Annotated in this window: 56 protein-coding genes (2 of these 56 cut by a window edge); 29 read left to right on the top strand and 27 right to left on the bottom strand. The window is 74.9% G+C overall.

The window, feature by feature from the left end:
* Nucleotides 1-309 carry the beginning of an ROK family protein gene (locus FH609_RS28330; RefSeq protein ID WP_139673921.1) on the bottom strand. 900 nt of this gene lie to the left of the window's left edge, so 309 of the gene's 1,209 nt are visible here — the first part of the coding sequence; the start codon lies at nt 307-309; the stop codon falls past the left edge of the window.
* Between the two features lie 44 nt (nt 310-353).
* Here FH609_RS28330 and FH609_RS28325 point away from each other — a divergent pair, with 44 nt between their 5' ends.
* Entirely contained in the window at nt 354-1,598 is a 1,245-nt protein-coding gene (locus tag FH609_RS28325) for an MFS transporter (RefSeq protein WP_139673924.1), read from the top strand.
* Between the two features lie 93 nt (nt 1,599-1,691).
* Nucleotides 1,692-2,198: a DUF4442 domain-containing protein gene (locus FH609_RS28320; RefSeq protein ID WP_226962016.1), complete on the top strand. Its 507-nt coding sequence runs from the start codon at nt 1,692-1,694 to the stop codon at nt 2,196-2,198.
* Here FH609_RS28320 and FH609_RS28315 read toward each other — a convergent pair.
* Genes FH609_RS28315 through FH609_RS28305 form a run of 3 tightly spaced genes read right to left on the bottom strand, consistent with a single transcriptional unit; the run spans nt 2,159 to nt 6,345 of the window.
* Entirely contained in the window at nt 2,159-2,824 is a 666-nt protein-coding gene (locus FH609_RS28315) for a response regulator (protein WP_139673927.1), read from the bottom strand. The genes FH609_RS28320 and FH609_RS28315 overlap by 40 nt on opposite strands.
* On the bottom strand, nt 2,821-4,044 hold the full coding sequence (locus FH609_RS28310; protein WP_139673930.1) for a sensor histidine kinase: 1,224 nt from the start codon (nt 4,042-4,044) through the stop codon (nt 2,821-2,823). The genes FH609_RS28315 and FH609_RS28310 overlap by 4 nt, the downstream gene beginning before the upstream one ends.
* A gap of 36 nt (nt 4,045-4,080) precedes the next feature.
* The gene (locus tag FH609_RS28305) at nt 4,081-6,345 is read right to left on the bottom strand and encodes an MMPL family transporter (RefSeq protein WP_193318090.1); all 2,265 of its coding nucleotides are present in this window, start codon (nt 6,343-6,345) and stop codon (nt 4,081-4,083) included.
* Between the two features lie 295 nt (nt 6,346-6,640).
* Between FH609_RS28305 and FH609_RS28300 the strand changes: the two genes are divergently transcribed.
* Nucleotides 6,641-7,459, top strand: a complete 819-nt coding sequence (locus FH609_RS28300; protein WP_139673934.1) for an AfsR/SARP family transcriptional regulator — start codon at nt 6,641-6,643, stop codon at nt 7,457-7,459.
* Here FH609_RS28300 and FH609_RS28295 read toward each other — a convergent pair.
* Nucleotides 7,417-8,667, bottom strand: coding sequence for a geranylgeranyl reductase family protein (locus tag FH609_RS28295; protein ID WP_139673938.1), 1,251 nt, complete (start codon nt 8,665-8,667; stop codon nt 7,417-7,419). The genes FH609_RS28300 and FH609_RS28295 overlap by 43 nt on opposite strands.
* Nucleotides 8,668-8,891: 224 nt before the next feature.
* Here FH609_RS28295 and FH609_RS28290 point away from each other — a divergent pair, with 224 nt between their 5' ends.
* Nucleotides 8,892-10,268: a dipeptidase gene (locus tag FH609_RS28290; RefSeq protein WP_139673941.1), complete on the top strand. Its 1,377-nt coding sequence runs from the start codon at nt 8,892-8,894 to the stop codon at nt 10,266-10,268.
* 87 nt (nt 10,269-10,355) lie between these two features.
* Here the strand turns inward: FH609_RS28290 and FH609_RS28285 are convergent, their stop codons facing one another.
* The 5 genes from FH609_RS28285 to FH609_RS28265 all read right to left on the bottom strand — a co-directional run bounded on the left by FH609_RS28285 (nt 10,356) and on the right by FH609_RS28265 (nt 15,203).
* A complete protein-coding gene (locus FH609_RS28285; protein WP_139673943.1) occupies nt 10,356-10,910 on the bottom strand; it encodes a hypothetical protein in 555 nt (184 codons plus the stop codon).
* Nucleotides 10,911-11,035: 125 nt separating this feature from the next.
* Nucleotides 11,036-11,728, bottom strand: a complete 693-nt coding sequence (locus FH609_RS28280) for a class F sortase (RefSeq protein WP_319789628.1) — start codon at nt 11,726-11,728, stop codon at nt 11,036-11,038.
* Nucleotides 11,729-11,855: 127 nt separating this feature from the next.
* Nucleotides 11,856-12,878: an NUDIX hydrolase gene (locus FH609_RS28275; RefSeq protein ID WP_139673946.1), complete on the bottom strand. Its 1,023-nt coding sequence runs from the start codon at nt 12,876-12,878 to the stop codon at nt 11,856-11,858.
* Between the two features lie 26 nt (nt 12,879-12,904).
* Nucleotides 12,905-13,870, bottom strand: coding sequence for an ROK family protein (locus FH609_RS28270; RefSeq protein WP_139673949.1), 966 nt, complete (start codon nt 13,868-13,870; stop codon nt 12,905-12,907).
* 43 nt (nt 13,871-13,913) lie between these two features.
* Nucleotides 13,914-15,203 carry a DUF6986 family protein gene (locus FH609_RS28265; RefSeq protein WP_139673952.1) on the bottom strand — a complete coding sequence of 430 codons (1,290 nt, stop codon included), beginning with the start codon at nt 15,201-15,203 and terminating at the stop codon, nt 13,914-13,916.
* Between the two features lie 199 nt (nt 15,204-15,402).
* Between FH609_RS28265 and FH609_RS28260 the strand changes: the two genes are divergently transcribed.
* The gene (locus FH609_RS28260) at nt 15,403-15,615 is read left to right on the top strand and encodes a hypothetical protein (RefSeq protein ID WP_122185686.1); all 213 of its coding nucleotides are present in this window, start codon (nt 15,403-15,405) and stop codon (nt 15,613-15,615) included.
* A gap of 107 nt (nt 15,616-15,722) precedes the next feature.
* Here FH609_RS28260 and FH609_RS28255 read toward each other — a convergent pair whose 3' ends face one another.
* The 3 genes from FH609_RS28255 to FH609_RS28245 all read right to left on the bottom strand — a co-directional run bounded on the left by FH609_RS28255 (nt 15,723) and on the right by FH609_RS28245 (nt 18,093).
* Nucleotides 15,723-16,685: an electron transfer flavoprotein subunit alpha/FixB family protein gene (locus tag FH609_RS28255; protein ID WP_139673955.1), complete on the bottom strand. Its 963-nt coding sequence runs from the start codon at nt 16,683-16,685 to the stop codon at nt 15,723-15,725.
* 96 nt (nt 16,686-16,781) lie between these two features.
* Nucleotides 16,782-17,576, bottom strand: coding sequence for an electron transfer flavoprotein subunit beta/FixA family protein (locus tag FH609_RS28250; RefSeq protein WP_139673959.1), 795 nt, complete (start codon nt 17,574-17,576; stop codon nt 16,782-16,784).
* 175 nt (nt 17,577-17,751) lie between these two features.
* Nucleotides 17,752-18,093: a TlpA family protein disulfide reductase gene (locus FH609_RS28245; protein ID WP_139673962.1), complete on the bottom strand. Its 342-nt coding sequence runs from the start codon at nt 18,091-18,093 to the stop codon at nt 17,752-17,754.
* A 247-nt stretch (nt 18,094-18,340) separates the two neighbouring features.
* On the opposite strand from FH609_RS28245, the gene FH609_RS28240 reads away from it, so the two are divergent.
* Entirely contained in the window at nt 18,341-19,057 is a 717-nt protein-coding gene (locus tag FH609_RS28240; protein ID WP_139673965.1) for a lysophospholipid acyltransferase family protein, read from the top strand.
* A gap of 90 nt (nt 19,058-19,147) precedes the next feature.
* Here the strand turns inward: FH609_RS28240 and FH609_RS28235 are convergent, their stop codons facing one another.
* From FH609_RS28235 to FH609_RS28225, 3 genes are all read right to left on the bottom strand, one after another.
* Nucleotides 19,148-20,266 carry a threonine aldolase family protein gene (locus FH609_RS28235; protein ID WP_405379139.1) on the bottom strand — a complete coding sequence of 373 codons (1,119 nt, stop codon included), beginning with the start codon at nt 20,264-20,266 and terminating at the stop codon, nt 19,148-19,150.
* Nucleotides 20,245-21,024 (bottom strand): SDR family oxidoreductase, encoded by a 780-nt coding sequence (locus tag FH609_RS28230; protein ID WP_193318091.1) that lies wholly within the window; start codon nt 21,022-21,024, stop codon nt 20,245-20,247. Before FH609_RS28230 ends, FH609_RS28235 begins: the two co-directional genes overlap by 22 nt.
* Nucleotides 21,025-21,094: 70 nt before the next feature.
* Nucleotides 21,095-22,492: a DUF6421 family protein gene (locus FH609_RS28225; protein ID WP_139673971.1), complete on the bottom strand. Its 1,398-nt coding sequence runs from the start codon at nt 22,490-22,492 to the stop codon at nt 21,095-21,097.
* Nucleotides 22,493-22,604: 112 nt separating this feature from the next.
* Between FH609_RS28225 and FH609_RS28220 the strand changes: the two genes are divergently transcribed.
* Nucleotides 22,605-23,297, top strand: a complete 693-nt coding sequence (locus FH609_RS28220) for a glycerophosphodiester phosphodiesterase (protein ID WP_139673974.1) — start codon at nt 22,605-22,607, stop codon at nt 23,295-23,297.
* 2 nt (nt 23,298-23,299) lie between these two features.
* Here FH609_RS28220 and FH609_RS28215 read toward each other — a convergent pair whose 3' ends face one another.
* Nucleotides 23,300-24,025, bottom strand: coding sequence for a GNAT family N-acetyltransferase (locus FH609_RS28215; RefSeq protein ID WP_139673977.1), 726 nt, complete (start codon nt 24,023-24,025; stop codon nt 23,300-23,302).
* A gap of 68 nt (nt 24,026-24,093) precedes the next feature.
* Nucleotides 24,094-24,654 carry a GNAT family N-acetyltransferase gene (locus FH609_RS28210; RefSeq protein WP_139673979.1) on the bottom strand — a complete coding sequence of 187 codons (561 nt, stop codon included), beginning with the start codon at nt 24,652-24,654 and terminating at the stop codon, nt 24,094-24,096.
* Nucleotides 24,655-24,847: 193 nt separating this feature from the next.
* Here FH609_RS28210 and FH609_RS28205 point away from each other — a divergent pair, with 193 nt between their 5' ends.
* The 4 genes from FH609_RS28205 to FH609_RS28190 all read left to right on the top strand — a co-directional run bounded on the left by FH609_RS28205 (nt 24,848) and on the right by FH609_RS28190 (nt 28,035).
* Nucleotides 24,848-25,414 carry a DUF5134 domain-containing protein gene (locus tag FH609_RS28205; RefSeq protein ID WP_139673981.1) on the top strand — a complete coding sequence of 189 codons (567 nt, stop codon included), beginning with the start codon at nt 24,848-24,850 and terminating at the stop codon, nt 25,412-25,414.
* Between the two features lie 92 nt (nt 25,415-25,506).
* A complete protein-coding gene (locus FH609_RS28200) occupies nt 25,507-26,448 on the top strand; it encodes a M56 family metallopeptidase (RefSeq protein WP_139673984.1) in 942 nt (313 codons plus the stop codon).
* Between the two features lie 76 nt (nt 26,449-26,524).
* On the top strand, nt 26,525-27,223 hold the full coding sequence (locus FH609_RS28195) for an HAD family hydrolase (RefSeq protein ID WP_139673988.1): 699 nt from the start codon (nt 26,525-26,527) through the stop codon (nt 27,221-27,223).
* Between the two features lie 152 nt (nt 27,224-27,375).
* On the top strand, nt 27,376-28,035 hold the full coding sequence (locus FH609_RS28190) for a TetR/AcrR family transcriptional regulator (RefSeq protein WP_139673992.1): 660 nt from the start codon (nt 27,376-27,378) through the stop codon (nt 28,033-28,035).
* On the opposite strand, the gene FH609_RS28185 is transcribed toward FH609_RS28190, so the two are convergent.
* The gene (locus FH609_RS28185; protein WP_139673995.1) at nt 28,026-29,501 is read right to left on the bottom strand and encodes an LVIVD repeat-containing protein; all 1,476 of its coding nucleotides are present in this window, start codon (nt 29,499-29,501) and stop codon (nt 28,026-28,028) included. The two genes, FH609_RS28190 and FH609_RS28185, sit on opposite strands and share 10 nt — an antisense overlap.
* A 132-nt stretch (nt 29,502-29,633) precedes the next feature.
* On the opposite strand from FH609_RS28185, the gene FH609_RS28180 reads away from it, so the two are divergent.
* Complete coding sequence (locus FH609_RS28180; protein WP_139673998.1) at nt 29,634-30,341, top strand: DUF305 domain-containing protein; 708 nt, start codon at nt 29,634-29,636, stop codon at nt 30,339-30,341.
* Nucleotides 30,342-30,393: 52 nt separating this feature from the next.
* Here FH609_RS28180 and FH609_RS28175 read toward each other — a convergent pair whose 3' ends face one another.
* Nucleotides 30,394-30,753, bottom strand: coding sequence for an ArsR/SmtB family transcription factor (locus FH609_RS28175; protein ID WP_139674001.1), 360 nt, complete (start codon nt 30,751-30,753; stop codon nt 30,394-30,396).
* A gap of 173 nt (nt 30,754-30,926) precedes the next feature.
* On the opposite strand from FH609_RS28175, the gene FH609_RS28170 reads away from it, so the two are divergent.
* The 4 genes from FH609_RS28170 (at nt 30,927) to FH609_RS28155 (ending at nt 34,877) form a co-directional block, all read left to right on the top strand.
* The gene (locus FH609_RS28170) at nt 30,927-32,009 is read left to right on the top strand and encodes an NADH:flavin oxidoreductase/NADH oxidase (RefSeq protein ID WP_139674004.1); all 1,083 of its coding nucleotides are present in this window, start codon (nt 30,927-30,929) and stop codon (nt 32,007-32,009) included.
* Between the two features lie 117 nt (nt 32,010-32,126).
* On the top strand, nt 32,127-32,804 hold the full coding sequence (locus FH609_RS28165) for a uracil-DNA glycosylase (RefSeq protein WP_139674007.1): 678 nt from the start codon (nt 32,127-32,129) through the stop codon (nt 32,802-32,804).
* Nucleotides 32,801-33,814 (top strand): N-acetylglucosamine kinase, encoded by a 1,014-nt coding sequence (locus tag FH609_RS28160; RefSeq protein WP_226962013.1) that lies wholly within the window; start codon nt 32,801-32,803, stop codon nt 33,812-33,814. The genes FH609_RS28165 and FH609_RS28160 overlap by 4 nt, the downstream gene beginning before the upstream one ends.
* Nucleotides 33,815-33,989: 175 nt before the next feature.
* A complete protein-coding gene (locus FH609_RS28155; RefSeq protein ID WP_139674013.1) occupies nt 33,990-34,877 on the top strand; it encodes a hypothetical protein in 888 nt (295 codons plus the stop codon).
* A gap of 40 nt (nt 34,878-34,917) precedes the next feature.
* Here FH609_RS28155 and FH609_RS28150 read toward each other — a convergent pair whose 3' ends face one another.
* Complete coding sequence (locus tag FH609_RS28150) at nt 34,918-36,429, bottom strand: cryptochrome/photolyase family protein (protein WP_139674016.1); 1,512 nt, start codon at nt 36,427-36,429, stop codon at nt 34,918-34,920.
* Between the two features lie 220 nt (nt 36,430-36,649).
* On the opposite strand from FH609_RS28150, the gene FH609_RS28145 reads away from it, so the two are divergent.
* The 5 genes from FH609_RS28145 (at nt 36,650) to FH609_RS28125 (ending at nt 43,043) form a co-directional block, all read left to right on the top strand.
* The gene (locus tag FH609_RS28145; protein ID WP_139674019.1) at nt 36,650-37,114 is read left to right on the top strand and encodes a MarR family winged helix-turn-helix transcriptional regulator; all 465 of its coding nucleotides are present in this window, start codon (nt 36,650-36,652) and stop codon (nt 37,112-37,114) included.
* A 105-nt stretch (nt 37,115-37,219) separates the two neighbouring features.
* The gene (locus tag FH609_RS28140) at nt 37,220-39,340 is read left to right on the top strand and encodes an MMPL family transporter (protein ID WP_139674023.1); all 2,121 of its coding nucleotides are present in this window, start codon (nt 37,220-37,222) and stop codon (nt 39,338-39,340) included.
* A 150-nt stretch (nt 39,341-39,490) separates the two neighbouring features.
* The gene (gene crtI, locus FH609_RS28135; protein ID WP_139674026.1) at nt 39,491-41,017 is read left to right on the top strand and encodes a phytoene desaturase family protein; all 1,527 of its coding nucleotides are present in this window, start codon (nt 39,491-39,493) and stop codon (nt 41,015-41,017) included.
* Nucleotides 41,014-42,006, top strand: coding sequence for a phytoene/squalene synthase family protein (locus FH609_RS28130; RefSeq protein WP_139674029.1), 993 nt, complete (start codon nt 41,014-41,016; stop codon nt 42,004-42,006). The genes crtI and FH609_RS28130 overlap by 4 nt, the downstream gene beginning before the upstream one ends.
* Nucleotides 42,003-43,043 carry a DUF5914 domain-containing protein gene (locus FH609_RS28125; protein ID WP_139674031.1) on the top strand — a complete coding sequence of 347 codons (1,041 nt, stop codon included), beginning with the start codon at nt 42,003-42,005 and terminating at the stop codon, nt 43,041-43,043. Before FH609_RS28130 ends, FH609_RS28125 begins: the two co-directional genes overlap by 4 nt.
* A 19-nt stretch (nt 43,044-43,062) precedes the next feature.
* On the opposite strand, the gene FH609_RS28120 is transcribed toward FH609_RS28125, so the two are convergent.
* Entirely contained in the window at nt 43,063-43,917 is an 855-nt protein-coding gene (locus FH609_RS28120) for a class I SAM-dependent methyltransferase (RefSeq protein WP_139674033.1), read from the bottom strand.
* Nucleotides 43,914-44,078, bottom strand: a complete 165-nt coding sequence (gene rpmG, locus FH609_RS28115; protein ID WP_139674036.1) for a 50S ribosomal protein L33 — start codon at nt 44,076-44,078, stop codon at nt 43,914-43,916. The genes FH609_RS28120 and rpmG overlap by 4 nt, the downstream gene beginning before the upstream one ends.
* A gap of 88 nt (nt 44,079-44,166) precedes the next feature.
* On the opposite strand from rpmG, the gene rpmF reads away from it, so the two are divergent.
* From rpmF to rpsR, 4 genes are all read left to right on the top strand, one after another.
* Nucleotides 44,167-44,337, top strand: a complete 171-nt coding sequence (gene rpmF, locus FH609_RS28110) for a 50S ribosomal protein L32 (RefSeq protein WP_122399477.1) — start codon at nt 44,167-44,169, stop codon at nt 44,335-44,337.
* An 89-nt stretch (nt 44,338-44,426) separates the two neighbouring features.
* Nucleotides 44,427-44,663: a 50S ribosomal protein L28 gene (gene rpmB / locus FH609_RS28105; RefSeq protein WP_139674039.1), complete on the top strand. Its 237-nt coding sequence runs from the start codon at nt 44,427-44,429 to the stop codon at nt 44,661-44,663.
* 26 nt (nt 44,664-44,689) lie between these two features.
* Complete coding sequence (gene rpsN / locus FH609_RS28100) at nt 44,690-44,995, top strand: 30S ribosomal protein S14 (RefSeq protein WP_139674042.1); 306 nt, start codon at nt 44,690-44,692, stop codon at nt 44,993-44,995.
* Nucleotides 44,996-45,000: 5 nt separating this feature from the next.
* The gene (gene rpsR, locus FH609_RS28095; protein ID WP_139674045.1) at nt 45,001-45,252 is read left to right on the top strand and encodes a 30S ribosomal protein S18; all 252 of its coding nucleotides are present in this window, start codon (nt 45,001-45,003) and stop codon (nt 45,250-45,252) included.
* A gap of 99 nt (nt 45,253-45,351) precedes the next feature.
* Here rpsR and FH609_RS28090 read toward each other — a convergent pair whose 3' ends face one another.
* From FH609_RS28090 to FH609_RS28075, 4 genes are all read right to left on the bottom strand, one after another.
* A complete protein-coding gene (locus FH609_RS28090) occupies nt 45,352-46,347 on the bottom strand; it encodes an ABC transporter substrate-binding protein (RefSeq protein WP_139674048.1) in 996 nt (331 codons plus the stop codon).
* The gene (locus FH609_RS28085) at nt 46,344-47,165 is read right to left on the bottom strand and encodes an ABC transporter ATP-binding protein (protein ID WP_139674051.1); all 822 of its coding nucleotides are present in this window, start codon (nt 47,163-47,165) and stop codon (nt 46,344-46,346) included. Before FH609_RS28085 ends, FH609_RS28090 begins: the two co-directional genes overlap by 4 nt.
* 70 nt (nt 47,166-47,235) lie before the next feature.
* On the bottom strand, nt 47,236-48,348 hold the full coding sequence (locus FH609_RS28080; RefSeq protein ID WP_139674054.1) for a FecCD family ABC transporter permease: 1,113 nt from the start codon (nt 48,346-48,348) through the stop codon (nt 47,236-47,238).
* A 62-nt stretch (nt 48,349-48,410) separates the two neighbouring features.
* Nucleotides 48,411-49,211, bottom strand: a complete 801-nt coding sequence (locus FH609_RS28075; RefSeq protein ID WP_139674057.1) for a TauD/TfdA family dioxygenase — start codon at nt 49,209-49,211, stop codon at nt 48,411-48,413.
* A gap of 188 nt (nt 49,212-49,399) precedes the next feature.
* On the opposite strand from FH609_RS28075, the gene FH609_RS28070 reads away from it, so the two are divergent.
* From FH609_RS28070 to FH609_RS28055, 4 genes are all read left to right on the top strand, one after another.
* Nucleotides 49,400-51,403, top strand: a complete 2,004-nt coding sequence (locus FH609_RS28070; RefSeq protein WP_139674060.1) for a choice-of-anchor M domain-containing protein — start codon at nt 49,400-49,402, stop codon at nt 51,401-51,403.
* Nucleotides 51,404-51,498: 95 nt separating this feature from the next.
* Nucleotides 51,499-53,079: an anchored repeat ABC transporter, substrate-binding protein gene (locus tag FH609_RS28065; RefSeq protein ID WP_139674063.1), complete on the top strand. Its 1,581-nt coding sequence runs from the start codon at nt 51,499-51,501 to the stop codon at nt 53,077-53,079.
* Nucleotides 53,080-53,131: 52 nt separating this feature from the next.
* Entirely contained in the window at nt 53,132-54,136 is a 1,005-nt protein-coding gene (locus FH609_RS28060; RefSeq protein ID WP_139674066.1) for a choice-of-anchor M domain-containing protein, read from the top strand.
* Nucleotides 54,133-54,341, top strand: the beginning of a protein-coding gene (locus FH609_RS28055) for an anchored repeat-type ABC transporter ATP-binding subunit (protein WP_139674069.1). 535 nt of this gene lie beyond the right edge of the window; the window shows 209 of its 744 coding nt (coding positions 1-209); it begins with the start codon at nt 54,133-54,135; its stop codon lies off the right edge, out of view. Before FH609_RS28060 ends, FH609_RS28055 begins: the two co-directional genes overlap by 4 nt.

Genomic DNA, 54,341 nt, shown 5'->3' with positions numbered 1-54,341 from the left:
GAGTCCGACGAGGGCGGCGCGGAAGCCGTCGGCGTGGACCTGGGCGGCGAGGGCGACGGGGCCGCCGGGGTCGATGGCCAGTCGGTGGGAGGGGCGACCGTGGCTGCCGGTGGCGCCGCCGGGTCGGGAGTCGACGGTGATGAGGCCGAGGGTCTGGAGTTCGCTGGCGACGGCGCCGGCGGTGGCGCGGGTGACGCCGAGGGCGGTGGTGAGGACGGCTCGGGTCGGGGCGCGGCCGGTGTGGACGAGTTCCAGCGCGGGGCCCAGCGCGTTTCGGCCACGTTCCAGTCTGGTACGGGTGTGGGTCACGCCCCTATTCTGGCTTTGTGACTTCAATAAACAAACTGCGGGCGATGATCTCGCCCGGAGCGGGCGGGAGGGGTGCTGACCAGGGGGCGGCGGCGCGTCAACTGCTGAGGGTGCGCGTGGCGTTGACGGCGTTCTTCGCGGTGGACGGCTTTGTGTTCGCGGGGTGGGTGGTGCGGATTCCGGACGTCAAGGAGCGGACCGGGGCGTCGCCGAGCGCGTTGGGGCTGGCGCTGCTGGGGGTGTCGGTGGGCGCGGTGGTGACGATGACGTTGACGGGGCGGCTGTGTCAGCGGTACGGGAACCATCGGGTGACGGTGTGGGCGGGGGCGTTGCTGGTGGCGAGCGTGGCGCTGCCGGCGCACGCGGGGTCGGCGGTGGCGTTGGGGGCGGTGCTGCTCTTGTTCGGGGCGGGGTTCGGCGCGGTGAACGTGGCGGCGAACAGTGCCGCGGTCGATCTGGTGGCGGCGGTGCGGCGACCGATCATGCCGAGCTTTCACGCGGCGTTCAGCCTGGGCGGGATGCTGGGGGCCGGGCTGGGTGGGCTGGTCGCCGACCGGTTGGGGGTGGCGCGGCATCTGGCGCTGTTGGCGGCGTTGGGCATGGTCGTGGTGGTGTGGGCGGGGCGGACGCTGTGGCGGGAGTCGGTGGGTGGCGACCCGGCGGCCGGACCCGGTGCGGGCTCGGCGGCGGAGGGGCGTGGGTCCGGGGCGGCCTCGGGTGGCGTTCCGCGGGGCTCGGTGGGGTGGCTGGTGGGGGTGTTGGGGCTGATCGCGCTGTGCACGACGTATGGGGAGGGCGCGATGGCGGACTGGAGCGCGCTGCATCTGAAGGAGACGTTGGGGGCGAGCGCGGGGGTGGCGGCGGCCGGGTACTCGGTGTTCGCGATGGCGATGACGGTGGGGCGGTTGACGGGGTCGGCGGTGCTGGCGCGGCTGGGGGCGACGCGGGCGCTGGTGGCGGGGGGCGCGTTGGGGGCGGCGGGGATGTTGTTGGGCGCGTTGGCGCCGACGCTGTGGCTGGCGCTGGTGGGGTTCGCGCTGACGGGGCTGGGGCTGGCGAACGTCTTCCCCATCACCATAGGGACGGCGGGGCAGTTGGCAGGGCCGCGCGGGGTGGCGATGGCGTCGACGATCGGGTACGGGGGGATGTTGGCGGGGCCGGTGGCGATCGGGTTCCTGGCGGACTGGTTCAGCCTGTCGGCGGCGCTGGTGACGGTGGCGGTGCTGTCGGGGGTGGCCGCGGTGACGAGTTGGGGGACGCGGGAGGCGCTGCGTCGGGGGACGGCGTGACGGGGCGGGTGTCGGGGCGCGGGTGGGAGTGGTGACAGAAGGGGTGACAGATGTCATTACCGGCGGGTAACTGAGTCTGATAGTTTCGCGGTTATGGCCCTTCGTTCCGTGAGTCCCCGGTGGCTCTGCCGCCTGATGTGCTGGTGGCCGCCGTTCCGCGCGGCGGGGATCAGGGTGCTGCACATCGCCGACGACTGGAGCGCGGCGCGGGTGCGGATGCGGCTGGGCCGGCTCAACCGCAACTACTTCGGGACCCAGTTCGGCGGCTCGCTGTACTCGATGTGCGATCCGTTCTGGGCGATGTTGGTGCTGCACCGGCTGGGGCCCGGCTATGTGGTGTGGGACAAGGCGGCGGAGATCGAGTATGTCGCGCCGGGGCGGGGCGACGTGTTCGTGGAGTTCGCGCTGGACGAGGAGCGGGTGGCGGAGATACGCCGGGCCACCGCCGACGGTGCCAAGGCGCTCCCCTGGTTCGACTGTGTGGTGCGCGCCGAGGACGGTTCGACGGTGGCCCTGGTGCGGAAGCAGCTGTATGTGCGGCGCAAGCGGCCGGTGGCCGTTCAGCCGAGCCAGCCGGGGCGGACCAGCCCGGACTCGTAGGCGGCGACGACGAGTTGGGCCCGGTCGCGGGCGCCGAGCTTGACCATGGTGCGGCTGACGTGGGTCTTGGCGGTGAGCGGCGAGAGGACCAGCCGGCGGGCGATCTCGTTGTTGGACAGGCCGAGGCCGACGAGGGCGAGGACCTCGCGTTCCCGGTCGGTGAGGCCGGTCAGCGGCAGGGCCTGCTCGGGGGTCTTGGAGCGGGCGGCGAACTCGGCGATCAGGCGGCGGGTCACGCCAGGGGAGAGCAGGGCGTCGCCGGCGACGACGGCGCGGGTGGCGCGCAGCAGTTCCTCGGGTTCGGTGTCCTTGACGAGGAAGCCGGAGGCGCCGGCGCGGATGGCCTCGAAGACGTAGTCGTCCAACTCGAAGGTGGTGAGCATCACGACGCGTACGGAGGCGAGTTCGGGGTTCTCGGTGATGCGGCGGGTGGCGGCCAGGCCGTCGAGGACGGGCATCCGGATGTCCATCATGACGAGGTCGGGGCGCAGTTCGGCGACCTGGGCCAGGGCCTGCTGACCGTCGGCCGCCTCGGCGACGACCTCGATGTCGGGCTGGGCGTCCAGCAGGGCCCGGAAGCCGGCCCGGACCAGGGCCTGGTCGTCGGCGAGCAGGACGCGGATCATCCAGTCTCCCGTGAGGTGTCGGGGTGGTCGAGGGTGTCGGGGGTGGCTCGGCCGGGGTGGGTGTGCGGCAGGTGGGCGGTGACGGTGAAGCCGCCGTCGGCCCGGGTGGTGGCGGTGACCTCGCCGCCGAGGGCGGCGGCCCGCTCCCGCATCCCGACCAGGCCGTTGCCGCCGTCGGCGCTCGGGTCGCCGGTGGCGGGGCCGGCGTCGTCCACGGTCAGGCGCAGCCCGTCGGGAGCGTAGCGCAGCCGCACCGTGGCGGTGCGGGAGGCGGAGTGCCGCACGGTGTTGGTGAGGGCCTCCTGCACGATGCGGAAGGCGGCCAGGTCGGTGCCGGGCGGCAGGTCGGCGGGCTCGCCCTCGGTGGTGAGGGTGACGTCCAGGCCGGCGTCGCGGGCCTGGGCGAGGAGTTCGGGCAGCCGGGCGACCCCGGGCGAGGGGGCGCGCGGCGCGGCCCCGGGGGTGCGCAGCGCCTCCAGGACCTGACGGACCTCGCCGAGGGCCTCCTTGCTGGCGGCCTTGATGGTGGTCAGCGAGGTGCGGGCCTGTTCGGGGTCGCTGTCGAGCAGGGCGAGGCCGACGCCGGCCTGCACATGGATCACCGAGATGCTGTGGGCCAGGATGTCGTGCAACTCGCGGGCGATGCGCAGGCGTTCCTCGTCGGCGCGGCGGCGGGTGGCCTCGGCGCGCTCCCGTTCCTCGCGCAGTTGGCGTTCCCTGCGGGCCCTGGCGAGTTCGGCGAGGGCCAGCAGGGCGACGATCCAGGCGGCGGTGGCGGTGTCGGCGGCCCAGTCGGTTGGCGGGTCGCCGTCGGGCGGCAGCCAGCGGTAGAGCCAGTGGCCGGCGGCCAGCCGGCCCAGCCACAGCACGCCGAGCGCGCCCCAGGCGGCCCGGCGGTGCCCGGTGCGGGCGGCGTCGAAGGTGCCGATGAGGACGCTGAGGAAGACCGGCCCGAAGGGGTAGCCGGCGCTCAGGTAGACGAGGGTGACGAGCGCCGTGCCCCAGGCGACCGCCGCCGGGTGGTGGTGGCGGGCCAGGAGCAGCAGCGGCCCGGCGGCCAGCAGCGCGTAGCCGGCTGGGTCGAGCGCAACGCGTTCGGCCTGGTCCTGGGCGGCGAAGTGGCCGCCGACCAGCTGCACCGCGAGGACGGCCGCCGTGGTGGCCCACGGCAGCCGCCACCACGCGGTCGGGGCGGACGGCGCGGTCCCGGGCGAGGTCATGCCGGTCACCGTAGCGGCCGCCGTCCGCCCCGGGCGTCAGCCGACCGGCGGCCCCGCCGCTACTCCCGCCGTGGTAGGCGCCTCCTGTCGCGGGGCGGGGGCGGGCGGCGGCTCCTCGCTGAGGCCGAACCGGTCGTGGAAGGTGCGCAGCGGGCGAGGGGCCCACCAGTTGGCGTTGCCGGCCAGCCGCATGAACGCCGGCAGCAGCACGGTGCGGATGAGGGTGGCGTCGGCGAGGATCACCAGGGCGGTGCCGATGCCGAGTTCCTTGAGGAAGACGACGCCGCTGGTGGCGTAGGTGGCGAAGGTGACGACGAGGATGCCGGCGGCGGCCGTGATGAGGGGCGCGGTGCGGCGGACGCCGGCGACGACGGCGGCGTGGGTGTCGCCGGTGCGGCGGTGTTCCTCGGCGATGCGGGAGAGGAGGAAGACCTCGTAGTCCATGGACAGGCCGTAGGTGACGCAGAACATCAGCATGGGGATGCTGGGTTCGATGGAGCCGGTGGGGGTGAAGCCGAGGAGGCCGGAGAGGTTGCCGTCCTGGAAGATCCACACCAGGGCGCCGAACATCACGCCGAGGCTGAGCAGGTTGAGGAGGGTCGCCTTCACGGGCAGCAGGACGCTGCCGGTGAGGAGGAAGAGCACCACGGCGGTGGCGACCAGGACGAGGGCGGCCAGCAGCGGCACGCGGGAGAGCAGCACGGAGCGGAAGTCGCTGGTCTCGGCCGGGTAGCCGCCGACCTCGGTCGGCACGGGCGCGGGGACGTTCCGCAGGTCGGCGACGAGCCCCGGCACGTCGCCGGCCATGGCCGTCTGGGTGGGCACCACGGTCAGCAGGACGGAGCCGTCGGGTCCGGTCAGGTCGGCGGCGGCCTCCCCCGGCGGCTCGGTCAGCTGCCCGTCGCGGTGGGTGCCGGCGGGCGAGACGACGTGGAACACCCCGGCGTGGCGGGAGAGTTCGGCGGCGTAGCGGGCGGTCTGGTCGGCGTCGGGGCGCGCGCCGGGTTCGGTGACGACGAAGAGGGTGTCGGTGGGTTCTGCGGTGAAGTGTTCGGCGGTCTCCTCGGCGACGACGCGGCTGGAGGTGCCCTCGGGCAGGGTGCGTTGGTCGGGCAGCCCGAAGCGGAGCCCGAGGACGGGGGACGCGGCCAGCAGCAGCACGCCGAGCGCGGCCAGCCCGGTGACCAGCGGCCGGCGCAGCACGAACCGGGCGGCGCCCTCCCACCAGCGGGCGGCCCGTTGGCCGCCGGCCGGCGCCTCGAAGCGGTGGCCGAAGCGGGCGAGGGCGGCCGGCAGGACCAGCGTGGCGCCGGCGACGGAGGCGAGCACCACCAGCACGCCGGCGTAGGCGAAGGAGCTGAGGAAGAAGAACGGGAAGACCAGCAGGGCGGCCAGGGAGATGGCGACGGTGACGCCGCTGAAGATCACGGTGCGGCCGGCGACGGCGACCGCGCGGGTGACGGCGGCCTCGGTGGGCAGCCCGGCGGCGCGTTCCTCGCGGTAGCGGTTGATGACGAACAGGCAGTAGTCGATGCCGAGTCCGAGGCCGAGCACGAGGGCGAGGTTGGCGGCGAAGGTGGAGACGGGCGTGAACTGGGCGATGAGCCGCAGCCCGGCGAGGGTGGCGAGGACGCTGAACAGGCCGATGCCGACGGTGACCAGGGCGGCGACGGTGCGCCGGTAGACCAGGGCCAGCAGCAGCGTGACGGTGGGCAGCACGATGAGTTCGGCGGTCAGGAAGTCGGCCGTCGCCTGCTCGCCGACCTGCCGTGAGACCTCCTCCTGGCCGCCGACGGCGACGCTGACCAGGTCGTTCTCCTGGGTCAACCGGGGCGAGAGGTCGGCGAGTTCGGCGCGGGTCTCGGTGGCGTCGCCCTCCAGGCGGGCGAGGATCAGGGCGCGTGCGCCGTCGTCGGCGCGCAGGGCGGCGTCGCGGTCGGTCCAGTAGGCGGTGACGTCGGTGACCATCGGGTGCTCGGCGAGTTCGTCGGCGACGCGTTGGCCGGCGGCGGCGGTCTCTGGGTCGTCGACGTCGCCGGTGTGGGCGGTGACCAGCAGCGCGAGGTTGGGGTTGCCGGTGCCGTACTGCTCGCGCAGCACCTCCTGGACGCGGACGGACTCGGTGCCGGGGGCGTCCCAGCGGGCGAGTTGGAGGGCGCCGGGGGCGCCCGCCCCGAACAGCCCGAGCAGCGGCAGCAGCGCGGCGGCGACGAGCAGGATCGTGCCGGGCCAGCGCACGGCGAGGCGGCCGAGGCGGTGCAGGGGGCCAGCTCCGGCGGGAGCGGGTCGCGGTGCCTTCACGGGGTCGTACCTTCCTGGAGGGTGAGCTGCCGCCACGGTGCCGCGCGGCGCTGACCAGGCACTGACCGCGCGCTGACCGGTCGCTGGAAGGTCCGCTGGAACGTTCGCTGGAAGGGGCACTGAAAGACCCCCGCGAGGGCTCGCCGGCGGGTGGGGCCGGGCCGGCGGAGGAACGGCTGGAGCGTTCCCGCCGGGGGCGCGGGGAAACGGGCGCGGGGCGGGCGCGGTGCGCGGGGCGGGCGCGGGATGGTGCGCGCGCCCCCGGCGTGGAGCGGGGGCGCGTTACGCTCGTCGCATGGCGGAGGCTGTGCGAGGGGAACTGCTAGGGCCGATCCGGGTGTTGCGCGGCGGCCGTGAGCTGCCGCTGGGGCCGCCCAGGCAACGGGCGGTGCTGGCCGTGCTGTTGCTGCGGGAGGGCCGGCCGATCACGTTCGAGGCGCTGGTGGACGCCGTGTGGGGCGAGGACGTGCCCGGCGGGGTGCGCAACCTGGTGCAGAAGTATGTGTCCGGCATCCGGCGCGCGTTGGGCGAGGAGGCCGGCCCCCGCTGGACCGGCAGCGGCTATGTGCTGACCGGGCTGGCGATCGACGATCTGGGTGAGCGGCGGGCGCTGTTGGCGCGGGCGGTGGCCGCCAGGAACGCCGGGGACCCGGAGCACGCCGAGGAGTTGGCGGCGCGGGCCGAGGCGCTGTGGCGTGGAGAGTTCGCCGAGGGGCTCGACGGGCCGCTGCTGGCGGCCGAGCGCCGGCGGTGGGCGGAGAAGCGGCTGCTGGTGCTGGAGACGCGGCTGGAGAGCCTGGTGGAGCGCGGCCGTTACCACGAGTGCGTGCACGAGCTGATGCGGCAGGTCGCGGTGCATCCGTTGCGGGAGCGGCTGGTGTGGCTGCTGATGCTGGCGCTGTACCGGAGCGGCCGGTCGGCGGACGCGCTGGTGACGTACGAGGAGACGCGGCGGCGGATGGCGCGCGAGCTGGGTTGCGATCCGGGGCCGGAGCTACGGGCCCTGCACCAGCGGATGCTGCGCCAGGACCCGTCGCTGGCGGCCGAGTTGGCCCCCGGCCGGGATGCCGGTCACTCCCCCGGCCTGCTCCCCGGCTCCGCGCTGGCCTCCTGAGCGGCGGCGCGTCGGTCCAGGGCGCTGAGCGCGCGGCGGGCCATGGGGTGGGTGCGGACGAGGCCGGCGAGCGTGGTGGAGCCGCGGGTGATCTGGGTGAACGCGGCCCAGGCGGGGCGGAAGCCGACGAGGGTGGTGTGCAGCAGCCTGGGCCGCTGGGAGAACGCGGTCAGCATCCGGCGGCCGACGCCCATCTCCACGCCGAGCCCCGACTTGATGGCGAAGGTGTAGTTGAGCGCCTGGCGGCGGGCGTCCACCGCGTCGGGGGCCTCGGCGATGCGCACGGCCCACTGGCCGGCGAGCCGCCCGGAGCGCAGCGCGAAGGAGATGCCCTCCCTGGTCCAGGGCTCCAGCAGTCCGGCGGCGTCCCCGCAGACCAGGACGCGGCCCCGGGAGAGCGGGGAGTCGTCGGTGCGGCAGCGGGTCAGATGGCCGGAGGAGACGGCGGGTTCGAAGCCGGACAGGCCGAGCCTGCCGATGAACTCCTCCAGGTAGCGCTTGGTGGCGGCGCCCTCGCCCCGGGCCGAGATGACGCCGACGGTCAGCACGTCGCCCTTGGGGAAGACCCAGCCGTAGGAGCCGGGCAGCGGGCCCCAGTCGATCAGGACGCGGCCGCGCCAGTCGCCGGCGACCTCGGGCGGGACGGGGATCTCCGCCTCCAGGCCCAGGTCGACCTGGTCGAGGCGGACGCCGACGTGTGCTCCTATCCGGCTGGCGCTGCCGTCGGCGCCGACGACGGCGCGGGCCAGCACGATCTCGCCGCCGGCCAGCACGACGGCGACGGTGCGCCGGTCGGGGACGGCCGGGCCGTGCTGTTCGACGCGGGAGACGGTGACGCCGGTGCGCAGCTCGGCGCCGGCCTTGACGGCGGCCTGCGCCAGGCGCTGGTCGAACTCGGGGCGGTTGACCAGCCCGAACAGCATCCGCTTGGAGCGGCGGGTGCGGGCGAGCCGGCCGTTGAGCGAGAAGGTGACGGCGTGCACCCGGTCGCGCAGCGGCAGTTCGAAGCCGGGCGGCAGCGCGTCGCGGCTGGGGCCGATGATGCCGCCGCCGCAGGTCTTGTAGCGGGGCAGTTCGGCCTTCTCCAGCAGCAGCACCCGGCGGCCGGCCTCGGCGGCGGCGCGGGCGGCGGATGATCCGCCGGGCCCGGCACCGACCACGACGACGTCCCAGACGGTTCGGTCCTCGGCTTCGTTGTCGCTGCTCACGATGTGCCCGTGCTCCCCGATACGGTTCTGTTGCCTGGCCGCTGAGCATCCTAGTGCGGTGGCACCGGGGATGGTCTGCGGGTTTACGGCCGCGTCGGGGCGTTGTCAGTGCGCTGTGCCATCATCGGCCGCACCGATGTTCGGACATCGGGTACCGGGTGTCGTGCGTCGGTGCCGCACGAGGGGTCGTTCCGGGCGCCGGGCGCCCGTCAAAGGAGAGTTCCATGCCGCACAGTCCGCAGCACGCCGCCGTCGCCGCCTCGGTCGCCGCCGCCCTGCCGGGGGCCAGGGACGAGTTGGCCGAGCTGGTGGCGTTCCGTTCGGTGGCCGATGCCCGGCAGTTCCCGGTCGAGGAGTGCCGGGCGGCGGCGCGGTGGATCGTGGACGCGCTGCGCGCGGAGGGCTTCCCGGACGTGCGGGTGCTGGAGACGCCGGACGGCACGGAGTCGGTCTACGGGGAGTTGCCGGGGCCGCAGGGCGCGCCAACGGTGTTGCTGTACGCGCACTATGACGTGCAGCCGCCGTTGGACGAGGCGGCGTGGTCCTCGCCGCCGTTCGAGCTGACCGAGCGGGACGGGCGCTGGTACGGGCGGGGCGCGGCGGACTGCAAGGGCGGCGTGCTGATGCACCTGCTGGCGCTGCGCGCGCTGCGGGCGGGCGGCGGGGTCCCGGTCGGGGTCAAGGTGATCGTCGAGGGCTCGGAGGAGCAGGGCACCGGCGGCCTGGAGCGGTACGCGCGGGAGCATCCGGAGCTGCTGGCGGCCGATGTGATCGTGATCGGCGACACGGGGAACGTCCGGGCGGGGCAGCCGACGGTGACGGCCAGTCTGCGCGGGATGGCCACGCTGGAGGTGACGGTGGAGACCCTCGCGGGCAATCTCCACTCGGGCGCGTTCGGCGGGGTGGCGCCCGACGCGCTGGCGGCGCTGGTGCGGATGCTGGACTCGCTGTTCGACGCGGACGGCGCGCTGGCCGTGGACGGCCTGGACGTGGGCGGGAGTTGGGGCGGCACGGCGTATCCGGAGGAGGCGTTCCGGGCGGACGCCGGGGTGTTGGACGGGGTGGGGCTGATCGGCTCGGGCTCGGTCGCCGACCGGCTGTGGGCGCGGCCGTCGTTGACGGTGATGGGCATCGACTGCCCGCCGGTGGTGGGCGCGACGCCCTCGGTGCAGGCGCGGGCGCGGGCGGCGCTCGGGCTGCGGGTGCCGCCGGGGATGGCGCCGGGCGCGGCGAGCGCGCTGGTGGAGGCGCATCTGCGGGCCAGGGCGCCGTGGGGGGCGCGGGTCTCGGTCGAACGGACGGGCGAGGGGCAGCCGTTCCGGGCGGATGTCACCAGCCCCGCGTACGCGGCGATGGCCTCGGCGATGCGGGACGCCTACGACGGCGCGGAGATGGCGGTGGTGGGGCAGGGCGGTTCGATCCCGCTGACGGCGACGCTGGGCGCGCTGTATCCGGAGGCGGAGGTGGTGATGATCGGGCTGAGCGACGCGGCGGCGCGCATCCACGCGGTGGACGAGAGCGTCTCGCCGGAGGAGTTGGAGCGGATGTCGGTGGCGGAGGCGCTGTTCCTGGCGCGGTACGCGGCGTCGCTCGCCGGCTGAACGGGCCGGGCAGACGCGGCGGGCGGACCGGGCCGGTCGAACGGGCCCGGGCGGACCGGGCTGGTGGGGCGGGCGCGGCGGCCGGGGTCAGTGGCGGGAGGCGCGGCGTCGCACGAGCATCGCGCCGCCGGCGACGGAGGCGATGGTGAGGCCGGCACCGGCCAGCACCATGGGCGCGATGCCGGACTGGGTGCCGCCAACGCCGGCCTGCGCGCCGAGACTTGGCTTGGCGGTCGCGGTGGCGGTGGTGGTCGGCGTCGCGGTGGACGTGGGGGTGGTGGCCGGGGAGATGGCCAGCCGGGCGGCCGCGGTCTGGGGGCCGCAGGAGAAGATCACGTCGTACTGGGCGCCCCGGCGGGCGTCGGTGTCCACGGTGGTGCGGGCGCTCTGGAGTTCGCCGGGGACGCCGAGCACGACGCGGTCGAAGACGGGCGACTCGGCGGTCGCCTCGTACTCGGTGCAGCCGGTGACGGTGAGGTCCACGGCGCCGCCGGGGCGGACCGTGCCCGGGGAGACGCTGTAGCCGAAGTCGACGATCTGCGCGGGCGCCGGGTCGTCGACGGCGAGGGCGGCCGGGGCGGCGGCCAGGGTGACGGTGGCGCCGAGCCCGGCGGCGGCCAGCGCGGTCCGTAGTCTGCTCATCAGGGGACTCCTTTGTCGCGAATGCGCTGGATGGTGCGGTATCTCACCCCTTGCCTGACCTAATCACGAGGGCGGGGCGTCAACACCCCAGCGGGAGCGAACGGGTGAGCGGCGGGCCGCCCGCGTCACCGGGCGCCGGTGAGCGTCGCGTAGACGACGACGTTGCCGCGGTAGCCGCCGGTCTCGGGCTCGAAGGCGCCGCCGCAGGTGATGACGCGCAGCTCGGGGCGGTCGGTGTCGCGGTAGACCCGCTCGGGGAGTTGGTCCTTGTCGTAGACCGCCGTCTCGTAGACGGTGAACGTGACCTCCAGGCCGTCCTCGCGGACCACGTCGACGGTGTCGCCGAGGTTCAGCTCGCCGAGGCCGTAGAAGACGGCGGGGCCTTCGGCGTTGTCGACGTGGCCGACGAGGACGGCGGTGCCGGCCGCGCCGGGCGAGGCGGCGTCGCGGAACCAACCGGCGAGGTTGTCGACCTCCTGCGGCGGGGCGTCGACCCAGCCCTCGGGGTCGAGGCCGACGGAGGTGAGCGGCGCGTCGACGCCGATGGCGGGGATGGTGACCCAGGTCGGTTCGGCGTGGTCGAGCGGGTCGAGGGCAGCGCCGGTGGGCGGGGCGCTGGCGGCGCCGGTGGCGGCGGGTTGGGGCGGCCCTTCGGTGCCGTGGACGGCGCCGACCATCATGGTCACCCCGAGCGCGACCGTGCCGGCCATCAGGCCGAAGGCGGCGCGGGTCCCCCAGCCCATGGGTTCGTCGGGCGGGAGTTCGGGCCAGGGGTCGTGCGGGTGGCGCGGGTCGGGCTGATGCTCCGCGAGACGCATGGGGGTCACCGCCCGTGGGAGTCCTCCCCCGTGTCGGGGCCGTCGGCACCACGCTAGGGCGGCGGCGCCTGGCGCGCGATTCCTGGCGGGGTCGGGGCCCCTCGGTTCGGCGGTGGCCCGGGGTGGATCAGGCGCCGATCGGGTGACCGCGCTCCAGATAGAGGGGGCGGCCGAGGGCGCGGGCGCGCAGCGCGGCGCGCAGCCGGCGGAACCGGCGGGCGTCCAACAGCTGTTCGGCCTCGGCCTCGGTGACCAGGCGCCAGTCGCGCAGTTCGTCGTCGGGCAGCAGGAGCCGCTCCAGCCGTTCGGCGGGCAGCACCCCGCCGTCGAAGAGCAGCCGGACGCCGCCGAAGCCACGGTCGCGGGGCGGTTCCCAGTCCACGACGAGGGGGCGGGGCTCGACGTCCAGGGTGAGGCCGAGTTCCTCGACGACCTCGCGGGCGGCGGCGAGAGTGGGCGCCTCCCCGGTCTCGACGACGCCGCCGGGGAACTCCCAGCCGGGCTTGTAGGTGGGGTCGACGAGCAGCACCCGGCCGTGCTCGTCGAAGAAGAGGACGCCGGCGGCCAGGGTCTCGGCGCGGGGCGGGGCGGTCTGCACGATGGCGCAGGCGCCGTCGCCGCGTCGGACGCCCTCGGCGAGCGCCTCGGCGGTCTGCCGGGGCGTCAGCCGGGAGGCGGCGACCGGGTGGGCGTCGTCGGCGAGCCAGGAGAGGGCCGCGTCGTACTGGGCGAGGCGGTCCAGGCAGCGGGTGCGGACCGCGTCGCCGTCGACGGCGGCCCGCTGGTCGATCCGCGCGCGGAGGAACGTTTCTTCGGTCTGGAGCAGGAAGTGCCGCACCGGGATGCGGCGGGCGGCGAGGCCGCCGAAGATCTCGTCCCGGTACGCCTGGCTCAGCAGGCTCATGGGCGTGATCAACGGCCCGGGCAACTCGGACAGCAGCGCCGAGGCCGTGTCGACCACCAGGCTCCGCCACGACGGCAGGTCCTGGTAGTCGTCGACCTCGGCGAGGCGTTCCTTGGGCAGCATCCCGCGCAGCTGGTCGCCGATGCGCTCCGGCTCGAACAGGGTGCTGCCTGGCAGCAGATGGAGCAGTTCGTGCGCGGCCGTGGTCTTGCCGGCGCCGAACGCGCCGTTGAGCCAGATGATCACGAACCCCCTCCTTCGTCGCCCAGGTGTCAGTTGCCCGCTGCACCCCGGGGCAAAAACGTCCCGCTCTCCTGCCAGCTGACCGCCGCCGCGCCCACCAGGCCGGCGTCGGTGCCGAGTTGGGCCGGCACCACGTCGATGCCCTGGACGTAGGGCAGCGTGGCGTACTCGGCCAACGCCCGCCGCACCGGCGCGAAGAGCACCTCGCCCGCCTGGCTGACGCCGCCGCCGATCACCACCGTCTCCAGCTCGACCAGGGTGGCGGTGGCCGCGATGCCGGCGGCCAGGGCGCGGGCGGCGCGGTCGAACGCCTCCAGGGCGATCGGGTCGCCGGCGGCGGCGGCCGCCGACACCCCGGCCGTCGTGGCGTCGCCCTCGGGGGTGGCCGGGCGCCAGCCGGCCGCCAGGGCGTACCGGGCGATGTTGGTCCCGCTGGCGATCCGCTCCACACAGCCGCGACCGCCGCAGGGGCAGCGGTCGCCGTTGAAGTCGACGCTGATGTGCCCGATGTGGCCGGCGTTCCCGGTGGGGCCGGCGTAGAGCCGGTTGTCGACGATCAGTCCGCCGCCGACGCCGGTGGAGACCACCATGCACAGCGCGTTGCGGCGGCCGGTGGCGGCGCCGCGCCAGTGCTCGCCGGCGGCGATGGCGGCGCCGTCGCCGACGAGGGTCACCGGCAGCTCGCCGACGACCTTGCGCACGCCCTCGACGAGCGGAAACTCCCGCCAGTTGGGGATGTTGACGGGGCTGACGGTGCCGAGCCTGGCGTCCAGCGGGCCGGCGCTGCCGATGCCCAGGGCCCGCACCCGGGACCAGTCGGCGGTCTCGGTGAGGTGGGTGACCACATCGGTCACGGCTCGCAGCACGTCGGCGGCCGACTCCCTGGCCGGGGTCGGGCGTTGGGTGCGGTGGAGCAGTTCCCCTTCGCCGGTGACCAGGGCACCGGCGATTTTGGTGCCGCCGATGTCAACGGCGGCGACAAGATCAGTGGTCATGAGCGGAAAGCCTGGTCGGTGGGAGCACGGTTGTCCAGTCCGATCATCGGCCGCCGGGGGTGGGCCGGGGCGCGGCGTAGTGCGTCAGGCGCTCCACGGTGAGCCCGGTGCGCCCGGTCACCTCCGGCTCGGTGAACGCGCCGCAGCGCAGGCCGCGCAGCAGGAACCCGGCCAGCGCACGGGCCGTCGCCGGCTCGTCGAGGATCGCGCCCCGGGTGCCGGCGGCGTAGTCGGCGAGCCGGCCGGCGGCGTCCGGCAGCCCGGCGCGGTAGAAGGCGTAGACGGCGGCGTACCGGGTGGGCAGGTGGCCGGGGTGGGTGTCCCAGCCCTGGTAGTAGCCCCGGGCCAGGGCGCGGGTGACGAGCCGGTGGTGGGTGCGCCAGGCGGCGTGGACCTGTTCGGTCGGGCCGACGGGAAGCACCTGGGTGGAGCCGTCGGAGAGCCGCACCCCGGTGCCGGCGGCGGCCAGTTGCATCACGGCCTTGGCGTGGTCGGCGGCCGGGTGGTCGGGCGCCTGGTGGGCGGCGCTGATGCCGAGGGCGGCGCTGTAGTCGAACGTGCCGTAGTGCAGCCCGTCAACGCGCCCCTCGCCGTGGTCGATGAGGCGGGCGACGGTGGCCAGCCCGTCGGGGCCGAGCACGGCCTGGGGCGTCTCGATCTGGATCTCGAACCGCAGCCGGCGCTCGGGCAGGCCGAGGGCGTCCTCCAGCGCGGTCAACAGGCGGGCCATGGCGGCGACTTGTCGGGGGTGGCTGACCTTGGGGAGGGTCAGCCGGAGCCCCTCGGGCAGCGGGCCGTGGGTCAGCAGCGCGGTGAGGAAGACGTCGAGGGTGCGCAGCGCGCGGTCCCGGACGGGCGCCTCCAGGGACTGGCAGCGGATGCCGACGAACGGGGTGCCCCGGCCCTCGGCGTGGGCGGCGGCGATATGCGCGGCGGCCTCGGTGGCGACGGCGTCCTCCTCGGCGTCGGGGCGCGGGGCGAAGCCGTCCTCGAAGTCGAGGCGCAGGTCCTCGACGGGCTCGTGGGCGAGCTTGGCGCGCACCCGGGCGAGGAGGTCGTCGGCCGCGCCGGGCGGCAGGTCGAGGGCGGCGGCGAACGCGGCGGCGTCGGGGGCGTGTTGGTCGAGGAGGTCCAGGGCGGCGCGGCCCCAGTCGGCGGGGGTGGTGGCGGTGTGGCGGTCGGCGGGGACATAGACGGTGTGCACGGGCTGGCGGGTGCCGGCGTCGCCCGGGTAGCGCCGGGCCAGCTCGGCGTCGACGTCGGCGAGGGCCGCGTCCAGCTCGGCGTGGACGGCGGGCGGCAGGCTGCGGTCGGCCTCGGCGCCGTGGGTCATGTGGGGCCCCTCTCGGGACGGTCGGGGGTCGGGTGCGATCCGACGCAACACGGGGCGTTCGGCGTCACATGACGTTCATCGGCCGACGACGGATCGCCATGGAGGGTTGATCACCGGGCAAAGGTGCCGTAAACGCCGTCGCGGAGGCTGGTGGTCGGCGGAGGAGATCCGCCACGACCTCGGAGCTGAGGAGACCACCATGGAGTACCACCACCTGCTGGCCGCGTTGGTGATAGGTCAGTGGAACGAGGACAACGGCAGCGGTCCGCCGCCGGCCGTCCCGGAGTGGGAGGCCGACATGCGTCGCGCGGCTCGCCGCGCCACGCCGGCGCCCGAGCCGGTGCGGACCGGGGCCGCCGGCTGGCGGCTGCGACGAAGGCGGGTGTCGGCGACGCCGGCGACCGTCACCTGACGGTGCGGTGCGGCGCCGAGCCGGCGCCGCACCGGACCACAACCGATCAGGACCACAACCGATCAGGACCACAACCGGAGGACCCGACCCGTGAAGGCCCGCGAGGCTCAGCCCTTGCGGGCCTTCACCTCGTCGGTGAGGGCGGGCACCACGTCGAAGAGGTCCCCGACGACGCCGTAGTCGACCAGCTCGAAGATCGGCGCCTCGGCGTCCTTGTTGATCGCCACGATGGTCTTCGACGTCTGCATCCCCGCCCGGTGCTGGATGGCGCCGGAGATGCCGGCGGCGACATACAGCTGCGGCGAGACCGTCTTGCCGGTCTGGCCGACCTGGTGGGAGTGCGGGTACCAGCCGGCGTCGACCGCCGCGCGGGAGGCGCCGACGGCCCCGCCCAGGGAGTCGGCGAGGGCCTCGATGACCGCGAAGTTCTCCGCGCCGTTGACGCCGCGTCCGCCGGAGACCACGATCGCGGCCTCGGTCAGCTCGGGCCGGCCGGTGGACTCGCGCGGGGTGCGGGAGACGACCCGGGTGCCGGTGGCCAGCGGGCCGAAGGAGACCGACAGCTCCTCGACGGCGCCGGCGGCCTGGGCCGGCTCGGGCGCGACCGCGTTGGGCTTGACTGTGATCACCGGGGTGCCCTCGGTGACCCGGGAGGTGGTGGTGTAGGCGGCGGCGAAGACCGACTGGCTCACCACCGGGCCCTCGTCGCCGGCGGTGACGTCCACGGCGTCGGTCAGCAGGCCGGCGTCGATGCGCAGCGCGAGGCGGGCGGCGATCTCCTTGCCCTCGGGCGAGGAGGGCGCCAGCACGGCGGCCGGGGAGACGGCGGCGACGGCGGCCTGGAGGGCGTCGACCTTCGGCGCCACCAGGTAGTCGGCGAACTCGGGCGCGTCCAGGGCCAGGACGCGGGTGGCGCCGTGCTCGCCGAGCACGGCGGCGGCGGCCTCGGCGCCGGGGCCCAGGTGGACGGCGACGGGGTCGCCGAGCCGGCGGGCGAGGGTCAGCAGTTCCAGGGTGGGCTTGCGGACGGAGCCGTCGACGTGGTCGACGAGGACGAGGACTTCAGCCATGGGAACGTTTCTCCAGCGGGATGCGAACAGCGGCGGTCGGAAGGGGCGGTCGCCCGGGGCGTCGCCCGGCGGCGCGTCGGAGGACGTCGGAGGACGTCAGACGAACTTGCGCTCGGCGAGGAAGGCGGCCAGCTTCTTGGCGCCGTCGCCCTCGTCGGTGACGATCTCGCCGGCGGTGCGCGCCGGGCGCGGGGTGGCCGACTCGACCTTCGTCCGGGAGCCGGCCGGGCCGACCTCCTCGGCCTCGATCTCCAGGTCCTCCAGGTCGAGGCTCTCCACCGGCTTCTTCTTGGCCGCCATGATCCCCTTGAACGAGGGGTAACGGGCCTCCCCCGACTGGTCGGTGACCGAGACGACGGCCGGCAGCGCGGCCTCGAGCCGCTCGGTGGCGGCGTCCCCGTCGCGCCGGCCGGTGACCTTGCCCTCGGCGACGGACAACTCGGACAGCAGCGTCACCTGCGGCACCCGGAGCCGCTCGGCGAGCAGCGCCGGCAGCACGCCCATGGCGCCGTCGGTCGAGGCCATACCGCAGACGACCAGGTCGTAGCCCACGTGCTCGACGGCCTTGGCCAGCACCAGCGAGGTGGCGAAGACGTCGCTGCCGACGATGTCCTCGTCCTCGACGTGGACGGCCTTGTCGGCGCCCATCGACAGCGCCTTGCGCAGCGCGTCGTTGGCGTCCTCGGGGCCGACGGTCACGACGGTGACCTCGGCGTCGTCCCCGTCCCCGGCGTTCTCGGCGATCCGCAGGGCCTGCTCGACGGCGTACTCGTCCAGCTCCGACAGCAGGCCGTCCACGGCGTCCCGGTCGGTGGTCAGGTCCTCGGTGAAGCCGCGGTCGCCCGTCGCGTCGGGTACGTACTTCACACAGACAACGATCTTCAAGCTCACGCCGGCTCTCCTACAGCTAGTCGGTCCGCAACGGGCACTGGCAAGATCAACCCGGTAGTTACTCGCCAGTACACTAGAGGGTATCCCCCTCGGGCAAGCATGTCGCACTGTGACATGGCCAACGCGCCGGCCCCTCGACCCCGTTGTGGTTCCGTGGCCTTCGCGCGGTCGCCCGTCAGTCCCCGATCGCCGCGCCCAGCGCCGCGATCACGTCCACGCGTCGAGGCTGCCCCACCGCCCGCCGCACCACGCCTCCGGCCGCGTCGAGCACCAGCGTGGTGGGGGTCGCGGTGACGCCCAGGGCGCGCACCAGGTCGAGGCGGGACTCGGCGTCGATCTCCAGGTGGGTCACGCCGGGCACCACGGCGGCCACGTCCGCCAGCACGGCGCGGGTGGCGCGGCACGGCTGGCAGAACGCCGTGGAGAACTGGACCAGGGTGGCCCGCTCCCCCAGCGCCTCGGCGCCCAGCGTCGCAGCGTCCAACCGGTCGGGCGCCGGCCGGTGTTCGTCGATCATGGAACTCCCCGCTCTCCGGGGGCCGTGCCGGCCCCGTTCGGGAACAGCCCGCCGGGGCGGGATTTTCTTCCCGGGCGCCGCGGTTTCCGGCCCGCCCCAACTCCCCCGCCGCCGTTGCCGGATCGGCGGCCGATACGCGTCGGCCGGGGTGGCGGGGGGTGGCGCATCCCCCGGCTTTCGGGCACGATCGGGCGTCCCCGGAAGTTACGGTGGCGTAGGTTGCCACTTCGAAAAAGAGGTTCCGCAGATGCCAGAGTTCGTGTACCCGCCGGTGATCGCCACCGCACGGACCATGTTCAAGGTGCTCGACCTGCGCTTTGACATCGTGGGTGAGGAGCATGTGCCCCGGCAGGGGGGCGCGGTGCTGGCCAGCAACCACATCGGGTATCTCGACTTCGTCTTCGCCGGGTTCGCCGCCAGGCCGGCGAAGCGGCTGGTGCGCTTCATGGCCAAGGAGTCGGTGTTCCGGCACCGGGTGTCGGGGCCTCTGATGCGCGCGATGAAACACATCCCGGTCGACCGAGTGCGGGGGGACCAGGCGTTCGCGCCGGCCCTGGACGCGCTGCGCTCGGGCGAGATCGTGGGCGTCTTCCCCGAGGCGACGATCTCGCCGTCGTTCACGCTGCGGAAGTTCAAGTCGGGCGCGGCCCGGATGGCGCAGGAGGCGGCGGTGCCGCTGCTGCCGGTGGCACTGTGGGGGACGCAGCGGCTGTGGACCAAGGGCCGCAAGCGGGAGCTGCGGCGCAACCACATCCCGATCAGCATCAGGATCGGCGCGCCGCTGACCGCCGAGCCCGGGGAGTCGGCGGCCGGCCTCACGGAGCGGCTGCGGGAGCGGGTCCAGGAGCTGCTGGAGGCGGCGCAGAGCTCGTATCCGGACAAGCCGGAGAAGCCCGAGGACGCCTGGTGGCTGCCGGCGCACCTGGGCGGCACGGCCCCGCCGCCGGCCGGCGGGCTGGCCTGAGGACGCCGGGCCGGCCCCGCGGACTGGCCGGTCCGGGGGACGGGCGCGCCGCCCCCGGGTGACGCGGGTCGGCGGGGGCGGCGGCACGGTTCAGGCGGCCAACTCGGCGCGGAGCGCGGCGAGGAAGCCCTCCACGTCCTCCTCGGTGGTGTCGTAGGAGCACATCCAGCGGACCTCGCCTGCGGCCTCGTTCCAGAAGTAGAACGGGTAGTGCTTCATCAGCCGCAGGCTGGCCTCCCTGGGCAGCCGGGCGAAGACCGCGTTGGCCTGCACGGGATGGCAGATCTCCACGCCCTCGACGGTCGCGACGCCGTCGGCCAGCCGCCGGGCCATCGCGTTGGCGTGCCGGGCGCCGCGCAGCCACAGGTCGCCGGCGAGCAGCGCCTCGAACTGGACCGACAGGAACCGGGTCTTGGAGGCCAGCTGCATGGACAGCTTGCGGATGTGGAGCAGGGAGCGGACGCGTTCGGGGGCGAGCACGACGACGGTCTCGCCGAAGAGCAGCCCGTTCTTGGTGCCGCCGAAGGAGAGCACGTCGACGCCGACGTCGGTGGTGAACGCGGCCAGCGGCAGGTCGAGGGCGGCCGCCGCGTTGGCCAGCCGGGCGCCGTCGAGGTGGACGGCCATCCCCCTGGCGTGGGCGAACTCGGCGACGGCGGCGATCTCCTCGGGGGTGTAGACGGTGCCCAGCTCGGTGCTCTGGGTGAGCGAGACGACCTGCGGGGTGGCCCGGTGCTCGTCGTCGAAGCCGAAGGACTCGGTCGCGACCAGCTCGGGGGTGAGCTTGCCGCCCGGCGCCGACACGGGCAACAGCTTGAGGCCGCCGACCCGTTCGGGGGCGCCGCACTCGTCGGTGTGGATGTGGGCGTTGGCGGTGCAGATCACCGCGCCCCAGCGGTCCGTCAACGCCTGGAGGCCGACGACGTTGGCGCCGGTGCCGTTGAAGACCGGGTAGACCTCGGCGCGCGGGCCGAAGTGGCGGCGGAAGACCTCGCCGAGATGGCTGGTGTAGGCGTCGGCGCCGTAGGGCGGCTGGTGGCCGCCGTTGGCCAGGGCGAGGGCGGCGAGGATTTCGGGGTGGGCGCCCGAGTAGTTGTCGGAGGCGAAGCCGCGCAGCCCGGGGTCGTGGTGGCGGCGCGCCTGCGTGGGCTGGTCGTTCCCGGCGGGCGGCTGGTCGGGCTGGTCGGTCAGGGCTTCGGGGTGAGCCACAGGCGGTTTCCGTTCACTTCCTGGGTCGGGGTGGTCCACAGCCGGCTGACGGCGTCGGCGAGTTCGGTGACGTCGGTGAAGCCGGCGAACCTCGCGTTCGGCTTCTCGGCCCGCATGGCGTCGGTCACCAGCGCCTTGACCACCAGGACGGTGGCGGCGGCGGGCGGCGGGGCGTCCTCTTCGGCGGCCTTGCGGAAGGCGTCGGCCAGGGCCAGGGTCCACGCCTCGGCGGCGGCCTTGGCGGCGGCGTAGGCGGCGTTGCCCGCCGTGGGGCGGCTGGCGCCGGCGGCGGAGACCAGCACGAAGCGGCCGTTGCCGGAGCGGGCCAGCGGGGCGTGGAAGGCCAGCGAGGTGTGTTGGACGGTGCGCACCAGCAGGTCGTGGAGCGCGTCCCAGTCGGCGAGGTCGGTCTCGGCGAAGCCGGCCGAGCCGCGCCAGCCGCCGACGAGGTGGACCAGGCCGTCGATCCGGCCGAACTCGCGCTCGGTCTTCTCGGCCCAGGCGCGGGCCGATTCGAGGCTCAGCAGGTCCACGGTGTCGCCGACGACGGTCGCGCCGCCGTGCGCGAAGCGGGCGGCGTCGACGCCCTCGGCGAGCCGCGCCGGGTCGGCGTCGGCGGCGACCACGGTGGCGCCGGCCTGGGCCAGCCGCAGCAGGGTGGCCTGCCCGGCGGGTCCGCCGGCGCCGGCGACCGCGATCACCGCGCCCTCCAGTGCGCCGCCGGCTCTCGGGGTCTCTCCGGTGATGGGGCTGTTCATCCTCGACTCCTCGCCTCCTCGTCGAAAGCCATGGCCGAAAGCCATGGTGCCCGGCGGCGTTCCGCTCCGGTCAGGCGGCCTGGCTGCCGGCCCGCTCGGCGGTGATGCCCCGGGTGGACTCGATCACCTTACGGAGCTTGCGGGCCAGCGCCTCGTAGAAGAGGCTCAGCGGGAACTCGTCCGGCAGCACCTCGTCCACCAGCTTCCGGGGCGGCAGGGTGAGGTCGAGCGCCTCGGGCCCCTTGGCCCAGACCGAGCCGGGGTGCGGGGAGAGGTGGGCGGCGACCAGGTCGTACGCCTTGAGCCAGTGCACGATCTTGGGGCGGTCGATGCCGCGCCGGTAGAGGGTCTCGATCTCCTCGCGGAGCGCGGTGGTGACCTCGCGGGCGCGGGCCCAGTCGACGGTGAGGCGGTTGTCGCGCCAACGCAGCGCGTCGTGCTGGTGGAGGTAGGCGAAGAGGAGCTGGCCGCCGAGCCCGTCGTAGTTGCGCACCCGGGCGCCGGTGACGGGGAAGCGGAAGAGGCGGTCGAGCAGCACGGCGTACTGCACGTCGCGGCCCTGCGGGTAGCCGTCCTCGGCGAGCCGGCCGGCCTCGTGGAAGGCGGTGAGGTCGCAGCGCAGCTCCTCCAGCCCGTACATCCAGAACGGCTGCCGCTGTTTGATCATGAACGGGTCGAACGGCAGGTCGCCGTGGCTGTGGGTGCGGTCGTGGATCAGGTCCCAGAGCACGAAGGTCTGTTGGCAGCGGTGCTGGTCGGTGACCAGGCCCTGGGCCTCCTCGGGGAGGGTGAGGCTGGTGACCTCGCAGGCGGCGCCGACCACGCGGCGGAAGCGGGCGGCCTCCCGGTCGCAGAAGATGCCGCCCCAGGAGAAGCGGGCGGGCGCCTCGCGGACGGCGATGGTCTCGGGGAAGAGGACGGCGGAGTTGGTGTCGTAGCCGTCGGTGAAGTCCTCGAAGGTGATGCCGAGGAAGAGCGGGTTGTCGTAGCGGGTGCGCTCCAGCTCGGCGAGCCAGTCGGGCCAGACGACGCGCAGGACGACGGCCTCCAGGTTGCGGTCGGGGTTGCCGTTCTGCGTGTACATGGGGAAGACGACCAGGTGCTGGCGGCCGTCGACGCGGGGGGCGGTCGGCTGGAAGGCGAGCAGCGAGTCGAGGAAGTCGGGCACCCCGAAGCCCTGCTCCGCCCAGCGGCGGAGGTCGGCGACGAGCGCCCGGTGGTAGTCCGCGTCGTGCGGGAGCAGCGGCGCAAGCCGCTCGACGGAGTCGACGATCCGCTCGATGTGGCGGCCCAACTCGGCGCGGTCCGGGGCGCCTTCGGCGGTCAGGTCGATCGAGCCGTCCTTGGCCTGCGCCGGCCGGATCGCGGCGACGGCGCTCTTGAGGACCGGCCAGGCGGGATGAGCGATCACACGGCGTTCCGGCGATTCATCGCTCATCGTTGCGATTGACGCAAGACTTTCCGTCATGTCCCACCCTTCACGGAAGAATATTCGGTAAGAGTCACGGTATCCGGTGGGTGGGGGCCGATCAACCGGGCCCCCGACGAGCCCGGTGGGGCCGCTGGCTAGGGTGGCGGCCATGGCGCTGCTGACCGTGGGACACCGTGGGCTGATGGGGGTCGAGCCGGAGAACACGCTGCGGTCGTTCCGGGCCGCGCGGCGGGCCGGGCTCGACGCCGTCGAGCTGGACCTGCACCTGAGTCGGGACGGCGCGCTGGTGGTGATGCACGACGCGCGGGTTGACCGGACCACGGACGGGACCGGCGCGATCGCCGAGCTGTCGCTGGCGGAGCTGCGCCGGCTGGACGCGGGGCTGGGCGAGCGGGTGCCGACGCTGGCCGAGGTGGTGGCGGAGGTCGAAGGGCACCTCCAGCTGGAGATCAAGGACACGGCCGCCGCCAGGGAGTTGGCGGGCTTCGTGGCCGGCCACGGGCTGGCGGGGCGGGTCACCGTGATCTCGTTCCACGACGCCGCCCTCGCCGCGTTCGCCGACGAGCTGCCGGGCGTGCCGCTCGGCCTGGTGACCGGGGAGTCGACGGCGACGGCGCCGGAACGGGCGGCGGCGCTGGGCTGCGGGCTGGTCTCGTGCGAACTGCCGTGGCTGACGGCCGAGGTGGTGGCGCGCTGCCGGGCGGCCGGGCTGAGCGTGATCACCTGGACGGTCAACACCGCCGAGGAGCTGGCCAGGGCGCGCGGGCTGGGGCTCGACGGGGTGGTGACCGACCGGCCCGAGATCGTCCGGGCGGCCCGGGAGGAGAGGCGGGCGGACTGACGCTACTCGGCGAGCCGAACGCTGAGTTGGGCGCCCAGCTCCTCGAAGCCGAGGGCGGCCGCCACCCGCCGGGACGCGGGCGGCCGGGCCCGCCACTGCGGCAGCAGGCCGGCGGCGAGCGCGTGCGCGACCGCCGCCGCGCCCGTCGCCCTGGCCAGCCCGCGCCCGCGCCACCCGGGGTCGGTCAGCACGCTGACATGGGCGACCCGGCCCGGCCAGAGCTGGTAGCCGGCGGCCGCGACCACCCGGCCGGCCTCGCTGACCACGAACGCCGGCGAGGTGACCCCGCCGACATCGGCCTCGCCCGCCTCCTGTGGCCCCGCCGACTCCGCCAGCTCCCGCAGGGCGTCATGGCGCGCGGGCAGCCGCTCGACGGCCGGCGCCCCGGCCCCCACGGGCCGGAAGCGCGCGGCCGCCAGATACGCCAGCGCGGCCGGGCCCAGCAGCTCGGCGACGGGCAGCGCCCGGCGGACGGCCGCCGGGTCGGTGACGGCCGCCGGGGGCAGCCGGGCCAGGGCGTCGCGCACGAGGGCGGCGGCCCGTTCGTCCGGCGCGGTGGCGATCGCCGATCCGCCCAGCGCGACCACCCCGACCCAGCCGGGCGGGCACAGCCCGGACTCCGGCGAGACGGCGACGCTCGGGGGCCCGGCCGGCGGGAACGAGACGGGCACCCGGGCCCAACTCGTCCACCGGGCGCGGACTTCGGAGAGCAGCGGGTCGATCGGCATGGGCCGATCCTGGCAGGCGGGGTGCGCGGCTGGCGAAGGGATTGCGCGCGGAGTCGCCGCCGCGCGGCTCAGCCCAGGGGCTTGACCAGGACGGCGAAGTCCAGGTCGTCGCGGAGCGGGAGGCCGAAGCGCTCGTCGCCGTAGGGGAACGGCAGGCGTTCGCCGGTGAGGCGGTAGCCGCGCCGTTCGTACCAGGCGATCAGCTCGGCGCGGGCGGAGACCACCTGCATCACCATCGAGGCGGCGCTCCAGTCCCGGGCCGCCCGCGCCTCGGCCTCGGCCAGGACGCGGCGGCCGAGGCCGGCGCCCTGGAGGCCGGGGCGGACGGCGAACATCCCGAAGTAGGCGGCCACCGCGCCGGCGGCGCCCCCGGTGGCCGCGCGGCGCTGGAGGTGGCAGCAGGCGACCAGTTCCCCGCCGCTGAGCGCGGTCAGCAGCAGGCTCTCGGGATCGTCGATCAGCTCGCGCACGCCCTCGGGGTCGGTGCGTTGGCCGTCCAGCAGGTCCGCCTCGGTGGTCCAGCCGGCCCGGCTGGCCTCGCCCCGGTAGGCGGACTCCACCAGCGCCACCACCTCGGGGATGTCCGCCGCGTTCGCCGTACTGAAGACCAGATCCGCCGTCGTCGTCACGGCCGACCATCCTAGGCCGTTCCTCGGCCGTTCCTCGGCCGTGTCCGCAGGGTCCCGCCGGGCCCGGCCGCGCGCCCCCGCGCCCCCGTGCGCCGCCGTGGGCGGGCGGCGGGGCGGGCAGCCTTCGCGGGTGGGCGGCCGCACGGACGAGCGGCCTCCGCGGGTGAGCGACCACGCGACCGGAGGAGGGGCGATGGGCGGGCCCGAGTTGGTGAGTTGGCTGGTGGTCGGGGTCTGCGGGGGCACGGGCTGCTACTGCCTGGGCCGGCTGCGGCGGCTGCCGCCGGGCGGGCGGCAGGGGCGGGCGCTGGAGGGGGCGATGGGGCTGGCGATGGCGCTGATGGCGGCGGGCATGGCGGGCGGTCCTGCGGCGCCGGCCGGGGTGCTGGTGGCGGTGAGCGCGACGACGGTCCTGGGCGCGGCGCTGCCGCTGGGGCTGCGCGCGCGGCACCGGGCGCACCACGCGGTCGAGGGCGCCGGGATGCTCTACATGGCGCTGGCGATGGGTGGCGCGGCGGGGGCGCACGCGGCGCACGGCGGGCCTTCGGGCGCGGCGCCCGCCGGCGTGCCGGTGCTGTCGGGGGCGCTGTTGGTCTACTGCGCGCTGTACGCGCTGCGCACCGCGCCCCGGCTGGTGCCGGCGGGGACGGCGCAACGGGGCGCGGGAGACGTCGGGCTCGGGGCGGGCGAGGACGAGGTGGCGGTGGCCTGTCGGTTGGCGCTGACGCTGGGCATGGTGGCGATGGTGCTGGTGATGTGAGCGGGCGCTGGCGGGGCGCTGGCGGTGAGGCGTTGATCACGCCGGCGACCGCGCGCTGGGTGGCGGCCGGGCGGGCGCTCTAGGCTGAACGCATGGTGATCACCATCACGTTGCTCGTGCTCGGTGGGCTGACGGCCGCCGTGGCGCCCCGGGTGTTGGCGCGGGGCGCGTGGGCCGACCGGGAGCCGGTGCTGGCCCTGTGGATGTGGCAGTGCGTGGTGGCGGCCGTGCTGCTGTGCTGCGTGCTTGCGATGGCGCTGTCGGGCGCGGCCGGCTGGGGAACGGTGCGCGGCGGGGTGTTCGCGCCGGCGCCCGCGCAGGTGGTGGACGCCTACGCGCTGCACCCGGCGGGCGACCGCTGGGCGGCGGCGGTGGCGTTGGCGCTGGCCTGCGGCGGGCTGTGGACGGCGGTGGCGCTGACCCGGGAGGTGCGCCGGGCGAGGGCCCAACGGCGACGCAGGCGGGCGGAGTTGCTGGCGCGTTCGCCGCTGTTGCCGGGTGAGGCGGCCCGTTCGGCCGAGCCGCTGGTGATCTGGGAGGACGAGCGGCCCGACGCCTGGCTGCTGCCGGGTTCGCCCCCGCAGCTGGTGATCACCACGGGGGCGCTGCGGCGGCTGAACCGCCGGCAGCTGGACGCGGTGCTGGCGCACGAGCACGGCCACGCCAGGGCGCGGCACCACTGGCTCCAGCACTGTGCGGGGGCGCTGGCAGGCGGCTTCCCCCGGGTCCCGGTCTTCGCCGCGTTCCAGGCGCAGGTGCACCGGCTGGTGGAGCTGAGCGCCGACGACATGGCGTCCCGCCGGTTCGGCCGGCTGACGACGGCGTTGGCGCTGGTGGGGATGAACGAGGAGCGCGGGGTGTTCGGCTGTCACGCCGAGCACGGGGACGTTCCCCGGCGGGTCAACCGCCTGCTGGAGCCGGAGCGCCGGCTGACCCCGGCCCGCCGGCTGCGGCTGACGGCGGCCGTGACGCTGGTGCCGCTCGTTCCGCTGCTGGTGGCGTTCGCCCCGGGGCTGAGCGCGCTGACCGGCTGAGCGGGGCCGGCCCGGCGCCGGGCCGTGGGGCCGCCCCGCTGGTGGTTCGCGGTGCGGCCGGGAAAGAATCGGAGTCATGACGATCAGGGGTGTGCTCTTCGACTTCTCCGGGACGCTGCTGCGGATCGAGCCGACCGTCGACTGGCTGCGGGAGGGTCTCGCGCGGGTCGGCGTCGAGGTGTCCGGGGAGGAGCTGCGGCGGCTGGCGGGCGAGCTGGAGCGGGTGGGGGCGCTGCCAGGCGGGTCGGAGCCCGAGGAGATCCCGCCGGAGCTGCGGGAGTTGTGGGAGGCGCGGGACGTGGACCCCTCGGGGCACCGGCGGCTGTATGTGACGCTGGCCCGGCGGGTGCCGCTGCCGGGGCCGCCCGAGGTGTACGACGTGCTCTACGACCGGCACATGGAGCCGGACGCCTGGCGGCCCTACCCGGACACCCGGCAGGTGCTGGCGGCGCTGCGGGAGCGGGAGGTGCCGGTGGCGGTGGTGAGCAACATCGGCTGGGACCTGCGGCCGCTCTTCCGCGAGCACGGGCTGCTGCCGCTGGTCGACGCGTTCGCGCTGAGCTACGAACACGGGGTGAAGAAGCCCGATCCGCCGCTGTTCGCGCTGGCCTGCGAGGCGCTGGGGGTGGCGCCGCAGCAGGCGTTGATGGTCGGGGACAACGCCCGCGCGGACGGCGGGGCGACGGCGTTGGGTTGCGCGGTGCACCTGGTGCGGCATCTGCCGGTGACGGAGCGTCCCGGGGATCTGCTGCCGGTGATCGACCTGGTGGGCTGAGGCGGGCGGCGCGTGCCGGGGGCCGTTGGCGGTATCGGGCGGTCCCCCGCGCCGCCCGATACCGCCGCCGGTCTGGCTCCGCCCGTGGTCGCGCGGAGGTCCGGATGTCCGGCTGAGTATATTGGCTGCCAGCCAGTCAACGGGAGCCCAGCATGTCGCCTCGCCGCGCATCGGTCAATGAGGAGATGCGTCGACGTTCCCGCGAACGGCTGCTCCAGGCGACGGTCGAGCTGGTCGCCGAACGCGGCTACGAGGCCACGACCTTGGGCGATATCGCGGATCACGCGGGCGCGGCGCGCGGGTTGATCTCCTACTACTTTCCCGGGAAGCGTCAGCTTCTCCAGTCGGCGGTTCACCGTCTGATGCACCGCACGCTGGCCGCGGCGCAGGAGCGGCCGCCGGTGCCGGCGGGGCCCGGGGCGGGGCCCGAGCTGATGGCGCGGTCCATCGACGCGATCCTGGGGCTGGCGGCGGAGCAGCCGGTGTTGATGCGGGCGCACATGGCGGGGCTGTTGCAGTACGAGGGCTTCATCCAGTGCGCCGAACAGCAGCGGCTGGCCGCCCTGTTGCGCGGCGCGGTGGTGGCGTTCGGCTCGGCCGACCCGGACACGGACTACCGCGTGCTGCGGGCGCTGCTGATGGGGGCGGTGGTCGCGCAGCTGCTGCCGGGGGCGCCGATGCCGCCGGGGCGGCTGCGCGCGGAGCTGTTCGCCCGCTACGGGCTGGCGTGGGAGCTGGGCGTGCCGCCGGGCGATCCTCCGCCCGGCGGCACGCCGCGTCCGGTGATGCCCGGGCCGTGGCCTCAGCGGTAGGTCGGCTGGGTCTGCACGTTCAGCTCGGACAGCCGCACCCAGCGCGCCGGGTCGGTGCGCCGGTCGTCGATGCGCAGGACGTCGAGTCCCTTCTGGTCGTTGGAGTAGACGTGGCCGTTGTAGTAGTAGGCGGACCAGGCGCCGCCGAAGGCGAGTTCGTCGCCGTTGACCGGGCCGCGCTCGAAGTAGCCGATCTCGCGCGGGTTGTCGGAGTCGGTGAACTCCCAGACGGAGACGCCGCCCTGGTACCACGCCTGGACCATGATGTCCCGGCCGGGCACGGGGATCAGCGAGCCGTTGTGGGCGACGCAGTTCTCGGTGTCGGCCTGGTGGCGCGGGATCTTGTAGTAGCTCTGGAAGTCCAGCCACCGGTCGTCGCCGCGCCCGCGCACGTGGTAGATGCCGTTGGCGCCGAACTCGTCGCCGATGGTGGCGTTGCAGGTGGGGGCGCCACCGCCGCCGAGTTCGTCGGTGAAGACGATCTTGCGGCCGTCCTGGCTGAACGTCGCGGAGTGCCAGAACGCGAAGTGTTCGGCGTCCTGCACCCGGTCGAGCACCCGGGGCGCCTCGGGGCGTGAGATGTCCAGCAGGATGCCGTCGCCCATGCAGGCGCCGGCCGCGATGTCGAGGGCGGGGTAGGCGGTGATGTCGTGGCAGCCGGTGGTGGCCGAGCCGTCGTCGTCGCCGGGGAAGCCGCCGTCGGGGAAGAGCACGTCGAAGCTGGAGAGCGCGGCCCGCTCCGGCGCGTTCCTGGGCACCTTCACGATGGAGATGCCGTCGTGCGGCGGCTGGCAGTCGGGGAAGGTGGCGTTCGGCGAGTAGGAGGAGACGTAGACGTAGACGTCGCGCCGCTCCGGCACCAGGGTGTGCGTGTGGGAGCCGCAGGCCGTCTCGACGGCGGAGACGTAGCGCGGGTTGCGCACGTCGCTGATGTCGAAGACCCGGATGCCCTCCCAGGAGTCCGCCTCGGTCGCCGGCTGGGCCTCGCTGGCGCAGGAGTCGTCGCTGCGCGAGGAGTCGACGGAGAGGAAGAGCAGGTCGCCCGAGACCGAGATGTCGTTCTGCGCGCCGGGGCAGAGGACCTGGCTGACGATGCGGGGCGAGCGGGGGCGGCTGATGTCGTAGACGACGAAGCCGTCGTAGTTGCCGGCGAACGCGTACCTGCCCTGGAAGGCGATGTCGCTGTTGGTGCCGGTCAGGCCGTCCTCGCGGGGGATGTTGGCCAGGGGCGTGATGTTGTCGCTGTGCACGATCTCGTCCACGCCGGGTATCTCGCCGTCGGCGATGGCCGCGCGGGTGCGTGCGCCGGCGTCCTCGGAGGTCTCCGTCCGGGCGGTGGGGTCACGGTCCGGGTCGGGGGTGGCGGCGGCTGGTCCGGCCAGGAGCAGGGTGGCCAGCAGCCCCGTCAGAGCAGCCAGCACGCCGAGTCCTCTCCGGCGTCGGCGTGCTCGGTGGAACGGTGTCACGTCTTTCCTCCCTCAGTCCGCAGGGGTGACCGCGGAGTTGGCGCCGGTGTGCGTACCCTTCAGTATGGATAGCTACATGTACATATCAATATTGGCAACAAGACTGTCATCTCCCGTAACAGGAGGCCCCCGTTGACGGACCGTCCCCGCGCCGCCTCGCGGCGCAGCTCCGCCGTGTTCCCGCTGCTCGTCGCCGCGCTCGTGGCCGGCTGGGGCCTGACCGCGTGTAGCGGGGACGACGGGGCCTCCGCCTCGGAGGAGGGCCCGGGGGTGATCGCGCCCGGCGCGCCGGGCGAGGACGCGGAGACGCTGAGCCCGGAGGAGGCCGCCGAGCGGGTGCCGGAGCCGGGCGAGCCGGACGCGGCGGACATCGGCTACCTGCATCGGATGGTGGACCACCACGGGCAGGCGCTCCAGATGTCCGAACTCGCCCTGGAGCGCGCGGAGAACGACGCGGTGCGCGGCATCGCGGAACGGATCACGGCGTCGCAGGGGCCGGAGATCGAGGTGATGCGCGCCTGGCTCGACGACCGGGGCGTGGCGGACGGCGAGGAGCACGGCGGGCACGGCGACCACGGCGGCGACCACGGGGAGCACGGCGGCACGGGGGAGGCGATGCCGGGGATGGCCACGCCGGAGGAGTTGGCCGAGCTGGCCGAGGCCGAGGGGGCGGCGTTCGACGCGCTCTTCCTGGAGCTGATGACCCGCCACCACGAGGGCGCGGTGACGATGGCGGCCGAGGTGTTGGGCACCACGACCGACCAGACCGTGGAGCAGCTGGCCACGGATGTGATCGCCACCCAGAACGCGGAGATCGACCGGATGGCGGCGCTGGCGTGAGCGAGCCGCAACGGCCGCGCGGCGCCCGGGAGTTGGGCGCCGCGCCGGCGGGCTACGCGCCGCTGCGGGCCGGGGACTCCTGATCCCGGCGGGCGGCGAGGACCACGTCGAGGAGGCCGGGGAAGAGCGCGTCGAGGTCGGCGCGGCGCAGCGCGTTCAGCTTGGCGGTGCCCCGGTAGACCTGGTGGATCACGCCGGCCTCGCGCAACACCCGGAAGTGGTGGGTGGAGGTCGACTTGGTGACCGGCACCGGGAACGCGGAGCACGGCAGCTCCTCCCCCGCGTCCGCCAGCGTGCGGACGAGCGAGAGCCGCACCGGGTCGGCCAGCGCGTGCAGCACCTGCTCCAGCCGGATCTCCGCGCGGTCGGGGTGGGCCAGGGCACGGGCGCGGCCGGGGGCGTCGGAGGTCATGGGCCCATGGTACGGAAGGGGCGGCGACGCCCGGCGCCCTCGCCCGGCCCTCTCACCAGGCGCCCTCGTCAGTGGACCGCCCACCCTTATACGATGCCCTTCGTACTAATTTTCCGAGCCGAGCCCGCCGCCCGGAGAACGCCCCACCCCGGGCCGCACGCTGGAGGAACCGCATGAGTTCGCTGTTCGAGCCGTGGACATCACGGTCGTTGACGGTGCCCAACCGAATCTGGATGGCCCCGATGTGCCAGTACTCGGCGGACACCTCGGGTCCCGACGTCGGCGCGCCCAACGACTGGCACTTCACCCACTACACCAGCCGCGCCGTCGGCGGCGCGGGCCTGGTGCTGTCGGAGGCCACGGCGGTCAGCCCCGAGGGCCGGATCAGCCCGGCCGACGCGGGGCTGTGGAACGACCGGCAGCAGGAGGCGTGGACCCGGGTGGTCGCGGCGGTCCGCGCGCACGGCGCGGTCGCCGGGATACAGCTGGCCCACGCCGGGCGGAAGGCGTCGACGCACCGGCCCTGGGAGGGCGGCGGGCCGCTGGGCGAGGACGAGGCGCCGTGGACCACGCTGGGGCCGAGCCCGGTGCCGTTCACCGACGGGTACCCGGTGCCGCACGAGCTGACCGAGGCGGAGATCGGCGAGGTCGTCGAGCAGTTCGTGGCGTCGGCCCGGCGGGCGCTGGCCGCCGGCTTCCAGGTGGCCGAGGTGCACGGCGCGCACGGCTATCTGATCGGCGAGTTCCTCTCCCCGCACAGCAACCGCCGCACCGACCGCTACGGCGGGGACTTCGCCGGCCGGACCCGGCTGGCGCTGGAGGTCGTCGAGGCCGTGCGCGCGGTCTGGCCGGACGAACTGCCGCTGTTCTTCCGGGTCTCCGCGACCGACTGGCTGCCGGAGGGCGGCTGGACGCCGGACGACACGGTGCGGCTGGCCGGCGCGTTGCGGGCGCGGGGCGTCGACCTGTTGGACGTCTCCAGCGGGGGCAACGCTGCCGGGGTCACCGTGCCGACCGAGCCCGGCTACCAGGTGCCGTTCGCGGCGCGGGTGCGGAGAGAGACCGAACTGCCGGTCGCGGCCGTCGGGTTGATCACCGAGCCGGCGCAGGCCGCCAAGATCCTGGAGGCCGGCGAGGCGGACGCGGTCTTCCTCGGCCGGGTGCTGCTGCGGGAGCCGTACTGGCCGCAGCGGGCGGCCCGGGAGCTGGGCGTGGCCGGGGCCCCGGTGCCGCTGCCGTACGAGCGGGCCCACTGAGCCGGCGGCACGGGCATATCGTTGCCCCGGCGCACGGGAGGCCCCGCGCGCCGGGGGGACGGCGGTGACCGCGACCCGGCAACGGACTGTCGGTGCTTGCCAGTAGGGTGACGGACCGTGGCAGCACGAGCATTGCATGAGATTGTCGAGCCGGGGTGGGCGAAGGCGCTGGCGCCGGTGGCCGAACGGATCGCGGCGATGGGGGACTTCCTCCGCGCGGAGATCGCCGCCGGGCGCACCTACCTACCCGCCGGACAGAACGTCCTGCGCGCCTTCCAACAACCCTTCGACGACGTACGAGTGTTGATCGTCGGTCAGGACCCTTATCCGACGCCGGGGCACGCCGTGGGGCTGTCGTTCTCGGTGGCGCCCGAGGTGCGCCCGCTTCCCGGCAGCCTGGAGAACATCTTCCGGGAGCTGAACACCGACCTGGGCCTGCCCAGACCCTCGACCGGCGATCTGGCGCCCTGGACCCAGCAGGGCGTGCTGCTCCTCAACCGGGCGCTGACAACCGCGCCCCGGCGGCCCGCCGCGCACCGGGGCAAGGGCTGGGAGGAGGTCACCGAGCAGGCGATCCGGGCGCTGGCCGCCCGGGGCCGGCCGCTGGTGGCGATCCTGTGGGGCCGTGACGCGCGGAACCTGCGCCCGCTGTTGGGCCCGGTGCCGGCCGTGGAGTCGGCGCATCCCTCGCCGATGTCGGCGGACCGGGGCTTCTTCGGCTCCCGCCCGTTCAGCCGGGCCAACGCGCTGCTCGCCGAGCAGGGCGCCTCCCCCGTCGACTGGAAGCTCCCGTGACGACCGGCCAGGACGGCGGCGCGGCCTGGGTGCTGGGCGTGGACTCCGGCGGCTCGGGCCTGCGGATCGCGCTGGCGCGCGCGACGGCCGACGGCGTGGCGCCGGCGGCCGGCGAGCGGCGCACGGACGAGCCGGTGCGCACCGGGCCCGGCGGGATCGACGCCGGCCATCTGCTGGCCCAACTGCTGCCGGCGGCACGGGCGTTGCTCGACGGCGCGGCGCCGGCCGCGCGGATCGACGCGGTCTGCGTGGGCGCGGCGGGCATGGCGACACTGGGCGGCCGGCTGCGCGCCGAGCTGCCGCAGGCGCTGGCCGCCGGGCTCGGCGCGCGGCGGCTCGCGCTGGCGGCGGACGCGGTCACCGGGTACGCGGGGGCGCTGGGCGAGACGCCGGGCGCGGTGGCCGCCGCCGGCACCGGGATGATCGCGCTGGGCACCGAGCTGCGCGGCTGGCGGCGGGCGGACGGCTGGGGCCATCTGCTGGGCGACTGCGGCGGCGGGGCCTGGATCGGGCGGCGGGGCCTTGAGGCCGCGCTGCGGGAGCACGACGGCAGGCCGGGCGGCTCGGCCGCGCTGCTGGCGCGCGCCGAGGCCGCGTTCGGGCCGATGGCGGGGCTGCCGGGGCAGCTCTATCCGCGCGCCGACCGGCCGGCGGTGCTGGCCTCGTTCGCGCCGGAGGTGGCGCGCTGCGCGGCCGGGCCGGAGCCCGACCCGGTGGCGGCGGGCATCCTGGCGGAGGCGGCGGCGGAGATCGCCGGGACCCTGGCCGCCGTCTGCCCGCCGGGCGAGGCGGGCCGGATCGCGCTCACCGGCGGGCTGTTCCGGCTGGGCGAGCCGCTGACCGGGCCGCTGGCCGGGGAGTTGGCGCGGCGGCTGCCCGGGGTCGAGGTGGTGGAGGCGGCCGGCGGGCCGCTGGAGGGCGCGCTGTTGATCGCGGGGCGGCTGGCGTTCGGCGCCTGCCGGCTGCCGGCCGACCCGGGACTGCTGCACCTGGTGGACGACCGGGGGTAGGCCGGGGCCAGCGAGCCGGGACGGCCGATGCCGCGCCTGCCGGACCGAGGTGGGACCGAGAGTAAAAGCGGGGGGCCGGTGCGTCACACCGACGTGCGGGATATACCGGGACACAAGCGCTTGGTGTGCCCCCGGGCGAACAGCCAACCACATCAAGGCATTAACATGCGGCGACATGAGCTCCTCGACAGGGCCAGCCTCCGGCCTCCCCGTACGTATGCCGCGCCCTCGCCAGTCCGGCCGTCACCGCAGGCCGGAGCCGGTTTCCGCGCCTGAGGGCGCGCCCCCGCTGGTGCTCGCCGTGCCCGGGGTGCCGTCGGCGGCGAGCCTGTCGGTGGCCGAGGAGGTGCTGAGCATCGCGCGCTCCGAGCTGCCTGGCCTGGACGCGCGGATCGGCTTCGCCGAGAAGACCGAGGAGGAACTCCCGGCCCTTGAGTCGGTGTTGGCGAGCGCGGACGCGGCGGCGTCCGAGGCGTCGGGGGCGCCCAGCGCGATCGTGGTGCCGCTGCTGGCCGGCCCGGACAGCGCCCAGCTGCGCGGGATACGGCAGACGGTGTTGAGCAGCGGCTCGGGGGCCGAGCTGACCGATGTGCTGGGGCCGCACCCGCTGTTGGCCGAGGCGGTGCATGTGCGGCTGTCGGAGTCGGGTCTGGCGCGGGCCGACCGGGCCCGGCTGTTCACGGTGGCGACGGCGGCCGACGGCATCGTGCTGACCACGGTGGGCGGCGAGGAGGCGGTGCAGACGGCCGGCATCACCGGCATGTTGCTCTCCGCGCGGCTGGCGGTGCCGGTGCTGGCGGCGGCGCTCGACGAGGAGGGCGCGGTGGCGGCCACCGCGAACCGCCTGTTGGAGGCCGGCTCGCGGCAACTGGCGCTGGCGCCCTGCCTGATCGGGCCCGAGATCCCCGAGGGGCTGCTGGAGTCGGCGTCCAAGGAGGCCGGTTGCCCGGCGGCCGAGCCGCTGGGGGCCTACCCGGCGATCGGCAAGCTGGTGCTCTCGACCTATATGACGGCCGCCGGCCTGGACCCGCAGCGCGCGGGCCAGCAGGGGCCGCTGCGCTGAGGCGCGCCCCGGGGCACGGGGCCGGCTCACGGGGGTGGGCTCACGGGGGTGCGGCGGGTGACCTTCTCCGTTCCTGGTCGAGGAGCGCGTCCAGGTCCCTCAGTCGGTCCAGGCCGCCGAGGGTCCTGGCCATCCGCCAGTTGTCGCCGAGCCGTTCGCGGTGCCGGTGGAGGAACGCCCAGTAGCCGGCGGTGAACGGGCAGGCCCGCTCCCCCACCCGCTCGTTCGGCCGGTAGGCGCAGGGGCCGCACAGGTCGCTCATCCGGTTCACATAGGAGCCGCCCGAGGTGTAGGGCTTGGTGGTCATCAGCCCGCCGTCGGCGTACTGGGACATGCCGACGACGTTGGGCAGCATCACCCAGTCGTAGCCGTCGACGAAGCAGCGGTGGAACCAGTCGGTGACCGCCGCCGGGTCCCAGCCGCGCTGGAGGGCGTAGCTGCCCAGCACCATCAGCCGGGGGATGTGGTGGGTCCAGCCGGTGTCCCTGACCTGCGTCAGCACGGTGCGCAGGCAGCGGGCGGTGACGGCGTCGGCGTCGAGTTCGAGGAACCAGTCGGGCAGCGGGTCGTGGTGGTCGAGCGCGTTGCGCCGGCGGTAGTCCTCGCCGAAGTGCCAGTAGAGCTGCCAGACGTACTCGCGCCAGCCGGCGACCTGGCGGACGTAGCCCTCCACGCTGTTGAGCGGGGCCTTCCCCGTGCGCCAGGCGTCCTCGGCGCGGGCGACGCACTCGGCCGGGTCGAGCAGGCCCAGGTTGAGCGAGGAGGAGAGCAGGCTGTGGCTCATCACGGGGTCGTCGGCCAGCATCGCGTCCTCCTGCGGGCCGAAGTCGGCCAGCCGGCGTCGGACGAAGCGGCGCAGCGCGGCGAGGGCCTCGCGGCGGGTGGCGGGGAAGCGGCGGGGGCCGTCCGCGCCGACGAAGGAGACCTCGCCGGCGCGCTCCCAGCGGTCGAGGTCGCGGCGGACCTCCTCGTCGATGGCGTCCTCGCGGGGGCGGTAGGGGGCGGGCAGCCCGAGGGTTTCGGCGTCGGACGGCGGCGGCTCGCGGTTGTCGTGGTCCAGGTTCCAGTGGTCGCCGGCGGGTTGGTCGGCGTCCATCAGCAGGTCGTGTTCGCGGCGGACCCAGCGGTAGAAGTCCTCTTGGCGCAGCGCGGCGTCGCCCTTCTCCTCGGCCCAGGCGCGGAAGGCGTCGAGGGGGACGAGGAAGCCGCGCGGCGGCAGCACGGTGACCTGGTCGAGCGAGGTGACCAGGCCGAGGGCGGCGCGGGAGGTGGGGTGGCAGACGGTGACGGGCCGGTCCCCGACCGCCGTGCGGAGTCCCTCGCGGTAGGTGTCGGCCCGGACGTAGGTGACGCGGTCGCCGAGTTCGGCGGCGCGGTGGCGCATCGCGGAGAGCACCAGGTGCGCCTTGGCGCGGTGGAAGCGGCGGCGGCGCAGCACGGAGCGGGCCTCGATCATCACCAGCGGGGCGTCGCGGGCGGGGCCGTGGGGGCCGGAACGGGTGAAGTGCGGCCCGAGTTGGTCGCCGAAGAGCCAGTGCGGGGTGTCGCTCATGGGTGCTCGCGGCGGGCTTCGGCGCATCTGGGTGGTGACGGCGGGGGCGCGGGTGGGGGCGCGGGCATGGCGGGCTCCTGGGTGGGGGCGGTGCGGCTCGCGGGTCATCCTCACCGAGCGGGGCGGCGTCGGCGTTCCGGCGCGCGGGTGGTCGGGGCGGGGACGACCGTTTGCCGGACGAGGCGCGGCCGGGTTCCGGTGGCTTCTATAGGCTGACGGGATGCCCGGTACCGAGGAGGAGGCGACCGACCTCCAGGCGTTCGCGCGCCAGTTGAGACGTGTCAACGGCGAGATCAACCGGCTGGTGCACGGCTTCGCGCTGGCCCGGGGGCTGCATCCGACGGACGTGCAGGCGCTGGCGGTGATCCTGGACAGCGAGGAGCCGTTGACGCCGGGGCGGCTGGGCGCGCGGCTGGGGCTGACCTCGGGCGCGGTGACGGCCTGTCTTGACCGGCTGGAGCGGTCCGGGCAGGTGCGGCGTTCGCGCGCCAGCGACGACCGGCGGGTGGTGCATGTGCACTATGTGGCGGACGCCAAGCCGGCGGCGCGCGAGTACTTCCGGCCGTTGGCGCGGGTGACGGAGGCCGTGCGGGAGCGGTTCGACGAGGCGGAGCTGGCCGTGGTGGCGCGGTTCCTGCGGGAGTTGGGCGAGGAGTTGGGCGAGCTGCCGGCGCCCCGCCGCTGAGGCCGGGCGTTCGGGGGCGGGCGCCCGGGGTGTCCGCACCCTCATATATCTTGATGATTGAGATTGTTTCTCGTCGAGTAAGTTCGCCGTCCCCTGGAGCACCTCATGTTCGGCAGCACACGAAGGACCGGGTGGCTGCTCGCCCTGGTCGTCCTCCTGCTCTGGCTCGGCGTCGGCGGGGGCCTGGGCCCGTTCGCCGGGCGGCTCGGCGAGGTCGCGACCAACGACCAGGCCGCGTTCCTGCCCGAGAGCGCGGAGTCCACCCGGGTGTTGGAGCGGCAACGGGCGTTCCAGCGGGAGGAGCCGCTGCCGGCGATCGTGGTGTGGACGGCCGACGAGGGTGCGGGCCCGCTGCCGGAGGCGGCGGCCGGCGAGGCGAGCGGGGCGCTGCGGTCGCTGGCCGGGGACGCGGCGGTGGCGGACGAGCCCTCGCCGGCGCTGCCCTCGGACGACGGGCGGGCGCTCCAGGGCGTGGTGCCGCTGGACCCGGAGCTGGACGAGGAGTTGGGCGAGGTCCTGGACCGGATCGTGGTGGCGGCCGAGCGGGTGCCGGGGACCTCGGTCCAGGTGGCCGGGCCGGCGGCGAGCCAGGCCGACCTCTCGGACGCGTTCGCCGGGATCGACGGACTGCTGCTGGGCGTCGCGCTGCTGACGGTGCTGCTGATCCTGCTGCTGGTCTACCGCTCGGTGCTGCTGCCGCTGGTGATCATCGTGGGTGCGGTCTTCGCGCTGGCGCTGGCCTGCGCGGTGGTCTACGCGCTGGCCGATCGGGACGTGGTGCGGGTGGACGGGCAGGTGCAGGGCATCCTGTTCATCCTGGTCATCGGGGCGGCGACGGACTACGCGCTGCTGCTGACCGCCCGGTTCCGCGAGGAGTTGACGGCGCGGGACGACCGGTGGGCGGCGATGCGGGTGGCGCTGCGCCGGTCGGCCGGCACGATCGTGGCCAGCGGGGCGACGGTGGCCCTCGGCCTGTTGGCGCTGCTGCTGTCGGACCTGACCAACAACCGGGCGCTGGGGCCGGTCGGGGCGATCGGGATCGGCTGCGCGGTGCTGAGCGCGCTGACGTTCCTGCCGGCGGCGCTGGTGCTGCTGGGGCGGGCGGCGTACTGGCCGGCGCGGCCGAGGCCGAGCGCCGGCGGCGAGGGGCATCCGGTGTGGCGGCGGGTGGCCGCGCTGGTGGACCGGGCGCCGCGCCGGGTGTGGGCGGTCACGCTGGTGGCGCTGCTGGCGGGCGCGGCCTTCGCGCCCACGTTGAACGCCAAGGGGGTGCCGCTGGACGAGATCTTCGTCAACGACGCGCCCTCGGTCGCCGCGCAGGAGGCGCTGAGCGAGCACTTTCCCGGCGGCTCGGGCAATCCGACGGTGGTGATCGCCGAGGCCCACGCGCTCGACGCGGTGGTCGAGGCGGCGGAGGCGACGGACGGGGTGGCCTCGGCCGCGCCGGTGAGCGCGTCGGGGCGTCCGGGCGGCGGCGAGCCGCTGGTGGTGGACGGCCGGGTGCGGGTGGACGCGACGCTCACCGACGCGGCGGACAGCGACGCGGCGCGGGAGACGGTGGTGCGGCTGCGGGCGGCGGTGCACGCGGTGGACGGCGCGGACGCCCTGGTCGGCGGCTACACGGCGCAGCAGTACGACACCCAGCAAACGGCCGGCGAGGACCGGAACGTGATCGTTCCGGTGGTGTTGGCGATCATTCTGCTGATTCTCATCGGCCTGTTGCGATCGCTGGTGACGCCGCTGCTTCTGGTGGCGACCGTGGGGCTCAACTTCCTGACCACGCTGGGGGTTTCGGCGCTGGTCTTCCAGGGGCTGTTCGACTTCGGCGGAACGGACTCCTCGGTGCCGCTGTACGGCTTCGTCTTTTTGGTGGCGCTCGGCGTGGACTACAACATCTTCCTGATGTCCCGGGTCCGCGAGGAGGCGGGCGAGCACGGCACGCGGGAGGGCGTGCGGCGCGGGCTGACCTCGACCGGCGGGGTGATCACCTCGGCCGGGGTGGTGCTGGCGGCGACGTTCGCCGCGCTGAGCGTGATCCCGTTGGCGTTCCTGGTGCAGATCGCGTTCATCGTGGCCTTCGGCGTGCTGCTGGACACCCTGGTGGTGCGCTCGCTGCTGGTGCCGGCGCTGGTGCGGGACCTCGGGCCGCGCGCCTGGTGGCCGGGGGCGCTGGCGCGCCGCGCCGAGCCTTCGGCGGCCGAGCCCTCCGGCGCGCGGGGGCGCTGAGCGGGCGGCACGCCGAGCGGGCGGCACGCGGCCGCGCCATCGCGCCCCCGGCGCACCAACCGTGATGAAGTGGCCGATGGCGGGACAAACGCCCCGGCGGCGGCCGCACGGTGCGGCGTCCCGGAACGTCGAGCGACGCGCGGAGGTGCCATGCGGCGGGTCAGGTCACGTGGCGGTGTGCCGGGCCGCCGCCCACGGACGGTGCCGGGCCCCAGCGACCATGTCGTGGTGGTGGGCGCGGGGCTCGCCGGGCTCTCGGCCGCCTGCCATCTGCTGGGCGCGGGACGGCGGGTGACCGTGGTGGAACGGGCGGCGCTGCCCGGCGGGCGGGCCGGGCGCTGGGAGCTGGGCGGCTTCGCGATCGACACCGGGCCGACGGTGCTGACGATGCCCGAGCTGCTGGCCGAGCCGTTCGCCGCGCTGGGCGAGAAGCTGGGCGACCGGCTGGAGTTGACCCCGCTGGACCCGGTCTACCAGGCGCGGTTCGCCGACGGCTCGCGGCTGGCGGTGCGCGCCGGGGCGGAGGCGATGGAGGCCGAGGTGGCCCGGTTCGCCGGCGCCAGGGAGGCGGTGGGCTACCGGCGGCTGCGCCGCTGGCTGACCCGGCTGCACGCCGCGCAGATGAGGCGCTTTGTCGACACCAACTTCGACTCCCCGCTGGAGCTGCTCCACCCCGACCTGCTGCGGCTGGCCGCGCTCGGCGGGCTGGGCCGGCTGGAGCCGCGCGTCGCGCGCTTCCTGAAGGACGAGCGGCTGCGGCGGGTCTTCACCTTCCAGGCGCTCTACGCCGGCGTCTCCCCCGCCCGGGCCCTCGCGGCCTACGCGGTGATCGCCTACATGGACACCGTGGCCGGCGTCTTCGCGGCGCGCGGCGGGGTGCACGCGCTGCCCCGCGCGCTGGCGGGCGCCGCCGCCGAGGCCGGCGCCGAACTCCGTTACGGCGAACCGGTGTTGGCGCTGGAGCGGCAGGGCGAGCGGATCGTCGCTGTGCGCACCCCGCACGGCCGGCTGCCCTGCGACGCCGTGGTGCTCACCCCGGAACCCGAGGTGAGCTACCGGCTGTTGGGCCGCCGCCCGCTGCGCCCGCTGCCGACGCGGCACGCGCCCTCGGCGGTGGTGCTGCACCTCGGGGTGCGCGGCGCCTGGCCCTCGTTGGACCACCACACGCTGTCGTTCGGCGCGGCCTGGCGGCGGACGTTCCACGAACTGACCGTCGCCGGGCGGCCGATGAGCGATCCCTCGCTGCTGATCACCCGGCCCACGGCGAGCGACCCGACGCTGGCGCCGCCGGGCCGCGAGCTGCTGTCGGTGCTGGCGCCCTGCCCCAACACCCGGCTGGGGCCCGGGCCGGAGGAGTGGCGGGCGCTGGCGCCCGGCTACCGGGACGCGCTGCTGGCGACGCTGGAACGCCGGGGCCTGGCCGGGCTGGGCGCGGCGATCGAGGAGGAGTCGCTGGTCACGCCTGCCTACTGGAGCGACCAGGGGCATCCGGCGGGCACCCCGTTCTCGCTGGCGCACACGCCGGCGCAGACCGGCCCGTTCCGGCCGCGCAACCTGGTGCGCGGCACCGTCAACGCGGTGCTCGCCGGCGGCGGGACCACGCCGGGCGTCGGCGTGCCGATGGCGGTGCTGTCGGGGAAGCTGGCGGCGGCCCGGATCACGGGCGGCGCGCGGTGACCCGGGCCGAGCTGGACGCGGCCGGGATCACGGACCCGGCGCTGCGCGCCGACTACGCGCACTGCCGGGCGCTCAACGCCCGCCACGGCCGCACCTACTTCCTGGCGACCCGGCTGCTGCCGCCGGAGCGCCGGCCGGCGGTGCACGCGCTCTACGGCTTCGCGCGCTGGGCCGACGACATCGTGGACGACCTGGGCGCGGCGGCGCCGGTGGCGGAACGGGCCGCCGCGCTGCGGGCGTTGGAGGACGAGCTGACCGCCGCGCTGGACGGGGCGGCCCGGCGGAAGGGCGCGCGGGGCACGAGCCCGGTGGTGCGCGCCCTGGCGCACACCGCCGCCCGCTACGGCATCGAGGCGCGGCACTTCACCGACTTCATGACGGCGATGCGCAGCGACCTGACCGTCACGGACTACCCGGACTATCCGGCGTTGCGCCGCTACACCCATGGCTCGGCGGCGGTGATCGGCCTCCAGCTGCTGCCCGTGCTGGGCACGGTGGCGCCGCGCGAGCGGGCCGCGCCGCACGCGGCGGCGCTGGGGGTGGCGTTCCAGCTCACCAACTTCCTTCGGGACGTGGGCGAGGACCTGGACCGGGGCCGGGTCTATCTGCCAGCTGACCTGCTGGCCGCGCACGGCGTGGACCGCGAACTGCTGCGCTGGAGCCGGGAGACGGGCGCGGACGACCCCCGCGTCACGGCGGCGCTGCGGGCGGCGACCGCGCTGAACCGGGAGGTCTACCGGGAGGCGGAGCCGGGGATCGCGCTGCTCGACCCGGTGGCGCGGCCGTGTGTGCGCACCGCGTTCGTGCTCTATCGGGACATTCTGCGGGCCGTGGAGCGGGCGGGCTTCCCGGTGCTGCGGCGGCGGGTGGTGGTGCCGCGCCGGCGGCGGGCGGCGGTGGCGCTGGTCGGGCTTGGCGCGGTGGCGCTGGCCAGGTCGCGGGCGGGGGCGGGCGCGGCCCGCCCGGCGGCCGGGGCGGTGGCGCGGTGAGCGCGGCGCCGGGGCGCTGGCCGCTGCGGCTGCGCCGCCCGGGCCGGCGGTGGGCGGAGCAGGAGCCGACCTGGCGGGCGGCGGCGCCGGCGCGGATCGCCGAGGCGGTCAAGCGGGCGCAGTCGCGGCCCTGGGGCAACTGGTATGTGGTGGGCGCGAGTTCGGCGCTCGGGCGCGGGCGCGCGCTGGGGCGCGTGGTGGGCGGCGCGGAGGTGGTGTTGTGGCGCGACGCGGAGGGGCGCCCGCGCGCGGGGCCCGGTGCGTGCCCGCACCTGGGCGCCCCGCTGGCGGGGGCGCCGGTGTGCGCGGGGGCCGTGGTGTGTCCCTGGCACGGGCTGGCGTTGGACGGGGCGCCGTTCGCCGGCTGGGCGCCGCTGCCGGTGGTGGACGACGGGACGCTGCTGTGGGTGCGGCTGGACGCGCTCGGCGGGGAGCCGCCGCTGCCGGCGCCGCCGGTGCCCCGACGCCCGCCGGGCGAGGGCGCGTTGACGGCCGTCTACACCGGTCTCGGCCGCTGCGAGCCGGAGGATGTGGTGGCCAACCGGCTCGACCCCTGGCACGGCGCCTGGCTGCACCCCTATTCCTTTGTCGACCTGCGGGTGCTGCCGTCGCCCGACGACGGTTCGGCGCCCGACGACGGTTCGGTCGGCCACAGCGGCTCGGCGGGCGACGAGGAACGGCTGCTGGTGGAGGTCTCGTTCCGGGTGGCGGGGCGGCTGGTGGTGCCGGTGCGGGCGGAGTTCAGCGCGCCGGGGCCGCGCACCGTGGTGATGCGGATCGTGGCGGGCGAGGGCGTCGGCTCGGTGGTGGAGACGCACGCCACCCCGCTGGGGCCCGACGCGGGTGGCCGGCCCCGCACCGCCGTGGTCGAGGCGGTGGTGGCGACGTCGCGCCGCCCGGGCTTCGCCCTGGCCCGCGCCTGCGCGCCGCTGCTGCGCCCCGCGCTGCGCGCGACGGCCGCCCGCCTGTGGCGGGACGACCTCGCCTACGCGGAGCGCCGCTGGCGGCTGCGCGCCACGGGCCGCTGGCCGGGCTGAGCGCCGACGCCCGCCCCGCTCAGGGCAGTTGGACGAGGTGCATCCGGTACTCCTCGACGGCCGGCAGCCGTTGGCGCGCCAGGTCGGCCAGCATCGCGCGGTGCCGGGCTGGCAGCGCGTCGTGGACCGGGGGCGGCAGCGAGGTCAGGGTGTGGGAGGCCAGGACCCGGCTGCCCGGCACCCAGTCGCCCACGACCTCGATGTCGGCGCAGCCCCAGCGCAGCCTGGCCTCGACCCGGCTCAGCGCGTCGTGCTCGTCCTGGGCCGCGACCAGGCCCGGGGTGTTGGTGTCCAGGGCGAGCAGGGCGCCGGGCAGCCGTCCGGCGAGGCGCCGCAGCAGGTCGCGCACCTGCGCCTCGTCGAGGAACGGGAGCACCGCCTCGGCGGTGAACAGGTGCGGGCCGTCGGCGTGTTGGGCGATCTCGGCGAGCCAGCCGTCCTCGGTGACCGAGGCGGCGAGCGTGGTGCGGCGCGGGGTGTCGGTGAAGAACGCGCGGCGCAGGGCGATGACGTCGGGGAGGTCCAGGTCGAACCAGCGGGCCCGGCCGTTGTCGGTCCGCTCGAAGCGGGTGTTCAGGCCGGTGCCGACCTCCACCACGGTGCCCGTCGGGTGGCGGTCCAGGAAGTCCCGGGTCCAGTGGTCGAAGAGCAGGGTGCGCAGCACGGCCCCGGTGAGGCTGGGCAGTCCGTCGAAGCGGGCGAAGTCGTGGTCGATCGCCTCGACCAGTTCGACGGCGCGGGGGTCGGCGAGCGCGGGGTCGGGCCCGGCGTGTTCGACGGCCCGTCCGTAGAGCGGTATCAGCAGGGTCTCCTGGACGACGCCGAGGCGGGGGCGGACGCCCGGGCCGTGCCCGGGGCGTTCGGGGGCGGTCATCGCTCCTCCCGGAACAGCACGTGCCGGCGGACCACCGGATCGTACTTGCGCAGTTCGAGGCGGTCGGGGTCGTTCCTGCGGTTCTTGCGGGTCACATAGGTATAGCCGGTGCCCGCCGTGGAGCGGAGTTTGATCACCGGGCGGATGTCGTCGCGAGCCATGCGCGCTACTATACGCAAACGGGAACCATGTTCAATAAGCGGCGGCCGTCTCCCGTGGCCCCGCGTGCCCACGAAGGAGCCGAGCCCGTTGGCCGTGCCCAAGCGCAAGCTCTCGCGCAGCAACACCCGCCACCGCCGCGCCCGTTGGAAGGCGAGCACCCCCGACCTGGTGCCGATCACCGTCGACGGCCGCCGCCATCTGGTGCCCCGCAACCTGGTCCGCGCCTACCAGCGCGGCCTGTTGACGCCGAAGGACTGACCCGCGACACCTCCTTCGCGCCCCGAGGAACCCCCAACGCCCCAAGAAAACCCAAGAAAACCCAAGAAACCTCAAGGAAAGGAGCGGCCATGTCCGCCCACTGCCAACTCACCGGCCGAAGCCCGGCGTTCGGCAACCGCATCTCCCACTCCCACCGGCGCACCAGGCGCCGGTTCAACCCCAACATCCAGCACAAGCGGTACTGGCTGCCCAGCGAGAACCGGTTCGTCCGGCTCACCCTCAGCGCCAGGGGCATCAAGACCGTGGACGCCATCGGCATCGAGCGGGCGGTCGCCCGCATCCGGGCCCGTGGCGAGAAGATCTGACGACCATCCGAGAAGGACGAACCACCGTGGCCAAGGCCAGCAAGATCGCCAAGAACGAGCAGCGCAGGGAGATCGTCGCGCGCTACGCCGCCCGGCGCGCGGAGCTGAAGGAGACCATCCGCAGCCCGCTCAGCACCCCGGAGCAACGGGAGGCCGCGCAGCGGGAGTTGCGGCGGCAGCCGCGTGACGCCAGCGCGACCCGGGTGCGCAACCGGGACAGCGTGGACGGCCGCCCGCGCGGCCATCTGCGCGCCTTCGGGCTGTCCCGGATCAACCTGCGCCGGATGGCGCACGCCGGGGAGCTGCCCGGCGTCACCAAGTCGAGCTGGTGAGCGCCGTGCCCCGACACCCCCGCAGGGGCGGGGACCGCCCGCCCCGCCCCAACCCGCTGGTCGCGGCGGGCATCACGCACATCGACTACAAGGACGTCGACCTGCTGCGGAGGTTCATCTCCGACCGGGGGAAGATCCGCAGCCGCCGGGTCACCCGGCTGACCGTCCAGCAGCAGCGGGAGATGGCCAGGGCGATCAAGAACGCCCGTGAGATGGCGCTGCTCCCCTACCCGACCACCCCGCAGACGCCCCGCTGAGGCCCCGCTGAGGCCCGCGAACGCCGACGGCCCGGCGCCCCGAACTCGTCCGGGGTGCCGGGCCGTTGACGCGAGAGGCCGGCGGGGCGGCTCGGCCGCTCAGTCGCTCAGCTCCCGCAGATACGCGCCGAAGTGCTCCGCGCCGTCCACGATGCGCGGGCCCGAGATGGCCTCGTTGTAGTCGAGGAGGTGGAAGTTCCGCTCGCGGACGGCCGTCACCTCGGCCAGGGCCGGCGACGAGGTGAGGAAGTCGATCTTCTCCTCGGCCGGCTGGTCGCCGTAGTCGAGGATCACGATCACCTCGGGGTCGGCCTCGATGACCGGCTCCCAGCCGACCGAGGTCCAGCGCTCGGTGAGGTCGGCGAAGATGTTGCGCCCGCCGGCGATCTCGATGATCTCGTTGGGCGGCGCCTGGTTGCCCGAGGTGAACGGCTGCTCGGTGCCCGAGTCGTAGAGGAAGACGCGCGGCGGCCGGCCCTCGGGCGCGCTCTCCCGCACCGCCTCGACCCGTTCCCGCAGCCCGGCGACCACCTCGGCCGCGCGGTCCTGCACGCCGAAGATCTCGCCCAGCCGCTCCAGGTCGGTGTAGAGGCCCTCGAACGGGGTGACGTGGAAGGGGTGTTCGGGGTAGTTGTAGCAGGTCTCGCTGTGCAGGAAGCTCTGGATGCCCAGGTCGTCGAGGATCTCCGGGGTGATGCCGCGCTCGTCGCTGAAGCCCGACTGCCAGCCGGCGACGACGAGGTCGGCCCGTTCGTCGACGACCAGCTCGCGGTTGAGCAGGTCGTCGCTGAGCATCTCGACCCGCGCGTACTCCTCGGCCCAGGGCGACTCCTCGACCGGCGGGTTGGCGGGCGGCATCACATAGCCGTGCACCGCGTCGGTCAGCCCCAGGACGAACAGCTTGTCCGCGCTGCCCGCCTCGTAGACCACGGCCCGCTCGGGCCTTCGGTACTCCACCTCCTCCCCGCAGCGCGCCACGGTCGTGGTCTCCGCGTCGCCGCCGGAGTCGTCGGCGACCTCGGCGCCACAGCCGGCGAGCAGCAGCGTGGCGGCCACGGTCGGGGCGAGGGCGGTGCGGCAACGGCGTGCGTTCATGGGCGGGTTCCTCGTGTTCGGTGGGTGCCGTGGGGCCTCGGGGGCCCTGGGGACTCGGGCGGCAGGGTGTAGAGCAGTTGCGGGTCCCCGGTGAGCGGGTGGGGCACGACGGTGGCGGCCACCCCGAAGACCCGCTCGACCAGTTCGGCGGTGAGCACCTCGGCCGGCGGGCCGACCGCCACCAGGGCGCCGGCGTCCAGCACGGCGATCCGGTCGCAGACGGCGGCGGCCAGGTTCAGGTCGTGCAGCACGACCAGCACGGTCAGTTCGGGGTCGCGCAGCAGGCGCAGCAGCGCCACCTGGTGGCGGATGTCGAGGTGGTTGGTCGGCTCGTCCAGCACCAGCAGCCCGGCTTCCTGGACCAACGCCCGCGCGGCGAGCACCCGTTGCCGTTCCCCGCCGGAGAGGGTGAGCACGCCGCGGTCGGCCAGGTGCGCGACGTCCAGGCGGCGCATGGCGTCCCGGCACAGCGCCCGTTCCCGCGCGCCGAGCGTCTGGTTGCCGCGCAGGTGCGGGGTGCGGCCGAGGGCGACGACCTCCTCGACGGTGAAGTCCATCTCCGTCCCGCTCTCCTGGGTCAGCGCCGCGACGCCGCGCGCGCTCTCCCGCAACGAGAGCGTGGACAGCTCGCGTTCGCCGAGCCAGACGGTGCCGCCGGTGGGGCGCAGCGCGCGGTAGACGCAGCGCAGGGCGGTGGACTTGCCGCTGCCGTTGGGCCCGACCAGGCCCACGACCTCCCCGGCCCCCACGGAGAGGGACAGCGCCCGCACCAGCGTCGCGTCGCCGACCTCGACCGTTAGCGCGTCGAGCCTGAGCATCTCCCGGGCCCCTTCCAGGCGTTCCGGGTGTTCCGGGCGTTCCGGGTGTTCCGCTTCGGGGGGCGCCATCTCACCGGCCCCCGAAGAGGTAGCCCCGCCGCCGCATCAGGGTGATGAAGACGGGCACCCCGACCAGCGCCGTGATCACGCCGAGCGGCAGCTCGCGGGGCGCGGCGAGGGTGCGGGCCAACAGGTCGGCCCAGACCATGAACACGGCGCCGAGCAGCGGCGCGACCAGCAGCACCCGGACATGGCGGGCGCCGACCACGATCCGCGTCAGATGGGGAACGATCAGCCCGACGAAGCCGATGGCGCCGCTGACCGCGACGATCGCCCCGGTCATCAGCGAGGTCAGCGCGAAGAGCCGGCGGCGCAGCGCGGTGGTGTCGACGCCGAGGCTGGCGGCGGTCTCGTCGCCGAGCGCCAGCACGTCCAACGACCGGCTGGCGCGGTGCAGCACCGCGACGCCGAGCAGCACGGTGGCCGCCACGGCCGGCAGCGTGCCCCAGGTCGCGGCGCCGAGGCCGCCCATCGTCCAGAACAGCACGGTGTGGGTGGCCTCGCCGTCGGGCGCGAGGTAGACCAGCACGCTCATCAGCGCCTGGAAGCCGTAGGCCAGCGCGATCCCGGTGAGCACCAGCCGCAGCGGGGTGAGCCCGGCGCGGCTGTAGGAGGCGAGGTAGACGAGCGCCGAGGCGGCCAGCGCGCCGGCGAAGGCGCCGACGGAGAGCGCGTAGATCCCCAGCGAGCCGAAGAGGCCGACGGTCAGCACCGCCACCGCGCCGACCGAGGCGCCGGAGGAGATGCCCAGGACGAACGGGTCGGCCAGCGCGTTGCGGACCAGCGCCTGCACGGCCACCCCGATGGCGCTGAGCCCGGCGCCGACGACCACGGCCAGCAGGACGCGCGGGGTGCGCACCTGCCAGACGATCTGGTAGCGGGTCACCTCGTCGGCCGCGATGGTGCCGCCGCTGACCGCCGCCCACAGGTAACGGGCGGTGTCCGTTGGGGAGATGACGGCCGAGCCCCAGCCGATGGCGAGCAGGGCCGAGGCCGCGAGCAGCACCGCCAGCCCGGCGACCGGGAGTACGGAGCCCCGGCCGGCGGGCGGCTCGGGAGCGGGCTCCGCCGGCTCCGGCGCGGGGCCGGCCGCCACGGGGAGGCGAGCGGGAGGTGAGACCATGCCGAGGAACGATAGACATACTGGTAATCATTTTCAACTGACCCGGAGTGAACAGCCCGAGGTCAGCGGGCGTCCGCGGTGCGCAACGTGAGGATGCGGACGCTCCGTTCGCCGGCGTGCGGGTCACGGCCGTGCCAGCAGCGGTAGTTGTCCAGGAGCAGGATCTCGCCGGCGGCCGGCGTGAAGCGGGGCAGCCGCTCCTCGGCCGCCAGGACCCGGGCCTCCAGGCGGGCCAGCGACTCGCGGACGCGCTCGGCGTCGGGGTCGCGGTGCAGCGGCACGGCGCCCTCGGTGCGGCGCACCACCCGGCGCCCGCTCCGGGTGAACTCCACATGGCGGGCGACGCGCGGGCGCGCCGGCAGCCCGCGCAGCCCGACCCAGCCGCCGTAGAGGTCCACGTCCACGGTGGTCAGGAACGTGTGCAACGCCGGTTCCTCGGCGGCCAGTTGGTCGACAAAGCGATAGGCGTCCAGCACGAACGAGGCCCCGCCGGACGGTGCGGGCGCGAGGCACTGGACCAGGACATGGTCCTCGTCGGGGTGGCGCCGGCGGGTGGGCACGCCGCCGATGTCCACGACGAGGTCCAGGCTGTCGGCGTGCAGCCGGACCGGGCCGCCGTCCCGCGAGGTCCGTTCGCGCAGCGGGTACAGCTCCCGCAGCCGCGCGCCGAGCACGGTCGCCGCCGCGACCACCAGCGCGTCGGCCGTCGCCTCCGCCCCGGTGAGCAGCACGGCGCCGTCCCGGGCGAGCGCGCGCGCCGCCTCGGCGGGGCGCGCGAGCGGAACGCGCTCCGGGCGGACGCCGCAGGCGCGGTCGGGGGCGGCGTGACCGGGAGCTGGGGCGGGGGCTGCGTCAACGGGCATGGGGGCGGGCTCCTTTCGCGTCGGGGACGCCCGGCGCTCGGCGGCCGGGCGGCCTCGCCGCGCATCCTAAATGAAAATGGTTCCCGGTAGCGGGTATGCTCCGTGGAAACGATTGTCGTTTTTTAGCGTGAAGTCCGCGGCTGCGCGGGCTTGCGGAAGTGAACCCGGAGAAGGAGCACCACACCGACATGACCACCCGCATACGCCCGAGACGGCGGCACGCCGTGGCGGGCCTGATGGCCGCCGCCCTGCTGGCGGCGGGCGCCACCGGCAGCGCGCAGGCCGCCGACCCCCTCGTTCTCGACCACGGCCATATCGACGCGTTCCATGTCGCCGTGGAGGACGGCGCGTTGGTCCTCGATCTCGCCGAGGACGTCACGGGCTCGCATGTCCGGCACGCGCCCGAGGATGTGCTGCTGCATGTGAAGGAGGACGCCTGGATCGACGACATCCCCGAGGAGTACCCGGGCGCGCCGGCCGGCTATGTGCTGCCGCTGACCCAGGACCCGAACCTGGTCTGGCCCGGCTGGGACACCAACGGGGTGGCCGGCAGCGGCTACACCGACGTGGAGATCGACATCAGCTCGGTGGAGGGGCCGGGCGAGGTCTTCCTCTACACGCTGACCGGATTCGGCACGGTGACCTCGCTGTTGGAGGACGGCGGCCACCAACTCCCGGGCACGCTGCGGGAGGAGACTCCCTCGCACACGCACGCCCAGTGGACGTTCACCGAGGCGGGCACCTACACCCTCACCGCCGAGGCCACCGCCACCAACCCCGGCAGCGGCGAGTCGCTGACCAGCCAGGCCGCGACCTACACCTTCGCGGTGGGCGAGCGTCAGGAGCCGGACCCGGAGCCGACGGCCCTGTCCGTCGAGGGGCTGGGTGACCACTATCACACCGGCGACGCGGTGGAGTTGACGGCCGTGCCGAACGCTCCGACCGAGCTGGACCACTATCACTGGTACAGCCGGGACTCCGCCGATGCCGAGTGGGAGGCCGCCGAGGGCGGGGACGGCGACACCTACACCGGCACCGCCGAGGTCGACGGCCAGCAGCTGAAGGCCGAACTCCTCGACGAGGACCACGAGGTGGTGGCCGCCTCCGAGCCGGTGACCATCCACATCGACGACCACGGCGGCGAGGACTCCGGCGGGAGCGGTGACGACGCGGGCGGCGCGGCCGGCGGCTCCGACTCCGGTGCCCAGGGCGGGAGTTCGGACGGCGGCGACGCCACCTCCGGCGGCGGCTCGGCGTCCGGCGACGGCACCACGGGCGGCGGGTCCGCTGCCGGCGGCGCTTCGGGGGGCGGCTCCTCGGCCGGAGGCTCCTCGACCGGGGGCGACGACGAGCCGGTCTGCCTCCCCGTCGAGGAGGAGCGCGAGGTGCCGGCCGAGCCGGGCGAGGCGCTGGTGCTGGACCACGGGCACATCGACGCGTTCAACGTGCTGACCGAGGGCGGAGACCTGATCCTCAACCTCAAGGAGGACGTGACCGGCAGCCATGTCACCCACGCGCCCGAGGACGTGGTGCTGCACGTCAAGCCCGAGGCGTTCACCGAGGAGATTCCCGAGGGCTACCCGGGCGCGCCGGCCGGCTATCTGCTGCCGCTGACCCAGGACCCGAACCTGATCTGGCCCGGCTGGGACACCAACGGGGTGGCCGGCAGCGGCTACACCGACGTGGAGATCGACATCACCTCCGTCGAGGGGCCGGGCGAGGTCTACCTGTACACGACCAACACCTTCGGCGGCGCCGTTCCGATCCTGGAGGGCGGTGACCTCGAACTGCCCGGCACCGTGCGGGAGGAGAGCCCGGCGCACACCCACGCCCAGTGGACGTTCACCGAGGCCGGCACCTACACCCTCACCGCCGCAGCCACCGCCACCGACCCGGACAGCGGCGAGTCGCTGACCAGCGACGCCGCCACCTACACCTTCGCGGTCGGGGACGCGCCCAGCGGGCTGGCCGCGCAGGGCGGGACGACCACCGAGACGGTGACCGTGGGGAAGACCGCCGACGGCGAGGACTGCACGCTGCCCGACGCCCAACTCGGCGGCCGGGACGGCAACCTGGCCAGCACCGGCAACGGCGTGCCCCCGCTGCTGGTCGGCGGGGCCGGCGCGGCCCTGCTGGCCACCGGCGCCACGGCGTTCGTGTTCGCCCGGCGACGCCTGGCGGCCCGCGCCTGAGGCGCGCCGGTGAGGGCGGGCGCGCATGACGGCCCGCCCCCACCGGCTCGCTCCTCCACCCCGTCGAACCGCGTGAGGAAGGTTTCCCCGAGCCGATGAGGCGAAGAAGCGGCACCCGGCGTTTCGCGGCCCTGGCGGTCGTGCTGGCCGTGACGGCCGGCGGCTGCGACCGGTTGGCCACGCCGCCGGACGACGGCCGGGTGTCCGTGGTCACCACCACCGGCATCCTGGCCGACCTGGCCCGCCAGGTCGGCGGCGAGCTGGTGGACGTCGAGTCCCTCGTCCCCGAGGGCGGCGACCCGCACTCCCACGAGCCGACGCTGCGGGACGTCCGCGACATCGTCTACGCGGACGCCGCGTTCAGCAACTACCTGATGCTGGAGGAACAGAACCTGATCCGGGCCCTGGACGCCAACCTCCCCGAGGACGTGCCCAACGTCCCGCTCGCCGAGCGCGCGGCCCGCTACGCGGCCGAGATCATCCCGCTGGTGGAGAACGTCAACCTCGACACCATCTGGCTGGGCCTGCGGGTGCGGGGAACGGGCGCCGAGTTGGGCGCCACCCGCTCCTCCGAGGTGCGACTTAAGGCCACCGGCCTGGAAGGCCCGGGCGAGCTGGTCGGCTACCTGACGGAGACCTTCGGGGAGCCGGCCGTCTTCTTCGACTCCTCCGACGGCTTCGACGCCGGCGACGGCTACGCGGACGACACCGCGACACTGCCGCCCGACGCCCACACCCACATGAGCTGGGCGTTCACCGAACCCGGCATCTACCGGCTGGACATGACGGCCGAGGCGGTACCCACACCACAGGACCGGCCGGTGCCGCTGGGCGAGACCACCGTGACGTTCGCCGTCGGCGTCGACCCACACACGGTGCCCGGGATGACGCACGCGCACGTGCTCGACGCCGGCCACGCCGACATCGCCGTGGGCCTCGACGGCGGCGAACGGGCCGGGGGCCTCTACCTGTTCGCGGACCCCGAGGGCGGCGGGCACGCCCACCAGGAGGTCCACTCCCCCGCCGAGACGGTGATCGAGGTGCCCAACAAGGCGATCACCGAGGTGCCGGGCGACCCGAGGTTCCGGATGCTGGGCCGGGCCGGCGAGGAGATCCACCAACTGCCGCAGGCGGTCCTGGGCCGCCACGTCCACGGCGAGATCGACCCCCACCTGTGGCAGAACGTCCGTAACGCCATGGCCTACGTCAAGATCATCCGGGACACCCTGACCGAGATCGACCCGGCCAACGCCGCCACCTACCGCGCCAACGCCTCCGACTACCTGAGGGAGTTGGAGAACCTCGAGACCTATGTGGCCGCCACCATCGCCGAGATACCCGCCTCCCGCCGCTATCTGGTCACCACCCACGACGCGTTCGGCTACCTCGGCGAGGCGTACGGCCTGGACATCGCCGGCTTCGTCACGCCCAACCCGGCCACCGAGCCCAGCATGGCCGAGCGCCGCCGGCTGGGCGAGGCCATCGACAACCTCTCCGTCCCCGCCGTCTTCCTGGAACCCAACCTCCGCAGCCGCTCCAACACCCTCACCCAGATCGCCGAGGAACGGGGCGTGGCGGTGTGCCCGATCTACGGCGACGCCTTCGACGAGGAGGTCACCAGCTATGTCGCGATGATGCGCGCCAACGCCGACTCACTGCGCGACTGCCTCGGCTGAGCCCGCCCCCGGGCCAGGCCCCAACTCCCCTTCCCCGCTTGAGGAATCATCCATGTCTCACCATCCCGCGCCACCGGGCACGTCCCGCCGGCGCGCCAGGCCGCTGGCGGCCCTGCTCGCCGCACCCCTGCTGGTCGTCCTGCTGTCGCCGGCCGCCCACGCCGCCGAGGACGACGGCGGCCTGGACCAGACCGTCGCGCCCGACGAGGAGAACGTCGACGGCCAGGCGGTGCTCGACATCGGCCACGTGGACATCGGCCCCCGCTTCGTCGACGGCGCATGGCGCGTCCAGGGCCGGGACGACTCCCAGACCCCACCGGTCTGGCGGGCGTTGACCGACGTCGCCGTCCAGGTCGTCGACGCCGCCGTCCAACAGGCCCCCGACAGCCCGGACTTCGCCTTCCTGGACGCCGAACCCGGCAGCGAGCTGTACGTCATCCCGCAGACCCAACACCCCGAAGTCGTCTGGCTGGGCTGGAACACCCAGGACCCCGAAGTCATGGAGCAGGTCAACCGGGGCGTGACGCTGACCATGCACGGCGTCCAGGGCCCCGGCCACCTGGCCGTCTTCCTCCAGAACGGCGACCTCGGCGCACCCGAAGTGCTCTGGGACGGCGACGAGCCCGAACCACAGGAGCTGTGGGTGGACCTCAACACCCACACCCACGCCAACTGGGTCTTCACCGAACCCGGCGTCTACGTCGTGGACTTCGAGATATCCGCCGACCTGATCACCGGACAGACCGTCACCGACCGAGCCCCGCTCCGCTTCGCCGTCGGCGAGGACACCGAGACGGCGGACGCGTTCACGGCACCCACACCGGAGGCGACGGGAGCGCCGCCGGACGCCGAGGAGCCGGACGAGGCCGGGGCCGCCTCGGACGGGGGCGACGGGGGCTCCTCGCTCCCGGCGGTGCTGCTCGTCGTCGGCGCGGTGGCCGTCGCGCTGGCGGCGGCCGGGGCAACGGTCGCCGCACGCGGCCGGCGGGCACGCCGGATCGCGGCCACCTCGGACGGGGCGCGCGACGCGGACGGCTCGGACGGGGGCGCGTCGTGACGGCGCTGGCGGTGCGCGGGCTGAACGTGGACCTCGGCGGCCGGCGGGTGCTGCACGATGTCGAACTCACCGTCGAGGCCGGCGACTTCATGGGGCTGATCGGGCCCAACGGCGCCGGCAAGACCACCCTGCTGCGCGCGGTGCTCGGCCTGGTGCGCCCGGCCTCGGGAAGCATCCGCGTCGAGGGCGAGCCGGTGGGCCGGGT

It is taken from the genome of Streptomyces sp. 3MP-14 (genome assembly GCF_006334905.2).
GTDB classification, from domain to species: domain Bacteria; phylum Actinomycetota; class Actinomycetes; order Streptomycetales; family Streptomycetaceae; genus Streptomyces; species Streptomyces triticirhizae.
The sequence above is the reverse complement of the archived record's forward strand: the minus strand, read 5'-3'. Positions and strand labels throughout refer to the sequence as shown.

What these genes read in the sequence shown, in the direction of transcription:
- FH609_RS28325 (WP_139673924.1), top strand. Translation starts at nt 354, where the DNA reads ATGATCTCGCCCGGAGCGGGCGGGAGGGGTGCTGACCAGGGGGCGGCG.
- FH609_RS28320 (WP_226962016.1), top strand. Translation starts at nt 1,692, where the DNA reads ATGGCCCTTCGTTCCGTGAGTCCCCGGTGGCTCTGCCGCCTGATGTGC.
- FH609_RS28315 (WP_139673927.1), bottom strand. Translation starts at nt 2,824, where the DNA reads ATGATCCGCGTCCTGCTCGCCGACGACCAGGCCCTGGTCCGGGCCGGC.
- FH609_RS28310 (WP_139673930.1), bottom strand. Translation starts at nt 4,044, where the DNA reads ATGACCTCGCCCGGGACCGCGCCGTCCGCCCCGACCGCGTGGTGGCGG.
- FH609_RS28300 (WP_139673934.1), top strand. Translation starts at nt 6,641, where the DNA reads ATGGCGGAGGCTGTGCGAGGGGAACTGCTAGGGCCGATCCGGGTGTTG.
- FH609_RS28290 (WP_139673941.1), top strand. Translation starts at nt 8,892, where the DNA reads ATGCCGCACAGTCCGCAGCACGCCGCCGTCGCCGCCTCGGTCGCCGCC.
- FH609_RS28285 (WP_139673943.1), bottom strand. Translation starts at nt 10,910, where the DNA reads ATGAGCAGACTACGGACCGCGCTGGCCGCCGCCGGGCTCGGCGCCACC.
- FH609_RS28280 (WP_319789628.1), bottom strand. Translation starts at nt 11,728, where the DNA reads ATGCGTCTCGCGGAGCATCAGCCCGACCCGCGCCACCCGCACGACCCC.
- FH609_RS28270 (WP_139673949.1), bottom strand. Translation starts at nt 13,870, where the DNA reads ATGACCACTGATCTTGTCGCCGCCGTTGACATCGGCGGCACCAAAATC.
- FH609_RS28265 (WP_139673952.1), bottom strand. Translation starts at nt 15,203, where the DNA reads ATGACCCACGGCGCCGAGGCCGACCGCAGCCTGCCGCCCGCCGTCCAC.
- FH609_RS28260 (WP_122185686.1), top strand. Translation starts at nt 15,403, where the DNA reads ATGGAGTACCACCACCTGCTGGCCGCGTTGGTGATAGGTCAGTGGAAC.
- FH609_RS28255 (WP_139673955.1), bottom strand. Translation starts at nt 16,685, where the DNA reads ATGGCTGAAGTCCTCGTCCTCGTCGACCACGTCGACGGCTCCGTCCGC.
- FH609_RS28245 (WP_139673962.1), bottom strand. Translation starts at nt 18,093, where the DNA reads ATGATCGACGAACACCGGCCGGCGCCCGACCGGTTGGACGCTGCGACG.
- FH609_RS28240 (WP_139673965.1), top strand. Translation starts at nt 18,341, where the DNA reads ATGCCAGAGTTCGTGTACCCGCCGGTGATCGCCACCGCACGGACCATG.
- FH609_RS28230 (WP_193318091.1), bottom strand. Translation starts at nt 21,024, where the DNA reads ATGAACAGCCCCATCACCGGAGAGACCCCGAGAGCCGGCGGCGCACTG.
- FH609_RS28225 (WP_139673971.1), bottom strand. Translation starts at nt 22,492, where the DNA reads ATGACGGAAAGTCTTGCGTCAATCGCAACGATGAGCGATGAATCGCCG.
- FH609_RS28220 (WP_139673974.1), top strand. Translation starts at nt 22,605, where the DNA reads ATGGCGCTGCTGACCGTGGGACACCGTGGGCTGATGGGGGTCGAGCCG.
- FH609_RS28215 (WP_139673977.1), bottom strand. Translation starts at nt 24,025, where the DNA reads ATGCCGATCGACCCGCTGCTCTCCGAAGTCCGCGCCCGGTGGACGAGT.
- FH609_RS28205 (WP_139673981.1), top strand. Translation starts at nt 24,848, where the DNA reads ATGGGCGGGCCCGAGTTGGTGAGTTGGCTGGTGGTCGGGGTCTGCGGG.
- FH609_RS28200 (WP_139673984.1), top strand. Translation starts at nt 25,507, where the DNA reads ATGGTGATCACCATCACGTTGCTCGTGCTCGGTGGGCTGACGGCCGCC.
- FH609_RS28195 (WP_139673988.1), top strand. Translation starts at nt 26,525, where the DNA reads ATGACGATCAGGGGTGTGCTCTTCGACTTCTCCGGGACGCTGCTGCGG.
- FH609_RS28190 (WP_139673992.1), top strand. Translation starts at nt 27,376, where the DNA reads ATGTCGCCTCGCCGCGCATCGGTCAATGAGGAGATGCGTCGACGTTCC.
- FH609_RS28175 (WP_139674001.1), bottom strand. Translation starts at nt 30,753, where the DNA reads ATGACCTCCGACGCCCCCGGCCGCGCCCGTGCCCTGGCCCACCCCGAC.
- FH609_RS28170 (WP_139674004.1), top strand. Translation starts at nt 30,927, where the DNA reads ATGAGTTCGCTGTTCGAGCCGTGGACATCACGGTCGTTGACGGTGCCC.
- FH609_RS28155 (WP_139674013.1), top strand. Translation starts at nt 33,990, where the DNA reads ATGAGCTCCTCGACAGGGCCAGCCTCCGGCCTCCCCGTACGTATGCCG.
- FH609_RS28150 (WP_139674016.1), bottom strand. Translation starts at nt 36,429, where the DNA reads ATGAGCGACACCCCGCACTGGCTCTTCGGCGACCAACTCGGGCCGCAC.
- FH609_RS28145 (WP_139674019.1), top strand. Translation starts at nt 36,650, where the DNA reads ATGCCCGGTACCGAGGAGGAGGCGACCGACCTCCAGGCGTTCGCGCGC.
- FH609_RS28140 (WP_139674023.1), top strand. Translation starts at nt 37,220, where the DNA reads ATGTTCGGCAGCACACGAAGGACCGGGTGGCTGCTCGCCCTGGTCGTC.
- crtI (WP_139674026.1), top strand. Translation starts at nt 39,491, where the DNA reads ATGCGGCGGGTCAGGTCACGTGGCGGTGTGCCGGGCCGCCGCCCACGG.
- FH609_RS28120 (WP_139674033.1), bottom strand. Translation starts at nt 43,917, where the DNA reads ATGACCGCCCCCGAACGCCCCGGGCACGGCCCGGGCGTCCGCCCCCGC.
- rpmG (WP_139674036.1), bottom strand. Translation starts at nt 44,078, where the DNA reads ATGGCTCGCGACGACATCCGCCCGGTGATCAAACTCCGCTCCACGGCG.
- rpmB (WP_139674039.1), top strand. Translation starts at nt 44,427, where the DNA reads ATGTCCGCCCACTGCCAACTCACCGGCCGAAGCCCGGCGTTCGGCAAC.
- FH609_RS28090 (WP_139674048.1), bottom strand. Translation starts at nt 46,347, where the DNA reads ATGAACGCACGCCGTTGCCGCACCGCCCTCGCCCCGACCGTGGCCGCC.
- FH609_RS28085 (WP_139674051.1), bottom strand. Translation starts at nt 47,165, where the DNA reads ATGCTCAGGCTCGACGCGCTAACGGTCGAGGTCGGCGACGCGACGCTG.
- FH609_RS28080 (WP_139674054.1), bottom strand. Translation starts at nt 48,348, where the DNA reads ATGGTCTCACCTCCCGCTCGCCTCCCCGTGGCGGCCGGCCCCGCGCCG.
- FH609_RS28075 (WP_139674057.1), bottom strand. Translation starts at nt 49,211, where the DNA reads ATGCCCGTTGACGCAGCCCCCGCCCCAGCTCCCGGTCACGCCGCCCCC.
- FH609_RS28070 (WP_139674060.1), top strand. Translation starts at nt 49,400, where the DNA reads ATGACCACCCGCATACGCCCGAGACGGCGGCACGCCGTGGCGGGCCTG.
- FH609_RS28065 (WP_139674063.1), top strand. Translation starts at nt 51,499, where the DNA reads ATGAGGCGAAGAAGCGGCACCCGGCGTTTCGCGGCCCTGGCGGTCGTG.
- FH609_RS28060 (WP_139674066.1), top strand. Translation starts at nt 53,132, where the DNA reads ATGTCTCACCATCCCGCGCCACCGGGCACGTCCCGCCGGCGCGCCAGG.